50 protein-coding genes and 2 tRNA genes (2 of these 52 running past the window's edge) are annotated in these 57,671 nt (G+C 46.8%); 32 read left to right on the top strand and 20 right to left on the bottom strand.

Annotated features, from left to right (window positions below; all coding sequences use genetic code 11):
- From tatC to AC6H3C_RS21160, 8 genes are all read left to right on the top strand, one after another.
- Positions 1–744: the 3' portion of a twin-arginine translocase subunit TatC gene (tatC, locus tag AC6H3C_RS21125; protein ID WP_497517534.1), read on the top strand. It extends 99 nt beyond the left edge of the window; only the last 744 of its 843 coding nucleotides appear in the window; the start codon falls outside the window, past its left edge; it ends in the stop codon at positions 742–744.
- Positions 745–762: 18 nt separating this feature from the next.
- Positions 763–1,485, top strand: a complete 723-nt coding sequence (lptB, locus tag AC6H3C_RS21130) for an LPS export ABC transporter ATP-binding protein (protein ID WP_497517535.1) — start codon at positions 763–765, stop codon at positions 1,483–1,485.
- An 86-nt stretch (positions 1,486–1,571) separates the two neighbouring features.
- Positions 1,572–1,653: transfer RNA gene (locus AC6H3C_RS21135), tRNA-Leu, on the top strand.
- Positions 1,654–1,800: 147 nt separating this feature from the next.
- Positions 1,801–3,156 (top strand): trigger factor, encoded by a 1,356-nt coding sequence (gene tig, locus AC6H3C_RS21140; RefSeq protein WP_497517536.1) that lies wholly within the window; start codon positions 1,801–1,803, stop codon positions 3,154–3,156.
- A 130-nt stretch (positions 3,157–3,286) separates the two neighbouring features.
- Complete coding sequence (gene clpP / locus AC6H3C_RS21145; protein WP_497517537.1) at positions 3,287–3,958, top strand: ATP-dependent Clp endopeptidase proteolytic subunit ClpP; 672 nt, start codon at positions 3,287–3,289, stop codon at positions 3,956–3,958.
- A 25-nt stretch (positions 3,959–3,983) separates the two neighbouring features.
- On the top strand, positions 3,984–5,198 hold the full coding sequence (gene clpX / locus AC6H3C_RS21150; protein ID WP_497517538.1) for an ATP-dependent Clp protease ATP-binding subunit ClpX: 1,215 nt from the start codon (positions 3,984–3,986) through the stop codon (positions 5,196–5,198).
- A 58-nt stretch (positions 5,199–5,256) separates the two neighbouring features.
- Positions 5,257–5,877, top strand: a complete 621-nt coding sequence (locus AC6H3C_RS21155) for an ABC transporter ATP-binding protein (protein WP_497517539.1) — start codon at positions 5,257–5,259, stop codon at positions 5,875–5,877.
- Positions 5,874–6,665, top strand: coding sequence for an ABC transporter permease (locus AC6H3C_RS21160; RefSeq protein ID WP_497517540.1), 792 nt, complete (start codon positions 5,874–5,876; stop codon positions 6,663–6,665). Before AC6H3C_RS21155 ends, AC6H3C_RS21160 begins: the two co-directional genes overlap by 4 nt.
- Before the next feature lie 2 nt (positions 6,666–6,667).
- Here the strand turns inward: AC6H3C_RS21160 and AC6H3C_RS21165 are convergent, their stop codons facing one another.
- Entirely contained in the window at positions 6,668–7,921 is a 1,254-nt protein-coding gene (locus AC6H3C_RS21165; protein WP_497517541.1) for an ABC transporter permease, read from the bottom strand.
- 219 nt (positions 7,922–8,140) lie between these two features.
- Between AC6H3C_RS21165 and purH the strand changes: the two genes are divergently transcribed.
- The 6 genes from purH to rodA are packed head-to-tail and all read left to right on the top strand — an operon-like array spanning position 8,141 to position 15,427.
- On the top strand, positions 8,141–9,730 hold the full coding sequence (gene purH / locus AC6H3C_RS21170) for a bifunctional phosphoribosylaminoimidazolecarboxamide formyltransferase/IMP cyclohydrolase (RefSeq protein WP_497517542.1): 1,590 nt from the start codon (positions 8,141–8,143) through the stop codon (positions 9,728–9,730).
- Positions 9,731–9,786: 56 nt separating this feature from the next.
- Entirely contained in the window at positions 9,787–10,809 is a 1,023-nt protein-coding gene (locus AC6H3C_RS21175) for a rod shape-determining protein (protein WP_423130546.1), read from the top strand.
- A 32-nt stretch (positions 10,810–10,841) separates the two neighbouring features.
- Positions 10,842–11,669, top strand: coding sequence for a rod shape-determining protein MreC (gene mreC / locus AC6H3C_RS21180; protein WP_497517543.1), 828 nt, complete (start codon positions 10,842–10,844; stop codon positions 11,667–11,669).
- Positions 11,662–12,168, top strand: coding sequence for a rod shape-determining protein MreD (locus AC6H3C_RS21185; RefSeq protein WP_497517544.1), 507 nt, complete (start codon positions 11,662–11,664; stop codon positions 12,166–12,168). The genes mreC and AC6H3C_RS21185 overlap by 8 nt, the downstream gene beginning before the upstream one ends.
- A gap of 5 nt (positions 12,169–12,173) precedes the next feature.
- A complete protein-coding gene (gene mrdA, locus AC6H3C_RS21190) occupies positions 12,174–14,000 on the top strand; it encodes a penicillin-binding protein 2 (protein WP_497517545.1) in 1,827 nt (608 codons plus the stop codon).
- Entirely contained in the window at positions 14,000–15,427 is a 1,428-nt protein-coding gene (gene rodA / locus AC6H3C_RS21195) for a rod shape-determining protein RodA (RefSeq protein ID WP_497517546.1), read from the top strand. Before mrdA ends, rodA begins: the two co-directional genes overlap by 1 nt.
- A gap of 193 nt (positions 15,428–15,620) precedes the next feature.
- On the opposite strand, the gene AC6H3C_RS21200 is transcribed toward rodA, so the two are convergent.
- The 6 genes from AC6H3C_RS21200 to priA form a co-directional block, all read right to left on the bottom strand.
- Positions 15,621–16,280, bottom strand: coding sequence for an O-methyltransferase (locus tag AC6H3C_RS21200; RefSeq protein WP_497517547.1), 660 nt, complete (start codon positions 16,278–16,280; stop codon positions 15,621–15,623).
- A gap of 5 nt (positions 16,281–16,285) precedes the next feature.
- Positions 16,286–17,905 carry a lytic transglycosylase domain-containing protein gene (locus tag AC6H3C_RS21205; protein WP_497517548.1) on the bottom strand — a complete coding sequence of 540 codons (1,620 nt, stop codon included), beginning with the start codon at positions 17,903–17,905 and terminating at the stop codon, positions 16,286–16,288.
- Between the two features lie 11 nt (positions 17,906–17,916).
- Entirely contained in the window at positions 17,917–18,519 is a 603-nt protein-coding gene (locus AC6H3C_RS21210) for a DUF5683 domain-containing protein (RefSeq protein WP_497517549.1), read from the bottom strand.
- A gap of 22 nt (positions 18,520–18,541) precedes the next feature.
- The gene (locus tag AC6H3C_RS21215) at positions 18,542–19,423 is read right to left on the bottom strand and encodes a ParB/RepB/Spo0J family partition protein (protein ID WP_497517550.1); all 882 of its coding nucleotides are present in this window, start codon (positions 19,421–19,423) and stop codon (positions 18,542–18,544) included.
- 15 nt (positions 19,424–19,438) lie between these two features.
- Entirely contained in the window at positions 19,439–20,239 is an 801-nt protein-coding gene (locus AC6H3C_RS21220) for a ParA family protein (protein WP_423130537.1), read from the bottom strand.
- Positions 20,240–20,487: 248 nt separating this feature from the next.
- Positions 20,488–22,959, bottom strand: coding sequence for a replication restart helicase PriA (gene priA / locus AC6H3C_RS21225; protein ID WP_497517551.1), 2,472 nt, complete (start codon positions 22,957–22,959; stop codon positions 20,488–20,490).
- 125 nt (positions 22,960–23,084) lie between these two features.
- Here priA and AC6H3C_RS21230 point away from each other — a divergent pair, with 125 nt between their 5' ends.
- From AC6H3C_RS21230 to AC6H3C_RS21285, 12 genes are all read left to right on the top strand, one after another.
- Entirely contained in the window at positions 23,085–23,213 is a 129-nt protein-coding gene (locus AC6H3C_RS21230) for a hypothetical protein (protein WP_497517552.1), read from the top strand.
- The gene (locus tag AC6H3C_RS21235; RefSeq protein WP_497517553.1) at positions 23,210–23,677 is read left to right on the top strand and encodes an RNA polymerase sigma factor; all 468 of its coding nucleotides are present in this window, start codon (positions 23,210–23,212) and stop codon (positions 23,675–23,677) included. Before AC6H3C_RS21230 ends, AC6H3C_RS21235 begins: the two co-directional genes overlap by 4 nt.
- A gap of 143 nt (positions 23,678–23,820) precedes the next feature.
- The gene (locus tag AC6H3C_RS21240; protein ID WP_497517554.1) at positions 23,821–24,870 is read left to right on the top strand and encodes a FecR family protein; all 1,050 of its coding nucleotides are present in this window, start codon (positions 23,821–23,823) and stop codon (positions 24,868–24,870) included.
- A gap of 87 nt (positions 24,871–24,957) precedes the next feature.
- Positions 24,958–28,290 carry a TonB-dependent receptor gene (locus AC6H3C_RS21245; protein ID WP_497517555.1) on the top strand — a complete coding sequence of 1,111 codons (3,333 nt, stop codon included), beginning with the start codon at positions 24,958–24,960 and terminating at the stop codon, positions 28,288–28,290.
- Positions 28,291–28,302: 12 nt separating this feature from the next.
- A complete protein-coding gene (locus AC6H3C_RS21250) occupies positions 28,303–29,829 on the top strand; it encodes a RagB/SusD family nutrient uptake outer membrane protein (RefSeq protein WP_497517556.1) in 1,527 nt (508 codons plus the stop codon).
- A gap of 108 nt (positions 29,830–29,937) precedes the next feature.
- Entirely contained in the window at positions 29,938–31,596 is a 1,659-nt protein-coding gene (locus tag AC6H3C_RS21255) for an FAD-dependent oxidoreductase (protein ID WP_497517557.1), read from the top strand.
- A gap of 98 nt (positions 31,597–31,694) precedes the next feature.
- On the top strand, positions 31,695–33,158 hold the full coding sequence (locus tag AC6H3C_RS21260) for a sulfatase family protein (protein ID WP_497517558.1): 1,464 nt from the start codon (positions 31,695–31,697) through the stop codon (positions 33,156–33,158).
- Positions 33,159–33,213: 55 nt separating this feature from the next.
- The gene (locus tag AC6H3C_RS21265; RefSeq protein ID WP_497517559.1) at positions 33,214–34,896 is read left to right on the top strand and encodes an FAD-dependent oxidoreductase; all 1,683 of its coding nucleotides are present in this window, start codon (positions 33,214–33,216) and stop codon (positions 34,894–34,896) included.
- 41 nt (positions 34,897–34,937) lie between these two features.
- Entirely contained in the window at positions 34,938–36,425 is a 1,488-nt protein-coding gene (locus AC6H3C_RS21270; protein WP_497517560.1) for a carbon starvation CstA family protein, read from the top strand.
- 25 nt (positions 36,426–36,450) lie between these two features.
- Complete coding sequence (locus tag AC6H3C_RS21275; RefSeq protein ID WP_497517561.1) at positions 36,451–38,124, top strand: FAD-dependent oxidoreductase; 1,674 nt, start codon at positions 36,451–36,453, stop codon at positions 38,122–38,124.
- Positions 38,125–38,432: 308 nt separating this feature from the next.
- Entirely contained in the window at positions 38,433–38,648 is a 216-nt protein-coding gene (locus tag AC6H3C_RS21280) for a hypothetical protein (protein ID WP_497517562.1), read from the top strand.
- A gap of 43 nt (positions 38,649–38,691) precedes the next feature.
- The gene (locus AC6H3C_RS21285; RefSeq protein ID WP_497517563.1) at positions 38,692–39,291 is read left to right on the top strand and encodes a hypothetical protein; all 600 of its coding nucleotides are present in this window, start codon (positions 38,692–38,694) and stop codon (positions 39,289–39,291) included.
- A gap of 119 nt (positions 39,292–39,410) precedes the next feature.
- On the opposite strand, the gene AC6H3C_RS21290 is transcribed toward AC6H3C_RS21285, so the two are convergent.
- From AC6H3C_RS21290 to AC6H3C_RS21300, 3 genes are all read right to left on the bottom strand, one after another.
- Positions 39,411–39,486, bottom strand: a tRNA-His gene (locus tag AC6H3C_RS21290).
- 85 nt (positions 39,487–39,571) lie between these two features.
- The gene (locus tag AC6H3C_RS21295) at positions 39,572–39,979 is read right to left on the bottom strand and encodes a hypothetical protein (protein ID WP_497517564.1); all 408 of its coding nucleotides are present in this window, start codon (positions 39,977–39,979) and stop codon (positions 39,572–39,574) included.
- Positions 39,980–40,050: 71 nt separating this feature from the next.
- Positions 40,051–40,623, bottom strand: coding sequence for an RNA polymerase sigma factor (locus tag AC6H3C_RS21300; RefSeq protein ID WP_497517565.1), 573 nt, complete (start codon positions 40,621–40,623; stop codon positions 40,051–40,053).
- Positions 40,624–40,802: 179 nt separating this feature from the next.
- On the opposite strand from AC6H3C_RS21300, the gene AC6H3C_RS21305 reads away from it, so the two are divergent.
- The 4 genes from AC6H3C_RS21305 (at position 40,803) to AC6H3C_RS21320 (ending at position 44,125) form a co-directional block, all read left to right on the top strand.
- A complete protein-coding gene (locus AC6H3C_RS21305; protein ID WP_497517566.1) occupies positions 40,803–41,402 on the top strand; it encodes a hypothetical protein in 600 nt (199 codons plus the stop codon).
- Positions 41,403–41,480: 78 nt separating this feature from the next.
- A complete protein-coding gene (locus AC6H3C_RS21310) occupies positions 41,481–42,596 on the top strand; it encodes a L,D-transpeptidase family protein (protein ID WP_497517567.1) in 1,116 nt (371 codons plus the stop codon).
- Positions 42,597–42,609: 13 nt separating this feature from the next.
- Positions 42,610–43,326 carry a L,D-transpeptidase gene (locus tag AC6H3C_RS21315; RefSeq protein WP_497517568.1) on the top strand — a complete coding sequence of 239 codons (717 nt, stop codon included), beginning with the start codon at positions 42,610–42,612 and terminating at the stop codon, positions 43,324–43,326.
- A 1-nt stretch (position 43,327) separates the two neighbouring features.
- Positions 43,328–44,125 carry a hypothetical protein gene (locus AC6H3C_RS21320; RefSeq protein ID WP_497517569.1) on the top strand — a complete coding sequence of 266 codons (798 nt, stop codon included), beginning with the start codon at positions 43,328–43,330 and terminating at the stop codon, positions 44,123–44,125.
- Positions 44,126–44,496: 371 nt separating this feature from the next.
- On the opposite strand, the gene argB is transcribed toward AC6H3C_RS21320, so the two are convergent.
- The 10 genes from argB to AC6H3C_RS21370 form a co-directional block, all read right to left on the bottom strand.
- Positions 44,497–45,273 (bottom strand): acetylglutamate kinase, encoded by a 777-nt coding sequence (gene argB / locus AC6H3C_RS21325; RefSeq protein WP_497517570.1) that lies wholly within the window; start codon positions 45,271–45,273, stop codon positions 44,497–44,499.
- Between the two features lie 38 nt (positions 45,274–45,311).
- Entirely contained in the window at positions 45,312–46,262 is a 951-nt protein-coding gene (locus AC6H3C_RS21330) for an N-acetylornithine carbamoyltransferase (RefSeq protein WP_497517571.1), read from the bottom strand.
- A gap of 252 nt (positions 46,263–46,514) precedes the next feature.
- Positions 46,515–47,762, bottom strand: coding sequence for a glutamate-5-semialdehyde dehydrogenase (locus AC6H3C_RS21335; protein WP_497517572.1), 1,248 nt, complete (start codon positions 47,760–47,762; stop codon positions 46,515–46,517).
- A gap of 142 nt (positions 47,763–47,904) precedes the next feature.
- Positions 47,905–48,996, bottom strand: coding sequence for a glutamate 5-kinase (gene proB, locus AC6H3C_RS21340; RefSeq protein WP_497517573.1), 1,092 nt, complete (start codon positions 48,994–48,996; stop codon positions 47,905–47,907).
- Positions 48,997–49,005: 9 nt separating this feature from the next.
- Entirely contained in the window at positions 49,006–49,803 is a 798-nt protein-coding gene (proC, locus tag AC6H3C_RS21345) for a pyrroline-5-carboxylate reductase (protein ID WP_497517574.1), read from the bottom strand.
- Positions 49,804–49,815: 12 nt separating this feature from the next.
- Positions 49,816–50,961: an aspartate aminotransferase family protein gene (locus tag AC6H3C_RS21350; protein ID WP_497517575.1), complete on the bottom strand. Its 1,146-nt coding sequence runs from the start codon at positions 50,959–50,961 to the stop codon at positions 49,816–49,818.
- Between the two features lies 1 nt (position 50,962).
- Positions 50,963–51,937: an N-acetyl-gamma-glutamyl-phosphate reductase gene (gene argC / locus AC6H3C_RS21355; protein WP_497517576.1), complete on the bottom strand. Its 975-nt coding sequence runs from the start codon at positions 51,935–51,937 to the stop codon at positions 50,963–50,965.
- 9 nt (positions 51,938–51,946) lie between these two features.
- Positions 51,947–53,140 (bottom strand): argininosuccinate synthase, encoded by a 1,194-nt coding sequence (locus AC6H3C_RS21360; protein WP_497517577.1) that lies wholly within the window; start codon positions 53,138–53,140, stop codon positions 51,947–51,949.
- Between the two features lie 143 nt (positions 53,141–53,283).
- Positions 53,284–54,003 (bottom strand): GNAT family N-acetyltransferase, encoded by a 720-nt coding sequence (locus AC6H3C_RS21365; protein WP_497517578.1) that lies wholly within the window; start codon positions 54,001–54,003, stop codon positions 53,284–53,286.
- An 8-nt stretch (positions 54,004–54,011) separates the two neighbouring features.
- A complete protein-coding gene (locus tag AC6H3C_RS21370) occupies positions 54,012–54,494 on the bottom strand; it encodes an arginine repressor (protein ID WP_497517579.1) in 483 nt (160 codons plus the stop codon).
- A gap of 250 nt (positions 54,495–54,744) precedes the next feature.
- Between AC6H3C_RS21370 and carA the strand changes: the two genes are divergently transcribed.
- Together carA and carB are read left to right on the top strand one after the other, a co-directional pair.
- The gene (gene carA / locus AC6H3C_RS21375; RefSeq protein ID WP_497517580.1) at positions 54,745–55,827 is read left to right on the top strand and encodes a glutamine-hydrolyzing carbamoyl-phosphate synthase small subunit; all 1,083 of its coding nucleotides are present in this window, start codon (positions 54,745–54,747) and stop codon (positions 55,825–55,827) included.
- A gap of 9 nt (positions 55,828–55,836) precedes the next feature.
- Positions 55,837–57,671, top strand: partial view of a carbamoyl-phosphate synthase (glutamine-hydrolyzing) large subunit gene (gene carB / locus AC6H3C_RS21380; RefSeq protein WP_497517581.1) — the 5' portion only. The gene runs 1,405 nt beyond the window's last position; the window shows 1,835 of its 3,240 coding nt (coding positions 1–1,835); its start codon is at positions 55,837–55,839; its stop codon lies beyond the right edge, outside the window.

A 57,671-nucleotide genomic window follows, 5' to 3' on the forward strand; every position in this document is an offset into this window, starting at 1 on the left:
TTTCTTGCTATTGTATTATTTTCAATCGTTGCCTTTATCAAAAAAGATTTCATTTTTGATACCCTTATTCTGAATCCAAAGATGCCTGATTTCTGGACTAACCGGATGTTTGCCCAGTTGGCCGACTTCACCGGAATGGAGGCGTTGCGGATTAACAACACCGAATTGAAACTGATCAGCATCAAAATGTCGGGACAGTTTATGACTCACATCTGGACCTCGTTAATTGCCGGCTTGATTATTTCATCGCCCTATGTCATTTTCGAGTTCTGGCGTTTTATTAAACCCGCCCTGTACGAAAAAGAACGCAAACACTCAGTCGGCGCTGTTTTTTACATTTCCTTCCTGTTTCTGATCGGGATTCTTTTTGGATACTATTTAATTGTGCCTCTGTCCGTCCATTTTTTAGGCTCCTACTCCATCAGTAGCGAAATTGCCAACCAAATCAATGTTTTATCCTATATTAGCACGGTTACATCGATCACCCTGGCAAGCGGCGTAGTTTTTGAGTTGCCCATTCTGGTTTACTTTTTAAGCAAGATAGGCTTACTGGGCCCGGAGTTGATGAAAAAGTACCGACGCCATGCTTACGTGGCCTTGTTGCTGCTCTCTGCCATTATCACGCCGCCCGACGTATTTAGTCAGATTATGGTCTGTTTCCCGCTTGTTATCCTGTATGAGGTGGGTATTGTTATTTCGCGGAAGGTTAAAAAGAAAGCTGATGCAGAATTAGATGCATTATAAACCGGCATTTATTAGATTATGAAGTTACGAGCTGAGAATATTGTCAAAAAATACCGCAAACGAACGGTTGTAAAAGGGGTTTCATTCGAAGTAAACCAAGGTGAGATTGTGGGACTGCTCGGGCCAAACGGAGCCGGAAAAACAACTTCATTTTATATGATTGTTGGTCTGATTCAGCCGCTTTCGGGGAAGATTTTTATCGCTGACGAAGAAATCACCAAACTCCCGGTTTACAAACGCGCCCAGCGCGGCATTGGTTACCTGGCCCAGGAAGCTTCGGTATTCCGGAAACTCAGTATTGAAGACAACTTAAGGGCGATACTGGAAATGACCAACTACACAAAGGCCTACCAAAAGGAAAAAATGGAATCGCTTTTGGAAGAATTTCACCTGACACATATCCGAAAAAGTAAAGGTTACCAGCTTTCGGGAGGAGAACGACGCCGCACCGAGATTGCCCGGGCGTTGGCCATCGACCCCAAGTTTATCTTACTCGACGAGCCGTTTGCCGGGGTTGATCCTATTGCTGTTGAAGATATCCAGGAGATTGTACGCAAGCTGATTGAAAAAAACATCGGTGTGCTGATTACCGACCACAACGTACACGAAACCCTCTCGATCACCGATCGTTCGTACCTGCTTTTCGAAGGATCGATCCTGAAAGCCGGGACAGCCGAGGACCTGGCCAACGATGAAGATGTACGCCGGGTTTACCTGGGACAAAACTTCACACTACGCTAGGAATAACCGCCTGAGAAATATTATTTTCAACTTTCTCCCTCTTGTTTGCAGAAATAAAAATTTGCCTTATATTTGCGCCTCGATTAGCGGACGTGGCGGAATTGGTAGACGCGCTAGACTTAGGATCTAGTGCCACACGGCGTGGGGGTTCGAGTCCCTTCGTCCGCACTGAAAAAAGCTCAACCGCTGTGCTTGAAACCCGTTTTCAGGCAAGCGGTTTTTATTGGTTTATAAGGCCGGAGTTCGATCCGGAATAACACGATAACATATTGGTTATCCGATCATTTTCCAAAAAATATTAAGTGGGATTTTTTTATGAACATTACAAAAGAGAACATCAACGAGCTAAACGCAACCATTACCGTAAAAATTGAAAAAAACGACTACGAAGCTACGGTAAACGAGGCTTTAAAAGACTATCGTAAAAAAGCGAATATGCCAGGCTTCCGTCCTGGTAAAGTTCCTGCAGGATTGGTGAAAAAAATGTACGGAAAAGCCATTCTGGCAGACGAGGTAAACAAGATGTTATCTAACAACCTGTCGAAATACATTGTTGACGAGAAACTTAACCTGCTGGGCGAACCGCTTCCCAACGAAGAAAAACAGCCCAAAATAGACTGGGAAACAACCGAAGACTTCGAATTTGTATTCGACATTGCTCTTGCTCCCGAAATTGAGGTAAAGCTCGACAAACGCAAAAAATTCACTTATTACAACATCCTTGTCGACGACGACATGGTGAATAAACAAGTTGAAACCTACACCGGACGTTTTGGCAACCATAAAAATGCGGATGAGGTTGGTGAAAAAGATTCTGTTCGCGGTGATTTCGTCCAACTCGACGCCGACGGCAATGAACTGGCCGACGGTATTGTCGCCGAACAAGTGATCATTGCCGTTGACCTGATGAAAGATGAAACCGTAAAAAACGAAATCATCGGGAAAAAAGCCGGCGACAGCGTTGTATTCGACCCGGTAAAAGTATATGAAGACAAACACGAGGTTGGCCATATGCTGAACCTGTCGCACGAAGAAGCAGAAAAAATTGAAGGCAACTTCAAATTCACTATTGCCGAAATTCAGCGTTTCGAACAGGCCGAAATCAACGAAGATTTATTCAAAAAAGTTTTCGGCGATGAAACTGAAATCAAAAGCGAAGAAGAATTCCGCAACAAACTGAAAGCCGACCTTTCTGAAAACTTTACTTATTCGAGCGATTACAAATTTGCGATCGACAGCCGTGATACCCTGGTTGAAAAAGTGGAGATGCAATTGCCGGAAGAATTCCTGAAACGTTGGCTGAAAGCAACCAATAATGAATTGACTGACGAACAAATTGAAGCTGATTTTGACAACTTCATGAAAGACCTTCGCTGGCAGTTGATCAAAGACCGCTTGATTAAAGACAACGAAATCCGGATCAACGAAGAAGATGTGAAAGAATTGGCCAAAAAAGTGGCAGCTATGCAATTCAGCCAATACGGCATGTTCAACGTAGCCGATGAACACCTGGAAAACTACGCAGGCCACATTCTTCAGAACGAAGATGAAAGAAGACGGCTGGTAAACAGGGCACAGGAAGACAAAATTATAGAACTGATTAAATCGAAGGTTGCTATCGACGAGAAAGCAATCAGCCACGAAGAGTTTAACAAATTGCTTGAAAATTAATTTTCAGGCATTTGTAAACCCATATTTTTATAACTTTGTAAAAACCGGCCGCCCCGTTTATTGTTTTATCATCGATCGGGATGATGCACCGGATTTTACAAAGTTTCTTTTTAAACCAGAGGACAACAGAATGAGTGATTACAAAGAATTTCACAAATATGCCACCCGGCATATCGGAATCAGCAGTTTAAATATGCACCGCTTCGATTCCCTGTTTACAAACAGCCTGACACCCTATATTATAGAAGAACGGCAGTTAAACGTAGCTTCCATGGACGTGTTTTCGCGTTTAATGATGGATCGTATCATTTTTCTGGGAACGCCCATTGACGACTACATTGCCAACATCATTCAGGCCCAGTTGTTATTCCTGGAATCAACTGACCCAAGCAAGGATATCCAGATTTATTTCAACACCCCGGGAGGATCTGTTCACGCAGGCTTGGGCATTTACGATACCATGCAGTATATTTCGCCCGATATTGCCACCATCTGCACCGGTATGGCCGCTTCGATGGGAGCCGTTTTGCTGACTGCCGGAGCCAAAGGAAAACGCTCGGCCCTGAAACATTCGCGGATCATGATTCACCAGCCAATGGGAGGCGCCCAGGGGCAAGCATCCGACATCGAAATTACGGCCCGTGAAATCATGAAACTGAAAAAAGAACTTTACGATATTATCGCGAAACACGCTGAAAAACCTTATGCTCAAGTAGAAAAGGACGCCGACCGCGACTATTGGATGACCTCGGAAGAAGCCCGGGATTACGGAATGATTGATGAAATTTTAGTAAGAAACTAAGGCATTGACAAAAAAAAGCTACATCATGGATAAATGTTCTTTCTGCGGACGGGAAAAGAAAGATGTCAACCTGCTGATTGCAGGGATGGAAGGCCATATTTGCGACCGTTGCATAGAGCAGGCATATGCCATCGTTGAAGAAGAATTTAAAAAAGATTCGGAGTTTGACCTAAGCGGGATCAAACTGATGAAACCCAAAGAAATTAAAGAATTTTTGAGCCAATACGTGATCGGACAGGAGCAGGCCAAAAAGATTTTGTCGGTAGCGGTTTATAATCACTACAAACGGCTGAACCAAAAGGTACAGACCGACGAAACAGAAATTGAAAAGTCCAACATCATTTTAGTAGGACAAACCGGAACAGGTAAAACCCTGCTGGCGCGCACCATTGCGAAAATGCTGCACGTCCCCTTTACCATTGTTGATGCCACCGTACTGACCGAAGCCGGTTACGTAGGCGAAGATGTGGAAAGTTTACTGACGCGACTGCTTCAGGCCGCTGATTATAACGTGGAAGCAGCTGAACGGGGCATCGTATTTATCGACGAGATTGACAAAATCGCCCGGAAAGGCGACAACCCGTCGATCACCCGCGATGTGTCGGGCGAAGGAGTTCAGCAAGGCTTGTTAAAACTGCTGGAAGGTTCGATTGTGAACGTTCCGCCGCAGGGAGGCCGGAAACATCCCGAACAAAAAATGATCCCCGTCAATACCAAAAACATCCTGTTTATCTGCGGAGGTGCCTTTGACGGCATTGAAAAGAAAATTGCCAACCGGCTGAACACCAAAGTCGTGGGCTACGGGGCACAGAAAAACATCGACAACCTGGATCGCGAGAACCTGTTACAGTACATCTCCCCTCAGGATCTGAAAAGTTTCGGGCTTATCCCCGAAATTATCGGTCGGTTACCAGTACTTACCTACCTGCAGCCACTCGACAGAGAGACACTAAGGAACATCCTGACGGAACCGAAAAACTCGTTAATTAAGCAATACATCAAACTGTTTGAACTGGATGACATTGAGCTTAGTTTTGAAGAAGATGCCCTTGAATTTATTGTCGATAAGGCCATCGAATTTAAACTGGGCGCACGCGGGCTACGGTCAATCTGCGAAAACATCATGATTGATGCCATGTTTGAAAGTCCGACAGAGGGGGTTAAAAACCTGAAGATTTCGAAAGAATATGCCGCTTCAAAGATCGACCCTCATGATGCACAACGATTAAAAGCCAGTTAAGCTAAATAGGCCGGAATAAACTCCGGCTTTTTTGTCGTTATGTCTTTACTTATTCTTCATGATCCGATTTAAAAACGTGTCCCTGAAATTGGGGAATAAGCAACTGTTTGAACACTTCAACCTGACTGTAGCCAAGGGCGATAAGGTTGTATTCTCTGCTCCTTCCGGAAGCGGAAAAACCAGTTTATTACGACTTGTTTTAGGATTTATTGATCCGGACGAAGGGAAAATTATCTTCAACAAAAAAGAAGTCAAACCGGAGAACCTGCGGCTTATCCGTAGTCAGGCCGCCTATTTAAGCCAGGACATCGATTTTCCGAACGGACGGGTGAATGAGGTTTTCGGTGAAATTTTCAACTACGCTGCCAATAAAAACTGCAACTATTCCGAATCCGGATTGCTTAAAACATTAGCCGAGGTCGGTCTGCCGGACGAAATCCTCCATAAAAATACCAGCGACATCTCAGGAGGTGAACGGCAACGCCTGGGCTGGGCGCTGATCATGTTACTGGACCGGCCTGTTTTGTTGCTCGACGAACCGACCTCGGCCCTGGACGACCGGATGAAACATTTTTTTATTGAACAGATAAAAAAAACCGGAAAAACAGTGATCTGTGTAAGCCACGATGCTGAATGGCAAATACCGGAAATGAGAGTTATTTCAAGTTTTTATTCATGAATGCAGCAGATATTTCCATCAGCGGACTTGTTTTCGGGCTATTATTAGTTGTCCCAACCATGTTGCTGATTTGGCGTCTCCGGCTGGATTTCAATAAAAGTCTGGTTATTTCGGTAGCCCGCATGCTCATTCAATTAGGGTTTGTAGCTGTTTACCTGAAGTATATCTTCCTGCTCGACCATGTACTTATCAACTTTGCCTATGTGCTGGTTATGATTTTGGTTGCAGCATTCTCGGGCATCCGGAACTCATCGCTTCGTTTAAAAAAACTCCTGGTTCCCACCTTTGTGTCCATGTTGCTTCCGACGCTTTTCACGCTGCTCTATTTTAATGCGTTTATCGTTCAGCTTCCGAATGTTTTTCAGGCAGATGTGATGATTCCCATCGCCGGCTTGATGCTGGGAAATGTTCTGAAAACAAACATCGTGGCTTTAAAAAGTTTCTTCAATATGGCCCGAAAAGAAGAAAAGATTTATCTCTTTTTGCTGGCAGCCGGTGCAAGCAGGCAGGAAGCCGCCCGTCCGTTCATGAAAGAAGCCATCCGCACCGCCATGGCTCCCAACCTGGCCACCATGGCTACCGTCGGCTTGGTGTCGTTACCCGGCGTTATGACGGGTCAGATCCTTGGTGGTTCCGATCCGGTACTGGCCGTAAAGTACCAGATTATGGTCATGATTATCATTTTCTTCACCAGTATCTTAAGCAATGTTCTCCAGTTATTTTTCGCGGTCAGACAGGGATTTGACAGGTATGACAAACTGGATAGAAGCCTCTTTTCAAAAAAATAGCCTCACACGGTATTCATGGCAGCAACCGGATCTAAGCGGGCCGCAGTCAGAGCCGGCATAAAGCCCGAGATCACACCAATACTCCCGGAAACGATGATGCCGATTGCCATGTTTTTCAAACTAAGAGAAAGAGACATGTCGCTGGCGGCGCTGACTACTTCGGTCCCGGCATATACCAGCAACAAACCAACACAGCCCCCGATGAGACAAAGGATAACCGACTCGAATATGAATTCGAACAAAATAAAATAACGTTTAGCGCCCAGCGATTTCTGGATGCCGATGATGTTCGTGCGTTCCTTTACCGAAACGAACATGATATTGGCAATACCGAAGCCGCCCACCAGAATACTAAAACCGCCGATAACCCCGCCGGCCAGGTTAAATACTTTAAAAAAGGCATCGAAACCGCCCGAAATAGCGCTGACTTCATTGATCGCAAAATTGTTTTCCTCCATAGGTTTCAGCCGCCGGAGAGTCCTCATGATCCCTTCCAACTCGGCGATAAACTGGTCTTTGTCTGCCTGCTCTTTTGCTTTGATGTTGATGGTTTGTCCCCGGTCGCGGTTTCTGAAATCAACCATGTTGGCCGCATACGAAACGGGGATATGCAAACGCTTGTCCATGCTGGTTCCAAACATATCGGATCCCTGGCGCTTGTAGGTTCCAATCACAAGAAACCGGTGACCATTCACTTTCATTACGTTTCCCGTCGGATCGCGCCCTTCAAACAAGCGGTCGACCAGCTCGCTGCCAATGATTACCAGGGCAGCCCCGCTACGGCTTTCCGATTCGGTGAAGTACCTCCCCCGGTCTATTTCAAGGCTCCAGGTATCGATCAGCTCGTGCGTAGTTGCAAGCACCTCGGTATTTTCAGCAACCGAGTTTTCAAATTGAACGGTACCGTTAAACCCGAACAGAAAAACAACGTGATCGGTCAAAGCAGAACGCTTTTTAATTTCAAACGCCTCACTTTCTTCGGGAACCGGCCGGTTCAGGTATTTCCACCAGGGATATTCCGTTTCACCCTCAGGTGGAGTCCAGGGCCACTTTTGGATATAAACCATGTTATTGCCCAGCGAATTCAGGTTTTTCCTGATATACTTTTCGAGTGAATCGATCACCGAAAATACCGAGATAATGGCAAAAATACCGATCGTGATTCCCAAAAGCGACAGGACTGTCCTCAACCTATTTGCACGCAGTGAGTTCCCGGCAAAGGCAAAACTTTCGAGAATTAACCGGATGAATAACATATTCGGAAATTTTGCATTAAAGTTAATAGAATCCAAAAGTGAAATAACAGGAAACGTTCTTTAAATTTTCGCCAATTTTCAAAAAATGATTATAACCCGCTTCTCAGGCATAAAAATTCTTTCTAATTTTCCCGAAGAAAATAAGTAAATGACGATTAGGAAACAAAAAAAAATCAGTCGTTTTTACTATCTTTGTGCATCAATCTTAAAGAACTATAAATGAGTGACTTAAAAAAGATCAAATCGGCATTGATCTCTGTTTATCATAAAGACAAGCTTGACGTTATTGTAAAGAAACTGGACGAACTGGGTGTTCATATTTACTCGACAGGCGGAACACAATCTTTTATTGAAAATCTTGGCGTAAACGTAACCGCGGTGGAGAATCTGACCGGATACCCCTCCATCCTTGGCGGACGGGTCAAAACGCTGCACCCGAAAGTATTTGGAGGAATTCTGAACCGGCGCGGCAACCCGGGCGACCAGCAGCAAATTATGCAGTATGAAATCCCGGAAATTGATTTGGTGATTGTTGACCTGTATCCCTTCGAAGAAACCGTATCATCCGGCGCTGCCGAAGAAGACATTATTGAAAAAATTGATATCGGCGGAATTTCGTTGATCCGCGGAGCAGCCAAAAATTTCAACGACGTAATTATCCTATCTTCACGCGATCAGTACGATAAGTTTATCGACCTGCTGAACGAGAAAAACGGGGCCAGTTCGTTGAACGACCGGAAAGCCTTTGCCCGCGAGGCATTTGCAACCTCTTCCCATTATGATTCGGCGATTTTCAATTACTTTAACGGCGGTATCACCGATAAGAACCGAATCAGCCTGAACGACGGGCAGGTATTGCGTTACGGCGAAAACCCACACCAGTCGGCAACCTTTTATAAATTTGCCAATGCCGGTTCAACCGACACACTGGCCAATGCACAGGTATTGCAAGGCAAAGAACTTTCGTACAACAACCTGCTTGATGCCGATGCTGCCTGGAAATCGGCAAGCGACGCTTACCATGCCGTAACTCATATCGAAAACAAGGTGGCTGTTTCAGTGATTAAACACCTCAACCCCTGTGGCCTGGCCGTTACCGGTAATATTTTGAAATCACTGGAACTCGCCTGGGAAGGAGACCCGGTCAGTGCCTACGGCAGTATCATCTGTTTTACCGATCCGGTTACCAAAGAAGTAGCGGACTGGTTTGGCAAAAAGTTCGTCGAAATTATTATTGCCCCCGATTTTACTGCCGAAGCGCTTGAGGTATTCGGAAAAAAGAAAAACCTTCGCTTGCTGGTAACGCCGCCAAAAGCCGAAACAACAGGAGAAAAACTTTACCGTTCCATTAGTGGAGGCATGTTAGTGCAGGACGAAGACGAAGGTATGGATGCTGAATTTAAAAATGTCACCAAAATTCAATTCGACCACCATAAACTAAATCTTGCCCGGTTTGGCATTACTGCTTGCAAACACCTGAAAAGTAACGCTATCGCGCTGGTAACCGAAAACAACGACGGTTCTTTCTGGCTGACGGGCGCCGGAATGGGACAGCCCAACAGGCTCGACAGCCTCCGGCAACTGACCATCCCGCGTTTTAACCTGAAGGAAGGAATCAGGATTGAAGAAGCGGTGCTGATCTCTGATGCATTTTTCCCGTTTCGCGACAGCATTGAAGCGGCCAACGAATTTGGCGTAAAATACATTGTTGAGCCGGGCGGAAGTATCCGTGATGAAGAAGTGATAGAGGCATGCGACGAATTCGGGATTGCTATGCTCTTCACGGGACGTCGTCATTTTAAACATTAATTTAACGAAGAATAGTCTGTAAATAATACCTTTGAAATTTAAGGAGAATATAACCCATGGGATTGTTTTCATTTTTAACTCAGGAGATTGCGATTGACTTGGGTACGGCCAACACGATCATCATCCAGAATGATAAAATAGTTTTGGATGAGCCTTCAGTGGTGACCGTCGACCTGAAGACGGATAAATTGGTAGCGATAGGAGAAAAAGCGCGTCAGATGCAGGGAAAAACGCATGCAAACCTGAAGACCATCAGGCCCTTGCGTGATGGTGTGATTGCAGACTTCAACGCAGCTGAACAAATGATCAGAGGAATGATCAAAATGATCAATCCCAAGTCCCGGTTGTTCTCCCCTGCCCTCAAAATTGTCATCTGTATTCCTTCCGGATCAACGGAAGTGGAGCTGCGCGCCGTACGCGACTCGTCGGAGCATGCCGGCGGACGCGAAGTGTACATGATTTACGAACCCATGGCGGCAGCAATCGGCATCGGTCTCGATGTGGAAGCCCCCGAAGGCCACATGGTAGTTGATATTGGCGGCGGAACTACCGAGATTGCCGTCATTTCGCTGGGAGGTATTGTCACCAATAAATCCATTCGTATTGCGGGCGACGACCTGACAGCCGACATCATGGAATACATGCGGCACCAGCACAACATCAAAATCGGCGAACGCACGGCCGAAGATATTAAAATCAATGTAGGCTCGGCCCTCTCGCAACTGGAGAACCCGCCAAACGATTATATTGTGCAGGGACCGAACCAAATGACGGCGCTGCCGATTGAGGTGCCTGTGTCGTACCAGGAAATTTCACACTGCCTCGAAAAGTCCATCTCTAAAATTGAGACGGCTATCCTTAGCGCGCTCGAGCAAACCCCGCCTGAACTCTATTCCGACATTGTGACCAAAGGCATTTACCTGGCCGGCGGCGGAGCATTGTTGCGCGGGTTGGACAAACGTTTAACAGAAAAAATCAACATCCCCTTCCACGTCGCCGAAGATCCATTGCGGGCAGTGGCGCGAGGCACAGGGATTGCGCTAAAAAATATTGATAAATTCTCCTTCCTGATCAGGTAATCCTGGCCGGAAGGGGACAAACTTTCCTGTAAATGAGAAGTTTGTTTCGCTTTCTTGCACGAAACTATTTTTTCCTGCTTTTTCTGGCCTTGGAATCAGTCTGCCTGGTTCTGATCGTCAATTACAATAATTATCAGAAGGTACAATTTTTAAATTCGAGCAATCACCTGACAGCCGGTATTTACGAAAGTTATCATGCCGTTTTCAATTTCTTTAAACTGCAAAAAATAAACGCCGAACTGGCCGATGAAAATGCCCGGCTAAAAAGCCAATTACAGGCCTACCTGATTGCTGATACGGCACGGGTAAGGGATTACATGACAACCGACAGCATCCGATACCAATTTATCCCGGCTAAAGTTGTCAACAACTCCGTGAATAAACAATACAATTACATCACCCTGAACAAAGGCCGGAAGCACGGCATTGAACCGGAAATGGGGATTATCGGGCCTGAAGGGATCGTCGGAATCATTACCTATGTATCCGACAACTATTCTACCGGGCCAACGCTTCTGAATAAACGCTGGCGGGTGTCTGCAAAAATTAAAGCAAACAATAACTTCGGGTCGTTAGCCTGGGATGGGATTGACCACCACCATGCGTCGCTGAATGAAATCCCCTTTCATGTTGAAATGGTTGTTGGCGACACCATCGTCACCAGCGGGTTTTCATCTGTTTTTCCCGAAGGAATGCTGATTGGATACATCGACTATTTCACCCACGAAAGCGGGGCTAACTTTTATGACATTGATGTCAGGTTGTCAACTAATTTTATGACCCTGACCCATGTACAGGTGGTGAAAAACAAACACCTGGACGAAATCATCAATTTACAGGAAAACAACCAGGATGAGTAGCAGATTTGTACAATATGTTTTTATGTGGGCCGTACTGATCCTTTTACAGGTATTGCTGCTCAATCACATCCAAATAAGCGGGTACATCAACCCGTTTTTGTATATCATGTTTATCCTGCTGCTCCCCTTTGATACCCCCAAATACCTGCTGCTGTTTTTAGGTTTCCTTACGGGACTCACCATCGATATTTTCAGCAATACCCTGGGAATACATGCTTCGGCAACTACTTTTTTAGCATTCCTGCGCCCGCTGGTCATCAACCTGATATCGCCGCGCGATGTACTCGAGATAAACGCTTCGCCCCGGATATCGCACCTCGGACTCCGATGGTTTTTCCGCTATACGCTGGTTCTGGTGCTGGCTCACCATTTCTTCCTCTTCTACATCGAGGTTTTTACCCTGAAAGGATTTATCTTTACCTTTTTCCGAAGCAGCCTAAGCTCGGCTTTTTCAATCGTGTTAATCATTCTCAGTCAGTTTCTGATTTATAAGGAGTAAGTGAAGTGGACAAGTTTGCCAAGCGAAAATACATCTTAGGAGCCATCTTTTTAGTCGTCGCGATTGTCTTTATCACGAAACTTTTTTCTCTTCAGGTTTTAGAAAGTTCGTACAAGCAATATGCCACCCGAAATGTGCTGCGGCGGGTGATCAACTACCCCGCCCGTGGATTGATTTATGACCGGAACGGAAAGTTGTTGGTTTACAATAAGGCGGCTTACGACTTGTTGGTCACGCCGCGCGAACTGACGGCTTTTGACACCACCGGGCTTTGCAAAATACTGAAAGTCGATCAATCGGAACTGATTGACGGGATTAAAAAGGCAAAAAAATACTCGCGGTACAAACCGTCGGTGGTGATAAAACAGATTTCACCCGAAGTTTATGCCGTTTTACAGGAAAAACTGTTCAAATTTCCCGGCTTTTTTGCACAAAGCCGCACGCTTAGAGAATACCCTCAGAAAATTGCAGCCCACATGCTTGGTTATGTTGGCGAAGTTGATAAGGCCGCGATCGAAAAAGACCCATATTATGCACAGGGCGATTACATCGGGATCACCGGGATCGAACGTACTTACGAGAAGGAATTACGCGGCACCAAAGGCGTTAACTTTTTCCTGGTCGATGTACATAACCGGATTAAAGGCGCATACCGCGAAGGTAAAAGCGATACGATTTCGGTATTGGGGAAAAATCTCATTTCGACCATCGACAGCGACTTGCAGCGTTATGCCGAGCAACTGATGCAGAACAAACGCGGGGCCGTGGTTGCCATTGAACCAAAAACGGGTGAAATTCTGTGTTACTACAGTGGCCCGGCCTACGACCCCAACCTGCTGGTTGGCCGCGAACGCTCCGGCAACTACCAGATCCTGCTGGGAGACAGCCTGAAACCACTGACCAACCGGGCTATCTCCGCCGCCTATTCGCCGGGCTCTACTTTTAAAACGCTGAATGCCTTAATCGCCCTTGAAGAAGGGGCGATCACGGAACAAACCAGCGTCAGTTGTCATGGCACGGCTTCGAGCCCGATACGCTGTACCCACAACCACGAAAGCCCGATCAGCCTAAAAAGCGCGATCCGCGAATCGTGTAATCCCTATTTCTGGAATACCTTCCGGTCAATCATCGCGAAATACCCGACAGCTGAGCAAGGATACAATAAATGGCAGTCGCATATCAAAAGTTTTGGACTGGGCGAAACCCTGGGAACCGAATTTTACGGACAATCCACCGGCAACATTCCCAACTCGTCCTATTACGACCGCTATTTCGGCCAAAAAAGGTGGAATGCCTTAACCATCCGTTCATTATCAATCGGGCAGGGAGAAATCATTATTACCCCCCTGCAAATGGCCAACATGGTTACCGTCATTGCCAACCGGGGATATTATATTGAGCCGCACCTGATCCGATCGGTAGCCGATAAAGACGGGACAGTCAATCAACTGCCGTTCGAACGAAAAAACAGCACAGTCAGCGCCGATCATTTCGAAACGGTCATCGAAGGCATGCAACAGGTGGTTGACTTTACCAACACCCGTTACACCGCCCACGTTGAAGGCATCAGCATTTGCGGGAAAACAGGAACGATCCAAAACCCACATGGTTCAGACCATTCAGCCTTCATCGCTTTCGCGCCAAAAGACGACCCCCAAATTGCGATTGCCGTTTTTATCGAGTTTGGCGTATGGGGAGCCCGGCATGCTGCCCCGGTTGCCAGCCTGATTATTGAGAAATACCTGAACGGAACCGTTACAGCCAATAACCGGAAATTAATTGAACAACGCATGTTTGATGCGAATTTATTAAATCCAATTCAACCCAAATAGTGGCAAGCAGAAATAACATATGGCTTAATCTCGACTGGTTGACGATCGGTCTTTACTTCATCCTGGTGATCCTGGGCTGGCTGAATATTTATGCAGCTGTTTACAACGAAGATCACAGTAGCATGGCCGATATGAGCCAACGGTACGGGAAACAGTTAATCTGGATTATTACAGCTTTTTTACTGGCCGCTACTCTGGTTATTTTCGACAGTAAATTCTATGTTTCTTTTGCATACCTTTTTTATGCCTTATCCATCTTGATCCTGATCGGGGTTTTGTTTTTGGGAACCGAAGTGAAAGGCTCGCGTTCATGGTTCCAACTTGGCGGATTCGCGATTCAACCGGCCGAATTTGTCAAGGTGACAACAGCGCTTGCCCTGGCCAAATTTTGCAGTTCTTATCATTTCAGAATGACTGATGTCAAGTCGATGGTGGCCATTGCCGGAATCCTGTTCATACCGGTCGCTCTCATTCTGCTTCAAAACGATACCGGTTCGGCCCTGGTGTTTGCCGTATTTATCCTGGTCTTATACCGTGAAGGTCTGTCCGGGATCATCCTGTTTTCAGGATTTCTGGTGGCCGGGGTCTTTGTTCTAACCCTTGTATTTAGTCCGTTTCACACCGTTATTATCCTGACATTGGGAGCACTGCTGTCTTATTATTTCACCCGCTACCCCTTCTGGAACGGTGTGAAGGCTTTAGCCATTTCCTCGACTGCCTTTGCATTGCTATGGCTGGGTAATTACCTGGCAAAGACTACCTTTTCCACCACAAAACTACTGATTCTGTCTTGTGTGGTTTCCACGTTTATCTTCGCGGTTTATGCCTTAAAGAACCGGATGAGGCAAGTGTTGATCATTCTTGGAGTTTACCTGATGCTCATCGGGATAACCTTCTCAGTAGATTACGTTTTTAACAACGTACTGGGTCAACATCACCAAGACCGGATCAATGAATTGCTTGGCATCCATTCCGATCCCCTGGGTGTTGGGTACAATGTCAATCAATCGAAGATTGCTATCGGGTCCGGCGGCTTCATGGGGAAAGGATTCCTAAACGGAACCCAAACCAAATTCGATTTTGTACCCGAACAAAGTACCGACTTTATCTTTTGTACTGTCGGCGAAGAGTGGGGTTTTGCCGGGACAACGGTCGTTATCCTGTTATTTATGGCCCTGCTGATCCGGCTTATTTTCATGGCAGAGCGCCAGCGGTCAGTCTTTAGCCGGGTTTACGGGTATAGTGTGGCCTGCATCCTGTTTTTCCACATTTCCGTTAATATCGGGATGACCATAGGTTTGGCTCCCGTTATCGGCATTCCGCTCCCCTTTTTCAGTTACGGCGGTTCATCGCTCTGGTCATTCACCATTTTGTTGTTTATTTTTTTACGTCTGGATGCCAGCCGGATGGAGAAACTCAGCTACTAAAATCCCGGCTTATCCCATCTTGGGGTTTCCGCTTTCGACCGGAAAGTCCGTTCCGGTAAGGTATCTACACCTGACGGATCTGAAACAGTCGCAGTCGCATTTGTATAAATGGAGGTGAAGTGCTGACAGGTAGTTCACAACCCATCCCGTATTCGTACAGACAGTTAACAGACTCTATCTCCGTTGTTTCAGGCTACTTCGCTTTTTTGTAGCTGATGGCCACGCCGGCCCCCCGGTCGTCGAGGGTGGTCTCGTAATTTGGAAGTTTGCTGACGTACTCGTAAAAATGAAAGTTGTTGTGGCGGTTGACATTGTGGGTCACAAAACATGCTCCAACCGAAAGTTTTGGATCCAGATCCTTAAAATAATTGATATACCAGCTTTTATCCGCATCGCTGAAAACAAAATCAAACGGGCCTTCCAATGCCGGCACCAGTTCATGAGCATCGGCAAGCCGCGCATCAATGTAATTTAACAGACCGGCTTTTTTAAAATTTGCCAATGCTTCCACGTATCTTCTTTTATCGATCTCAACAGTAATCAGTTTACCGCCTGTTTTACTCAGCGCCCAGGCAATCCATATACCCGAATGCCCCGTGGACGTTCCGATCTCAACGGCATTTTTGTAATTATTTTTTACGATAATATCGTACAAAAGCTGACCGTCCGATTCCGGCACATTCATGTCGCGCCATGTATTTTTGCTGTCTTCCAGAAAATCCCTCACCTGTTTATCCAGACCGGGATTGTTGCCGTTTTTCTGAACCTGAGAACAGGCCGGAATATTTCCGCACACGATCACTAATAAAATGCTAACGGAAAATACCTGTAACGTATGCCTGAAATTATTCATCGTGGTTAACTTTTAGGTTGGATCTTTAATTTTTGCCCGACCTTCAGCACATTGGCATTTTGCATGTTGTTCAGTCTCATGATTTCCTGGTTCGAAACACCGGGAAACTGCCGGGCAATCGACCATAAGGTATCGCCCTTGCGGACCGTGTAATAAACAATGCCCGACGGGTCGTAAGTCACATTCGCGCTGGCCGTGGTAGCTTTTGTTACCGGGGCTTTTTTGGCAAAATCCTGTTTCTGGCTAAGCGACATGCTGTTTAAACTGGCATAATGCTCGCCTTGTCCCTGTGGCACGTAAATAGCCAGTTTTTGTCCGACACGGATCATGTTGTTGTTAATGTTGTTCCAGTAGCGCAGGTTACTGACGCTTACCCGAAACCATTGCGAAATATACCCCAGGTTATCACCCGACTTAACCGTGTATAACACCTTATCTTTTCCCTGTATGTCGGAAGCCACGTAGTGTTGGTGTTCTTTGGGAACCAGAATTTCATTGTTCGGGAAATATTCGTGGCGCTTATAGGCAAATATTTCTTCTTCTTTATCGACGTAGGTGGATACCTTCTCAATCGGGATCCGGAGCACGTAAGGCTTAGCGGCCCGGGCAGGGATAATGTTCATCCGGTACTGGGGGTTCAGGGCCTGCAAAGCTTCAACCGGCACATCCAAAACCGAGGCCACCTGATTAAAGTGCAAATAATCGAATACATGAAGGGTATCGGTAGCAATCGGAAAATCAGGATAACGCGGCTGCAAGCCATGTTGCTGGTAGTGGTTCATCACGTAAGCTGCCGCAATAAAAGCCGGAACATAACCCCTTGTTTCGCGCGGGAGGTTATAATAAATGGTCCAGTAATCGCGCGCGCCGCCTGAACGCCGGATGGCCTTATTCACATTTCCGGGGCCGCAATTGTAGGCGGCAATCACCAGGTGCCAGTTATTGTAAATTTTGTATAGGTCTTTGAGGTATTTCACCGCGGCCTCAGACGATTTTTCGGGGTCGCGGCGCTCGTCGATGAAGGTGCCGATTTCGAGTTTATACATCCGCCCGGTTCCGTACATAAACTGCCATAAACCCACGGCATTGGCCCGCGAGCGGGCAACCGGGTTCAGGGCCGATTCGATGATCGGCAGGTATTTCAGTTCCATCGGCATTTCGTGCTTGTCCAGTAATTCCTCAAACATCGGAAAATAATAAGCCGACAGGCCAAGCATCACTTCGGTCAGTTCCCGTTTTCGGTGGGTGTATAATTCAATGAAGTTTTTTACGGTCTTGTTGAACGATAAATCGATGAATGAATCGATCGACTGTAAGCGCTGGATGTACACCGAATCCGGCAGGGATACGATCGATGATGCTCCTTCAATCGCTTCACTGCTAATGTCGATGGCAAAGGTATTCTGGATATACCACGAATTGAGTAAACTGTCGATTTGTTCTCCAAACAGGTCGTTCAGGTTTTCGTCGGGATTGACAAAAACAGACTGATAACCCAGGGTATCCAATTCAACTACTTCAATGCGTCTCACCTGTTTAATGGGGTCCTTATCTTCATTTTCACTGAATACATATCCTGCATTCAAACTTAAGATCATCAACAATATCAGGGTTTTTCTCATCATCTCCATTTTTCTTAAAATCTAAAACTTACATGAATCCCGGCCAGTGGTTGATTTCCGCAGAATACCGGACCCGGAGTCCAGTTAAACGTCAGATCATCACTGATATCAAAATTAAAAAAATGTGCATCAACGGAAGCATCAATGATATTAATGGCATAAAATGCTGCCGTTGAAATAATTAAGAGGTCCCGGTTTCTGCGGGTAGCCTCTTTGGCGTTTTTTAGCCTGGTCGTGAACTGCTGAACATGGCTGGCGTTGGTAAAGTCCCAATGCCCTTCAATATTCAAATCCATAAACGAATTGGTGTTGGGATCCTGGTCAACAATATCGGCATAAGCCTGCTTGTACAGCACATAATAATCGTTGTTCCAGTCAATCCAATAGCCAAAAGCGGCAAAGCCTCCGTATACTAACGGAACTTTCCAGTATTTCTTGTTGTAAATTTGACCCAGACCTGGCAAAACAGCCGAATAAATGGTTGCTTTCCGCGCCGAATGTTGCGGTTTTACGAATGAAGCCACCAGGCTGTCTGCAGCTGATTGTTCCTGGGCAGAAGCACAAAATCCTGCTGAAAGAAACAGGATTAATAGGATGGCTTTTATAAAATGCGTCAATTCTGTTTCTTTTTATTGTCGTTTAGCCATTCAGTTTGTCCAGGATACCCATAATCCGTTCCAGGTCTTTGGTCGACCCAAACGGAATCACAATCTTACCTTTTCCCTTGTTATTCAGCGAAAAATCGACTTTCGTGCGGAAGAAATTGCTCAGGTGTTCCTTCAGCTCTCCGTATTCGGCGGGGTATTTTTCCTTTACTTCCGGTTCCGGTTTTTCCTCCTGCTTTTCTGATCCGTTTTCGAGGTTGCGGACCAGATCTTCCACCTTTCTGACTGAAAGGTCCTCGGTCAGAACCAGTTCGTAGATCGACAGCTGATCTTCAGGATTGGGGATGTTGACCAAGGCCCGGGCATGGCCCATGGAAATGGTTTTATCGATAATGCCTTTCTGAATTAAGGTCGGCAATTTCAGTAAACGCAGGTAATTGGATATGGTTGAACGCTTTTTACCGACACGTTCGCTCAATGTTTCCTGTGTCAGTTTGCATTCTTCAATCAGGCGTTGGTACGAAAGGGCGATTTCAATCGCATCCAAATCTTCCCGCTGAATGTTTTCAACCAGGGCCATCTCAAGCATACCCTCGTCTTCGGCAACACGGATATAAGCGGGCACGGTTTTCAGCCCGGCAATTTTTGATGCTCTAAAACGGCGTTCCCCGGCAATGATCTGGTATTTGTCGCCATCGGTTTTCCGCAGGGTAATGGGCTGGATAATGCCAATTTTACGGATCGATTCGGCTAACTCATTCAGTGCGGTTTCGTCGAATTTTGTTCGTGGTTGAAAGGGATTGGCTTCAATATTTTCAACAGGGATTTCATTGATTGACGGGCCATGTTCTTTTTGGTTATCTGCATCGTCAATTAATGCTCCTAAACCTCTGCCCAATGCATTCCTTTTAGCCATAATATCTTCGAATCTTTATTCAATTATTTTTTCTGAATTCTTAATCTTAGTCAAATCGTTTTTCTGTAAGATTTCGCGGGCCAGGTCCATGTAGCTTGTTGCTCCTCTTGAACTGGCATCGTACAGCACGGCGGGCATCCCGTAACTTGGCGCCTCGCTCAATTTGATGTTCCTGGTGATCAGGGTTTCAAAAACCATATCGCCAAAGTGGGTACGGACTTCTTCTAAAACCTGGTTCGACAGGTTGAGCCGGGAGTCGTACATGGTCAGTAAAAATCCTTCAATTTCAAGCTCCGGGTTTAACCGGGTTTGAATGATTTTAATCGTGTTTAAGAGTTTTCCCAATCCTTCGAGCGCGAAATATTCACACTGAACCGGGATAATGATCGAATCAGCAGCAGTCAACGCATTCACCGTGATCAGGCCCAGCGACGGCGAGCAATCGATCAGAATAAAATCGTATTCATCGCGGATCTTTTCGATGACGGTTGACAACACTTTTTCACGATTGGGCAAATTAAGCATTTCAATTTCGGCCCCAACCAAATCAATATGCGAAGGGATCAGATCCATCCCGTTGATTTCTGAATTGAGGATGATTTTCCGGGGATCCAGATCGTCAACAATACATTCGTAAATGCTTGTTTTTACATTTTTCACGTCAAACCCGATCCCGGAGGTAGCATTGGCTTGCGGATCAGCATCGATTATCAGCACCTTTTTTTCCAAAACAGCCAGACTGGCGGCCAGGTTGATGGCTGTTGTTGTCTTTCCGACTCCTCCTTTTTGATTAGCGAGTGCAATAACTTTTCCCATGTGATTATTCCTGATTTTTGCTGAGTTCCAAAGTTAATATTTTAATGTAGAAAATGACGGAAATTTCATTCCACTTATTTTCCGATGTTCAAATTTTATCGTGCGGTACAAAAGTATAAAATTTGAGATTCTAAAATACAGTCGTTTGTTAAATTATGTTACAAAGACATAAAGCCATGCCGCTTCTTCTCTGTTATGCTGTTTTCTTTTGAGGATGAACCCCTTCTCCCCGAACCGGATAAGCAAGCTTACATCGGATCAACATCGGCATAAACAACCAGGTTGGCGTGATTAGGCAAAGATTTCAACTGTTTGATCTCATCCATGATCCGTTTTTTTGACTGGGCCAGTTTATGGTCACGGTCCAGTTTGATCCAGATTTCCTTTTGATACCAGTTTTGGATGCGGCTGATAACCGGATACTCGGGTCCCAGCATATTCAATCCAAAAAGTTTACGGAGCCGGGTTCCCAGATGACTGGCAGCCAGGTTTAGCCGTTCCTGGTTTTTGTGTTTGATAACAATCTTCACCAGACGGTAGTATGGCGGGTATTTAAACAGCTTTCGTTCGGCCATCTGGACGTTGAACAATTGCTGAAAATTGTTGGCAACCACGTCGTGGAGTACCTGGTGTTTGGGTTGACTGGTTTGAATAATCACCTTCCCCTGCTTGTTTTTCCTCCCGGCACGTCCGCTCACTTGTGTCATGAGCTGGTAAGAACGCTCGAAGGAACGAAAGTCGGGATAATTCAGCAACTGATCGGCATCGAGAATGCCTACCACGCTCACATGTTCAAAATCGAGTCCCTTGGTGACCATTTGCGTACCGGCAAGAATATCAATCTGCTTATTTTCAAACTGGTAAATCAGTCGTTCATAGGCTCTCTTGGCACGCGTTGTATCCATATCCATCCGGGCAATCCGGGCATCGGGGAAAATCAGGGCCAACTCTTCTTCAATTTTTTCGGTGCCAAAACCACGGGTGCGAACATCTTCGGAATGACATTCGCCGCAGGTAGCAGGCAGCGGTTCTGTATGGCCGCAATAATGACAAATCAGTGCCGAACGCTGTTTATGGTAGGTCAGGCTGACATCGCAATGGCGGCACTTGGGAATCCAGCCGCAGGCAGTGCATTGCAGGTACGGGGCAAACCCGCGGCGGTTCTGGAACACGATTACCTGTTCGCCGTTTGTCAGGGCATTATTGATTTCGTCGTACAATTGCGGACTCAGCAACGATTTCATTTGTTTCCGGCGGGTAGCCTGGCGGACGTCAGCGATTACGATTTCCGGGAGGCTGATATTCAAAAAACGCTCCGTTAATTCAACCAGCTCGTATTTGCCGGTTTTCGCGTTAAAATAACTTTCGAACGAGGGCGTGGCAGTACCCATAATCACCTGGGCCTGGTGAATTTGCCCCAGCACCACGGCTACATCGCGGGCATTGTAGCGGGGAGCGGGGTCAAACTGTTTATAACTGTTTTCGTGCTCTTCGTCCACGATGATCAGCCCAAGTTTGCGGAACGGCAGGAAAACTGCGGAACGGGCGCCCAATACAATTTGAAAGGAATGCTTTTTTTCGTGAAGGGTATTGAACCAGATTTCAACCCGCTCGGCATCGTTAAAACGCGAGTGATAAATTCCGGCTTTGTCGCCGAAAGCCCGCTTCATACGGCTGATGAGTTGGGTAGTTAACCCAATTTCGGGTACGAGGTAAAGCACCTGGTTTCCTTTTTCCAGTTGTTCTTCAATCAGCTTGATGTAGATTTCGGTTTTGCCGCTCGATGTGATTCCATACAGCAAGACCGGCTTTTTGCCTGACCGCTGCTCCATGATTTGATCCAGCGTTGTTTGTTGCGCTTCGTTTAAATCAAAAATCACCTGTTCCTGATCATACGAAAAATCCAACCGCCCAATTTCAATTTCTTCCGAACGCAGGATATTCTTTTCAATCAGCATACGCAGCACCCCTTCGTTCGATCCGCTTCGTTCCAGCAGGTCTTTCCGGGCAATCGTTGTTTTGGGCTGGTCGTTATAAATTGTTTCTGCCAGAAAAAAATTGAACAAGGCCAACTGTTTCTTTGCTTTTTTCAGGTTTTCGAGCGCTTCTCCAATAGCCGGTTCGGTGAGCGTATGAGCGTGAAGATAGATAAAAGAGGCCGTTTTGGGCCGGTAGCTTTCTTCCAGCTTTTCTTCAACCACGATGGTGTTCTTTTCGAGCAAAATCTTCAGGCTTGCCAAAGCCGACCGTTTCCCCAAAAAACGGTTAATATCCTGGATGCTCGATTGCCCCCGGTCCTGCAACATCTGCAGCAGGGCTTCTTCTTCGCCCGACAAATCAACCGGCAGCTTGCTATTCGGGTTAAAACTGATCCGGGTCTGGCTTTCCAGTTTTAAAGCCGACGGCAGGGCGGCCTTGTACACTTCGCCCAGGGTGCAGCAATAGTAGCTGACCATCCATTCCCATAAAATCAATTGGGCCGGCGTAACAATGGGTTCTTCATCCAAAATGGCATCAATATCCTTCATATCGAACGAGCCGGCAGGTATTTCGGCATGAAGACGGTAAACCAGGGCCGAAAAAAACTTGCGGGCGCCAAATTGAACAATCACCCGAACGCCAACTTTAATTTTAGATTGAAAGGCGGGCGGCACCCGGTAGGTGAACTGATCACCAAGGGGCAGGGGCAGTATTACATCGGCAAATAAGTCTCCGGACATTGTGTTGCAAACTTCGCAAAATTTATTCAGTTTAACCCAAACAGGCAAATACTGTTGATAACTTATTACCGGCATAATCCGTCTTAACGTTAATTCTGTTATATTCGCTGCCATAACCTGAAACCTTGACCGGATCAAAAGAAAATACAGAGAGTAGCCGGGTGCTTGCCATGAAGAAAGGAGACGCGCAGGCATTTGACGCCATTTTCAGGATGTATGGCAAACGCTTGTATATTTTGCACTGGGTTATTTGAAATCGAAACCTGAAGCCGAGGAAGTGGTACAGGAGGTCTTTCTTAAAATCTGGAAAAACCGGGAAGGGTTAAACCCGGAATTATCGTTTAAAGCTTACCTGTTTAAAATTGCTTTCAATCACATCCAGGAGTTATTTTTAAAACTGGCCAACGAGCGAAAATACCTCAACCAACTGGTCGAATCGTCGGTTTCATTCACCAACGAGATGGATGAACGCATCAACTACCAATCGTTGCTCGAATTGGTTGACGGGCTGATCCATCAGTTACCGGCCCGGCAACGCCAGGTTTTTATTCTTCGTAAAAAGGAGGGTAAATCCCTGAATGAAATTGCAGAAGAGCTGAATATCTCTCCAAAAACGGTGGAAAACCACATCACCGAAGCCATGAAAAAAATAAAAGAAGGATTATCTGAAGAACACATTGCCGGTCTCTTATTCTTTTTCCTGTTTGTAAAAAAATAAGCAGGCAACCCATTCCGGGTCTTCAAAAAAAAATTTCAGGCAGACTATGGGAAAATAATTTCTCTGCCCTATTACTTATCAGTAGCGGAAGTGTCATCTTCCTGTTTTGGAATCATCACTTGTTTCAACGCTGCACTTAGGGGATGAAAATTTCAAAGGACATCTTACAACGTTTCTTCACCGGTAACTGTTCGAGGAACGATTACCAAGAGGTTCACCGGCAATTTTCGGCAAAAGAAGACCGGGAAGAATTAAAAAAAATGCTGGAGGAACACTGGATGGAATTTGATCCGGCGGATGATCGTCAGGATGAACCCTTTGACAACATGCTGCACCGGATTCACCACCAGTTGCATCTCGAGGAGAATAAAAAAGCAATCCGTTTATCGCGGTTTCAATGGATACAGCGCGTCGCTGCCATTATATTTATCCCTTTGTTGTTGTCGTTTCTGGCCTATTGGTATGCCGACCGGTTGGAAAACGAAACCGACGCTTACGCCGAAATCAGGAGCCCGCTTAGCGGGAAAACCCACTTCGTGTTACCCGATGGCACCTCCGGCTTCTTGAATAACGGATCGGTGTTAAAATACCCTCTTGCGTTTAAACAAAACCGTCAGATCAATCTGGTCGGCGAGGCCTGTTTTGATGTGGCACATAACGGGAAACCATTTCATGTTTTAACAAAAACGCTGGATATTAAGGTAATGGGGACCACTTTTAACGTCATTGCCTACGACGACGACCCAAACGAAGAAGTTGTTTTACAATCGGGAAAGGTGCAGGTTTCGTCCAAATCGGGAAATAAGCTGGCAGTACTCGAACCTGACCAACAACTAACCATCAGTCTGGCCTCCGGCAAGGTAATTCTGAAACAAGTAGACGCCTCCCAATATACGGCATGGACAAAAGGCAAGCTCGTGTTCCGGAATGAAAGCCTCGATGTGGTTGTGAAACGGCTAAGCCGGTGGTACAATGTTGATTTTGACGTAGCTGACCCCGAACTGCTGGAATATACATTTCACGCCACCTTTATGGACGAGCGGCTGGATGAAGTTTTAAAACTGTTATCCTTAACAACGCCGATCTCTTACGAAACGGAAAAACGAAGACCCGCGGCTGAGGACGAAGTTGCTGAACGGCAACTAATTAAACTAAAACATAACAAAGAAACGAAAAACCGGATACCACAATAAAAAACAGGAAAGTGCTGGCACACCTTCCTGTTGACAATCAAGCAGTTTACGCAACACAAATGTTTAACCACTTAATGAATCAAAAGTATGAAAAAAAAACGAATCTGGGTGTCAGAGGTCCTCTGCACACTGATTAAAATCTGGAAGATTATGCGTTTAGGATTATTCTTTCTGTTTTTATTTATTGCTCAGACCTGGGCTGTTGAGTCGTATTCACAGCAGACCCGTCTGACCATGAACATGAAAAATGTGAAGGTGATTGATGTGCTGAACCATATTGAGAATCAAACCGACTTCTTTTTTCTGTTTAACCAGAAGCTGGTCGATGTTGACCGGAGGGTGGATATTGATGTCAACCAGGTAAAGGTTGAAACCATCCTTTCACAGTTGTTTGGCCAAACGAATGTGAGCTATTTAATAAAAGACCGTCAAATTGTGCTCACCACCAGTCATACAGATTTCAACCGTTTTCAGCAGCAAAAAGAGGTTTCGGGAACGGTAACCAACGAACAGGGCGAACCGCTGCCTGGCGTTACGGTCGTTGTAAAAGGCACCTCCGCGGGAACCATCACCGACATCAACGGAAATTTTACGCTGAAAGATACCGGATCCGGGAATACCTTGGTGTTTTCGTTTGTCGGAATGGAGAATAAGGAGATCCTGATTGGCTCTCAATCGGTGATCAATGTAGCCTTGAAAGAAAGTACCATCGGGCTCGAAGAAGTGGTGGCGATTGGTTACGGTACCATGAAAAAAAGCGACCTGACCGGTTCGGTTTCATCGGTAAAAACCGAAACCCTGGAATCGGTTCCGGTTTACAACATGGAGCAGGCGCTGAAAGTTGGAGCTGCCGGAGTTCAGGTCACCCAAAACTCGGGAAATCCCGGCGGGCGCATCGAAGTGCGGATTCGCGGCGGAAACTCCATGATTGGCGATAACCAGCCCCTATATGTCGTTGACGGTTTCCCGATGGTCGGGGGAATCAATTTTTTAAATCCTTCGGATATCGAATCGGTGGATATCCTGAAAGATGCGTCGGCAACAGCGATCTATGGCGCACGCGGTGCAAACGGGGTCGTCATTATTACCTCTAAAAGAGGAAAAGCCGGGCAAAAAAGCCGGATTGAAGTAAACAGCTTTTTCGGTGTACAACAAGAAACAAAAAAATACGATTTGCTGGATGCAAAAGAATATGCCATCATCGCCAACGAATGGCTAAAAAACGCGGGGCTGCAGCCTTATTTTAATGTCGATCAGGTACAAAACCCGGGAACCGACTGGCAGGATGCCGTGTTGCGCGCAGCGCCGCTGCACAACCATACGATCACTCTTTCGGGTAGTTCCGATAAAACACGCTATTCGCTGTCGGGCAACTACTACGACCAGGATGGCATCCTGATTAACTCAGGTGTAAAAAGAGGATCCGTGAGGTTAAACCTCGATCATGAAATGAACAGCTGGCTAAAGATGGCGGTCAATATGAATTTATCCAGAAGAGAACGCCTGTCGGTTCCGGTTGACAATGGTTACCGGGGCACCTCGGTTTTATCAGCTGCTGCTTCGGCTCCTCCTACACTTCCGGTTTATGATGAGAACGGGATACCTACCCAAATCGAAAAAGCTTACAGCTTCGGTTCGGCCGACATGCGCAACCCGATGATTTTTGCCGGAATGCAAACCCGTGCGCTCGCAAACAATGTAGTGGGCAACGGCACTTTCGAAGTCAAGTTAACGAAAGATCTTTCGTTTAAAACATTGCTTGGTATCGAGTATGCCTATTCGATCAATGATTATTTCGAGCCGCTTATTTTTGAGAATGACCGGGGAAGCGGTTCGCAATCGACCTATTACCGCAATTCGTTTTTGAACGAGAATGTGTTAACCTATATCAAAAACTTTGGCGAAAAACACAGTTTGACCGCTGTTGGCGGTTATACATACCAAACCAGTTTGGAACGGAATTTCGGAGTCAGCATCAGCGGATTCTCAAACAATACCACCGAAAACTACAACCTGGGCGCCGCCGAAACGGTGAACACGCCATCGTCGGGTTATTCGGAATGGGTTTTGGCTTCATGGCTGGGCCGGGTAAATTATTCATTCAACAACAAGTATATGCTTACGGTGAGTGTCCGCGCCGACGGTTCGTCCAGGTTCGGGGCCAATAACAAGTGGGCGACCTTCCCTTCGGCTGCCTTTGCCTGGCGTATTTCCGAGGAATCGTTTATGATGGATGCCGGCTTGATCAGCGACCTGAAATTCCGGGCCAGTTACGGGGTTACCGGCAACACCGCTTTAAATCCCTACCAGTCGCTCGACCGCATGGGTTCTGTCAAGGTGATTTTTGCCAACCAGCAGGATGAAATCGGGTTTAGCCCGTCGGGCATATCAAACAGCGACCTGAAATGGGAGTCGACAGCCCAGATCGACCTGGGTTTTGACTTGGCGATTCTGAATAACCGGTTCCGTCTGACGGCCGATTATTACAAGAAAAATACAACCGACCTGTTAGCTTCTGTTCCCCTACCCCCATCTGTAGGTTTCGGATCCATCCTCCAAAATATTGGCGAAATTGAAAACCAAGGGTTTGAATTCGCGCTGAATGCCGATATTTTGAGAAGTGAAGTGAAATGGGATGTATCGCTTAACTTTTCAACCAACAAAAACAAGGTGATCGAAATAGCCGGAGGCAGCGATATCCTGAGCTCGGGGCAAACAGCGGTATGGTCAAGTTCAAACATTGCCCGTGTAGGCAAGCCTTTGGGCAGTTTTTACGGGTTCATGGAAGACGGTTTGACCGAAAACGGGTCCATCAAATATAAAGACATCAACGGGCCGGACGGAGTGCCCGACGGGGTGGTAAACTCACTGGACCGCGTAATTCTTGGCAACCCGAGTCCCGATTTCTTTTATGGTCTCAACTCAAACCTTTCGTATAAAAATTTCGAACTTAACGTGATCCTGGATGGGGTTTACGGCAACGAAATTTTCAACGCTACCAACGGTACCCATCTAAACTCGTTTCAACGCGGAAGCAACCAGTTTAAAGATATCATGGGAAATTATTGGACGGCTGAAAATCCCAACACAAGCGCCAAGTACCCAAAGATCAGTTCTTTATCAGGGTTTGACGTATCAGATCGTTTTATCGAAGATGGCAGTTACCTGAGGGTACGGTCGATTCGGCTTGCATACAACCTCCCGCTGCAAAAAATGGGCATGACGTTTTTCGATTTTGCCCAGATCTATATCTCCGGGACAAACCTGTTTACATTTACCAAATACACCGGGCTTGATCCGGAGGTAAATACAAAAGGAGTGGACGACCAAAACATTGGGAACCGCTTGAACATGGGGCACGACCAAAGTGGTTATCCCAACGCCAAAACGTATGCAATTGGGTTCAAACTTAACTTCTAAAACCAGATCAAGATGAAAAATACAATGAAGCGAGAGCAAAAACATGCTTGTTTGACTTTGCCGGGCGCAAGTATTTTGCGCGAAGCGAAAAAAATAGTATTCTATTTTATATTGGCAACCACTTTAATGTCATGTGAAAATATGCTGGATGAAGTTCCAAAAAACTTCGTGTCGAGAGCCAATTATTATCAAAATGAAGCCGATGCCCAGGGAGCATTGAATGGAGCCTATCAACCTGTCGGGCCTGATTTTTATGATATTCAACATTATTTGATGGTTGAATTGCATGGCGACTTCTTGAATGGCCGTGGTTCGCAGGCGCCCATCTCCTTTATGAACCAGGTACTGGACCAGCAAAATGTCGGAAGAACTTCGGGCAGTTGGCTGAGGTTGTACAGCGCCATTAACCGCGCCAATGCCGTGCTGGACAATGTGCCAAACATTCAAAATATAACCGAGGACGCACGTACCCGGATTCTGGCGGAGGCTCATTTTCTGCGTGCCCTGGCTTATTTTGAGCTGGTTAGGGGGTGGGGACCGGTTCCGCTTAAAACCAAAGAAAGTATCGATTTATCAGATCTCGAATCGCCGAGAGTACCTGAAAGCCAGGTTTATGAACTAATTTTTTCCGACTTGCAAACTGCTGAAACTGATTTGCCGGAAACGGTTGGCGCCGAAACCGGGAAAGCGTCAAAATGGGCAGCCAAAATGTTATTGTCGCATGTTCATCTTACACTTGGGAACTGGACACAGGCAGCCGAAAAAGCCAACGACGTGATATCCAGCGGTAAATATTCGCTGGTTACGGTTCAGCAACCCAACGATTTTTACAAAATTTTTGCTGTTGAAACCAGTTCCGAAGATATCATGTCGGTTCATCATTCTGAAACCAGCCAATCCACCATTCCGCAATACTTGCACATGGGTAATAACTATCCATACAATTATAACAGCTCCGGTTTTTTTGCCTGGCTACCGGATATGAATTCTTTCATCGGCAGCAGTTGGGATGAAAACGACCTCCGGAAATCATTCAACCTGTACACCCATATCCAAAACTCGTCCGGCAATTGGGTTCCGCTTCCGTCAACCACACCGGTGCTGTTCAAAAAGTTCATCACCAACAACGACGGACTCCGGATTTATACCGTCCCCATTTACCGGTACACCGAAGCGTTCCTTTTTTATGCCGAAGCTGCCTGCCAGGCCGAAAACGGCCCCTCAGCCCTGGCATTGGAAAGACTGAATATGGTGAAAAGAAGGGCGTACGGTTATAACCCGAATGCCGCTTCGCCGGTTGATTACCCTTCAGGAATGAGCAAGGAAGAATTTGTTGACACGGTTTTAAAGGAAAGGGCCTACGAGTTTATGCTCGAAAGACGGCGTTGGTTCGACCTGAAACGAACCGGAAAAGCCAAGGCCGCTTTTGCCGCCGTTGGCAAAAACCTGATCGACCAGCGTTTGCTTTGGCCAATCCCGGAAAATGAAATCAACAACAACCCGGCGATCAACCAGGCCGATCAGAACCCGGGATATTAATCGGTTAGATGATAGATATTAGACGCCGGATGATGGACTGAACCAAGAACCCATCATCCGGTATCTTTCAATTCTATGATTTCTGGAACAATCGACAAACCTAAATCGATGAAACACATCCACCTTTTCACATTAATTATTTTCACTGTTCTGTGTTCCTGCCAAAATTCTGATGAAAACTACGATGCAGACATCCTGATCTACGGAGGCACACCCGCCGGGATTATAGCGGCGATCCAGGCTTCAAACATGGGCAAAAAGGCGGTGATAGTGGAGCCCGGAAACTGTTTGGGCGGCGCCATAAGCGGGGGGCTGGGCTGGTCGGATATTGGCCATGCGGAGACCATCGGCGGCCTGTCGCTAACATTCTTTCAAAACGTTTATCAACATTACCTGAACGACAGTGTATGGAAAGCGCAATCCCGCTCATCTTATCAGTTACCGGGCGATTATACCATCCAGGAAGGCGGTCCCATGTGGACCTTCGAGCCGGGCGTAGCTCAAATGATCTTTCAGCAAATGATTGCTTCGGCACCAATAAAAATTGACGTCATTTATAATGAACGGCTCGACCGGGACAAAGAGGTGAAAAAAAGAGACGGAAAGATTACAGCAGTACAAATGGAGTCCGGTAAAACTTTCGGGGCCTGTTTTTTCATCGATGCTTCGTACGAGGGAGATCTGATGGCGCTGGCGGGCGTAAGCTATCATGTGGGCCGCGAAAGCCGCGATACCTACAATGAATCGCTGGCGGGCGTACTTGGACCAACCATTCAGGTAAGGCAACCCAAACAGTTTTTTGGCCCCGGTGTGTCGCCTTACGACGAAAACGGGAAGTTACTTCCCATCATCCAGAATATCCCGATGGGGGAACCGGGGCAGGGAGACCATAAAATACAGGCTTACAATTTCAGGACCTGCCTGACGACTGATGAAACAAATAAACTTCCGATTGAACGGCCGGCCGGCTACGATTCGCTTCAGTATGAACTGTTGTACCGCTACATCCGGGCAAAAGGATTGCAATCCATCAGGCAGGTGCTAACCATCAGCCCGATGCCCAACCTGAAAACCGATATCAACGACGGCGGGCATGGCTGCGCTTTTTCGACGGATTATAACGGCATGAACTGGGATTTTCCCGAAGGCGATTACGAAACCCGCCAGCGTATCTGGGACGAACATTACGATTTTACCGCCGGCTTGTTTTATTTTCTGGGAAATGACTCCCGCCTGCCCGAATCCATGCGCAACGAAATGTTGCAATACGGCCTTCCAAAAGATGAATACACCGAAACCAGCCATTGGACTCCGCAAATGTATATCCGCGAAACGCGCCGGATGATTGGTGAATATGTGTTGACCCAACAGGACTGTCAGGAACATGTATCAAAAGAAAATTCCATTGGAATGGCTTCGTACGGACCCGACTCGCATCATGTTCAACGGATTGTTTACAACGGTGAAGTGGTGAATGAAGGCAATTTCCTGGAACCTCACAAATCGTACGAAATCCCTTTGGGAGTCATCCTCCCAAAAAAAGAAGAATGTACCAACCTGCTGGTTCCGGTGTGTGTGTCCGCTTCGCACATTGCTTTCGGCTCCATCCGGATGGAGCCCGTGTTTATGATCATGGGGCAGTCGGCCGCAACAATTGCCGGTCTGTCGTTAGACCGCAAAACCATTCCGCAGGAATTGGACTATGAATTGATAAGAAAACGGTTAACCGACGATCATCAGCTTCTGAAATTGGTTGATGCAGAATGAAGGAAAGAAAGGGATACGACATGTCGCGTCTGCACCTGTCCTTCATGGTCATTGTCCATTGATATTTTATCTTTGAAAGAAATGAAACTGAGATGAGTATGAAAGAAAAGATCTTCTCCGGCCTTTGCGGAATAGTTGCAATAAGCTCCATATCAAACACCGGTATGGCACAGGAGCCCCAGCCCAAACCGAATGTGGTTTTGATTTTTGTAGATGACATGGGTTACGGCGATTTAAGCTCTTATGGCACCCTTCAGTATAAAACGCCCAATCTCGACCGGATGGCGGCCAATGGGGTTCGTTTTACCAACTTTTACGCGGCACAGGCCGTTTGTACAGCGTCGCGTGCGGCAATTTTAACCGGCTGTTATCCAAACCGGCTGGGTATTTCAGGGGCTTTTTTCCCAAATTCACCGGTTGGCCTGAACCCCAACGAAGAAACCATTCCTGAAATACTCAAAGAGAAGGGCTACAAATCGGCTGTTTTCGGGAAATGGCACCTGGGTGATGCCGCCGAATTTTTGCCTTTACAGCATGGTTTTGACGAGTACCTTGGCTTACCCTATTCGAATGATATGTGGCCGGTGAATTACGACGGAACGCCGGTCACGGAAGAAAAAAAAGAACGTCCGTTCAATTTCCCTCCTTTGCCCCTGATTCGCGGAAATAAACCTGTCCGGGAAATACATACTCTGCAGGACCAGGCGGAACTGACTACGATTTACACCGAAGAAGCGGTTCGTTTCATTCAGGAAAACAGGAGAAACCCGTTTTTCCTGTACCTGGCACATTCCATGCCACACGTTCCGTTGGCCGTGTCGGATAAATTCAAAGGGAAAAGCACACAGGGTCTGTATGGCGATGTGATCATGGAAATTGACTGGTCGGTTGGGCAAATCGTGAAGGCGTTGGACGAGTCGGGACTTAGCAAAAACACACTGGTGATTTTTACTTCAGACAACGGTCCCTGGCTTAATTTCGGCAATCATGCCGGATCGGCCGGAGGCCTGCGCGAAGGCAAAGGAACCAGCTTCGAAGGCGGGCAACGGGTGCCCTGCCTCATGACGTGGCCGGGGGTGATCGGGCCGGGAACCATCTGTAATCAATTATCCTCTACCCTTGATATTCTCCCTACCCTGGCTGAAATTACCGGGGCAAACAGACCGGTGAAAAAGATTGATGGCGTCAGCATCTTATCGCTGATGAAAGGGGATGAAAACGCCAATCCAAGGGAACACTTTTATTACTACTATCAAAAAAACAGCCTCGAAGCGGTTCGGAAAGGCGATTGGAAACTGGTATTTCCGCATACGCACCGCACGTACGAAGGACTGGCTCCCGGCCATGATGGTTATCCCGGCGAAACGGTTCAGCGGGATACCGGTTTGGCTTTGTTCGACCTGCGCCGCGATCCGGGAGAACGCTATGACGTGAAAAAACTTTATCCCGAAGTGGTTGAGGAACTGTCGAAACTGGCAGAGCAAGCCCGGGAAGATTTGGGCGACGACCTGTCCGGGCTGGAAGGAAAAAACAGGCGACAGCCCGGAAAGATTGAGAAGTGACAGTCTCAATCGTAGTAATCGGTATTCAGTGATCCAGTACAATAAATGACAACCAATGAATAATTATCCAATGACTAAAATGCTAAAACCATTCAAACTACTCCTTTTATCAACTTTACTTTTGCTTAGCGCGATTTCGTGCCACAACAAAAAAGACGTGGCACAACAAGCCGACGTGATTATTTACGGCGGAACTTCGGCGGCTGTTACTGCGGCGGTTGAAGTCGTCCAATCCGGGAAAACCGTGATTGTGGTTTCGCCCGAAACACACCTGGGCGGCCTTTCATCCGGCGGCTTGGGTTTTACCGATACCGGCAACAAGGCGGCTATTGGCGGCCTCTCGCGTGAGTTTTATCACCGGGTTTGGCTGCATTATAACGATTCGGCATCGTGGAAATGGCAAAAACATTCCGAATACGGAAATAAAGGCCAGGGTACCGTTGCGATGGACGGTGAAAACCGCACCATGTGGATTTTTGAACCGCATGTGGCCGAACAGGTTTTCGAAGATTTTGTGAAAGAAAACGGGATTCCTGTTTTCCGCGACGAATGGCTTGACCGTGAAAATGGCGTGGCCGTTGAAAATGGAAAAATAATCTCTATCAAAACCCTTTCAGGAAAAACATTTTCGGGAAAGATGTTTGTCGACGCCACCTATGAAGGCGACCTGATGGCTGCTGCCGGCGTCAGCTATCATGTTGGCCGTGAAGCCTGTTCGGAATACGGCGAAACATGGAATGGTGTGCAGGTTGGCGTTTTTCATCACGGTCACTATTTCAGGGAGAACATCGATCCTTATGTCATTCCGGGCGATCAGTCCAGTGGTTTACTTCCGGGCATTTCGGTAGAAAAACCCGGCGAAAACTGTACCGGCGACCGAAAAATCCAGGCTTACTGCTTCCGTTTGTGCATGAGTAATCATCCCGAAAACAGAACGCCTTTCCCAAAACCCGACCATTATGATCCGAAGCAATACGAGTTGCTTGCACGCGTGTTCGACACGGGCTGGAATGAATGGTTCAATAAATTCGACCTGATTCCCAACCGGAAAACCGACACCAACAACCACGGACCTTTTAGCAGCGACTACATCGGGATGAACTACGACTATCCGGAAGCTTCGTACGAACGCCGGAAAGAGATCATCAAAGAACATGAAAATTACCAAAAAGGGCTGTTGTATTTTGTGGCGAACGATGAACGCGTACCTGAAGAGATCCGCAGCAAAATGCAGGAGTGGGGACTGGCAAAAGACGAATTCACCGACAACGGCAACTGGCCGCACCAGATTTATGTCCGCGAGGCACGCCGCATGATCGGCGAATATGTGACCACCGAAAACGATGTACTGGCCAAAAGCGAAGTTCCCGGACCGGTGGGAATGGGCTCGTATGCGATGGATTCGCACAATGTACAGCGTTTTGTAACCGATGAGGGTTTTGTTCAGAATGAAGGCGATATCGGTGTACATCCGCACAAGCCTTACCAGATTGCCTATGGTTCGATTGTCCCAAAAGCGGAAGAATGCGTCAATTTATTGGTGCCGGTGGCGGTATCGTCCAGTCATATCGCTTACGGGTCGATCCGGATGGAGCCGGTGTTCATGATTCTCGGGCAGTCGGCCGCAGCAGCGGCAATCCTGGCGATCGACCGGCAATGTCCAGTCCAGGAAGTGCCTTATCCTGATTTAAAAAAGGTGTTGGAGATGAGGAAACAAGTGTTAAGTTTAAATGAATGATTTTTAACTTTGGCTGCTAAATGTAATTAAACCTAATCCGGATGATCACCTTAATCGTTAGTTTGTCGGCCTTATTACTGGGCTACCTGTTTTACTCGAAGTTTGTGGAACGTTTTGCCGATGTGGATGCCACGAGAATTACGCCGGCTTTTTCAATGAAAGACGGGGTCGACTACCTGCCCTTGCCCTGGTGGCGTATCTTTCTGATTCAGTTTTTGAACATTGCCGGGCTGGGGCCAATCTTCGGCGCTGTGGCCGGGGCCATGTGGGGGCCGGTGGCTTATTTGTGGATTGTTTTGGGGGCCATTTTTGCAGGAGCGACACACGATTATTTTTCCGGAATTCTGTCAATTAACCACAAAGGACTGAGCATTACCGAGATTGTAGGCATCTACCTGGGAAACTTTGCCAAACAGTTTATGCGCGGGTTTACCGTGGTGCTGATGATTATTGTGGGGGCCGTTTTCATTATGGGCCCGGCCGGAATTCTGAGCGATATGACCGGCGGTTTTGGCGGGTCGGCGTTTTGGGTTTGGGTGGTCTTTATTTACTACCTGCTGGCCACCATGTTGCCGATCGACAAGATTATTGGCAAAATTTACCCGGTTTTTGGTTTTTCACTCTTGTTTATGGCCATTGGACTGATCACCGCCTTGCTTCTGGGAGGCTATCACATTCCGGAACTAACCTTCTCATCCATCCATAACTTTCATCACCGGGCGGCCGAATTTCCGATTTTCCCCATGCTGTTTATCACCATTGCCTGCGGGGCTATTTCGGGTTTTCATGCTACTCAGTCGCCTCTGATGGCCCGCTGCCTGACCAACGAAAAATACGGACGCCGGGTATTCTACGGAGCCATGATTACCGAAGCCGTTGTGGCCATTATTTGGGCGTCAATCAGCATGAGCGTATTTGGCGGAGTTCGCGAACTGAACGAAACCATGCAGCAAAACCAGGGAAACGCGGCCGTGATCGTGAATACCATTTCCAACTCTTTGTTAGGCAAGTTCGGCGGATTTCTGGCCTTGCTCGGCGTAGTGGCCGCCCCAATCACTTCGGGCGATACCGCCTTTCGCAGCGCCAGGCTGATTGTAGCCGATTTTCTGAATTACAAACAAGGCCCCATCAAAAACCGCTTGTTCATCAGTATTCCCTTGTTCCTGATCGGCTACTTGCTGACTCAGATTAATTTCAGCGTGATCTGGCGCTATTTTGCCTGGTCGAACCAAACACTGGCCACCGTCGTGTTATGGACCATCACCGTTTATCTGGCAAAAAAACAAAAGCCGGTTTGGATCACGTTGGTTCCCGCCGTGTTTATGACAGCCGTGATCTCGACTTACATTCTTCTTGCACCCGAAGGGTTTGCCTTAGGCAAAGAAGCGGCTTATGCGATTGGATCGGCGATCACTGTATTGGTGACGCTTTGGTTCTTTTGGTACAAAATAAAACTAAACAGGCCGAAACTTGTTCCGGCAGCTCAAACCATCCGTGCAGAGGATGGTCCTCCCGGTGCAAAAGGCTGAATAATCATGATTAAAAAGTACAGACATGAAAAACATAATTATCTATGCAGGATTCCTGCTGTCTCTTATCTCAATTTGTTACGCCGCCCCAAAGCAAGACTTTGATCTGGTCGTTTACGGGGGAACCTCTTCCGGAGTGGCAGCAGCGATCCAGGCCAGCCGGATGGGAAAGTCGGTTGTTTTAATTGAACAAAGCAATCGCATTGGCGGATTGACAACCGGCGGATTGGGCCAGACCGACATCGGTAAAAAGGAAGCTGTTGGAGGAATTGCCCGCGAGTTTTATCAAAATATCAGGCAGTATTATAACGATCCGGCCAACTGGAAGTGGCAGACGCCCGAAGATTACAAAGACAGCGGGCAAACCCGGACCGAGGCAACTGAAACGGCCATGTGGACTTTTGAGCCGTCGGCCGCCCTGAACGTATTGCACGAAATGCTGAAAAAAGAAAAGATCACCCTGGTTTATCACCAGCGGCTAAATCGCGAAACCGGTGTGACAAAAAAAGGAGCCCGGATTGTTTCTATTACGATGGAAAGCGGCGAAACCTATTCGGGCCGGATGTTTATCGATGCCACTTACGAAGGCGATCTGATGGCAGCGGCGAATGTATCGTATACCTTCGGAAGGGAAAGTAACAGCGAGTTTGGCGAAAACCTGAATGGCATTCAATGGACCAATGAAGCCGAAACCCTAACGGGCGGTTATTCCCGGAACTCGGCAAATCACAATTTTGTGGATGGCGTTGATCCCTATGTAGTGAAAGGCGACCCCACCAGCGGACTGTTACCCTTTATTTCGTCCATTGCCCCGGGTGAGCAAGGGACAGGAGACAAAGGCATTCAGGCTTATTGTTTCCGCATGTGTCTGACCGATCACCCCGACAACAGGATTCCCTTTACCAGGCCCGACGGTTATCAGGAATTAGAGTATGAATTGCTACTGCGTAATTACGAAGCCGGTGAAAAAGCCGTTCCGTGGATCAATTCGTCGATGCCCAACCGGAAAACCGATACGAATAACCGGCTTGGCTTCTCAACCGATTATATCGGGCAAAACTACGATTATCCCGAAGCGTCGTATCAGGAAAGGGAAAAGATCGTTGAAGCTCACAGGAGATACCAGCAGGGCCTGATGTGGACTTTGGCTTACCATCCCCGGATGCCCGAATCAGTCATGGTCGAGGTTTCCCGGTGGGGAACCTGCAAAGACGAGTTTGAACGGGAAGACGGCTGGCAGCAGCAACTGTACGTTCGTGAAGCCCGGCGGATGATCAGTAGTTACGTGATGACCCAGAAGAATTGCGAACGGATTGAAAACGCGTCTGATCCTGTTGGAATGGCAGCCTACGGAATGGACTCGCACCACGTGAAGCGCTATGTAACACCCGAAGGATACGTGAAGAATGAAGGAAATGTGGAGGCTCATGTGAAATATCCTTTCCCGATCAGTTACCGGTCAATCATCCCGAAAAAAACCGAATGTTCCAATTTGTTGGTTCCGGTTTGTTTAAGCTCAACACATATTGCTTTTGGGTCTATCCGCATGGAGCCGGTGTTCATGGTGCTGGGACAATCGGCCGCCACCGCTGCCTGTCTGGCAATCGACCAGAAAAAAGTCATCCAGGAAATCAACTACGATAAACTAAAAGAAAAACTGCTGACCGACAGGCAAGTGCTTGAAGTACCGGTACAATAAGACGAACTGTAAATAACATCAGGCTGAATTTTTATACAGCCTGATGTTATTTTTTTGCGCCTGCATATAATTTTCCTCCGGTTTTGCAGTTATGAATAATGACTGGCCAAAATTCGAGGCCAGGAGGGAGATAAGGGTATTTATGTCGTTTCGTTGAAATCAGATGACCAGTAATTGTTCTATGGTTCATTTACCTGCAAGCATTGTAAACACGAATCGGTTAAAAAAAAACAATTTTGCTTGGCTAACTTTCCGGGGTATTGGAAAAATAGATTTATAGTTTAATTGTCAATTTAAAATTAAGGTTTATGAAAAAGAGAATTTATTTCCTTGTTGTTTTTGCTGCCGTACTGATCAGTTGCGGTGGCAATAAATCAAAATCGCCGGATGAAAATCAAAACAGCGTGGTAACGCTGGAAGAAGAAAAATCGGTGTTAGACTCGATGAATGCCGTGATTGAAACGGCCAAACAGGATATTGAACAGACTGTTAGTGAATTGGATAATCTACTGGAAGGTTTGTAGAAAAAGAGTAATCAATTTAATTCGTTCATTTAAAAATTTAGCTATGAGACATATATTACGCATTTCATTTTTACTTCTTGCCGTACTTGGAACCTCGGTGGTTTTTGCACAAAGCAAACAAACAGGCAAGAAAGAAGAAAAAGTTGTTGAAGCAAAAGAAAAACAACAGGCAGCCAAAGAGAAGAAACTGAATGAAGCCGAAGTCGCCCTTGATGAAGCGGCAGAACAGACCGAAGAACAAAAAGAAAAAGCTAAAAAGAAAGGCGACGAGATGAAATCTGAAGCCGAAGATTTGCAAAAAGAGGCCGAAGATAAATCAGGGAAATCCCATGCTTACGGGAAAGAAAAAGGCGATCTGCACGGAAAAGATTTTGGAAAACTCCGGTCGGAAGAAGCGAAAAAACAATACGGAGAAAAGAAGATCGAGTTGGATGAATCGGTAACCTCGGGAGAAGAAAAAGTAAAAGCCGCAAAAGAAAAAATTGAATCAGCCGAAAAAGAATTGGAAAAAGCAAAAAAAGAGAAGACCATTTCGGAAGAGATGCAGAAAGAAAAGGCTGAAAAAATAGCAAAGGCAAAAGAGAAAGTAAAGGAGTTGGAAGAACAATTGGAGGAAACCAAACAATTGCCTGAATTGGAATAGAACTTTTCTTGTTTAATTTTAAGCAAATACCGTGGGGCCCGGGTCATTTTTGATCCGGGCTCCTTTTTTTGGGTTTGTAAACAAAAAAAGGATGCCGTTTCTGACATCCTTTTTTCCGCGGGTGGAAGACCGGGCTCGAACCGGCGACCTTCGGAACCACAATCCGACGCTCTAACCTACTGAGCTACATCCACCATGTTGCAATTGCGGTGCAAATATAGTATTTTATTTGAAATCGCTGCAAGCATTTTTTGAAGTTCAGCTGCGATTTTTTCAATTTTTACAGCCTGGCTTTATCCAAAACTTCTCCGGTTGAATTGACCAGCAAAAAATAGCGGATCATCTGATCATCGCGTACAATTAATTCGTACTGTTCATTCCCCTGATTTTGAATGTGAATGCCGTTCATCAGTTCGCCGTGCTGAAGGGCTGCCTGACGGATCTTATCGGGAATCAGCTCGAGCGGCAGGTTGATTTTCAGGCTGACCCGCTCTCCATTACTTTTGTACCGGGCGATGTGTTCCAGTTCATCGTTGTAAAAAACAACTTCGTATTGTTCTTTTATTTTGGTCCATTCCGCGTTTCGCGGGTTCGCAAATTGTTGCCCGAAAGCGGTTTTGACAGGTTCCGGCAAATGGGGTTCTTTGTGCCCGCTGAGTATTTTCTGAAAAAAGTTCATCAAATCCATTGTTTTTTTGTTTTTGCTTTCTGTTTAACGGGGTTCTATATTGACGCTGTTTTCTGTAAAAGTAACTGGCTTTACAAATCTTTTTGAAACCGGGTTTTATACAAATACACCACCCGGGTTCGGGCGCGTTTTAACCGCATCTTCACGGCATCTTCGCTAATGCGCAGGGTTTGGGCAATCTGCTTGCCCGGAAGGTTATCCTGGTATTTCATCAGCAATAACGCCTTTTCTTCAGGATGAATCATTTCCAGTATCTTGATCAGGTTGTTGTAACTCAGCTCCTGAAGGTCGGCTTCCGATTCATCAATGATGTCGGGAATTTCGTTTTGGCTGTTCCAGTTCGGGTAGTGCAGTTTCTTCTTCAGCCTTAAATAGTCGATTGAATAATTATAGGTGATGGCATAAAGCCACGACGAGAACGACGAGTTTCCTTTAAAGCCCGGCAACTTTTCGTAGGCTTTTGCCAGAATGTCGTTGGCAAAATCTTCGGCTTGCCGGCGGTCCTTGATAAAACTGTAACATTTATCCACGACTTTCTGAAAATAACGTTTGTAAAGGATCTCAAAAAGAACAGACTGGTCTTCATGGATCATCAGCCGGATGAGTTCCTCGTCGCTCGTGTTTTTGTAATTTTCAACCTGCATACCTGTTTCTTAACTGCTTTTTCGCCGGAGAATGAATTTTGTAACTTTTTTTTTAGTTTCTGCGTTACTTAATCCTGATCCCTCGTCTAAATGGAGATTTAAACAAGGATTACATTCCTGAAACGAATTTAATCATTGAAAATAGATTTGGATTAAAAAAACAAAATTACTGATTGACGATGAAAAAAAAGTTAATGCTTGTTGTAACAGCTTTGAGTTTAGCTGTTGTTTTAAGTAGCTGCGGAAAAGCTCCGCAAGCTGAAATTGATGCAGCAAATGCTGCTATTGAAGCCGCAAAAGCGATTGGCGCTGACGTTTATGTTGCTGAAGATTTTGCCGCTCTTCAGGATTCGATGAAAGCCGTGAATGAAGAAGTGGAAGCACAAAATGCCAAACTCTTCAAAAATTTCAACAAGGTGAAGGAACAATTGGTTGTTGTCACTCAATTGGCCGACGAAACCAAAGCGAAAGCTGAAACACGCAAAGCTGAAGTAAAAGCAGAAGTTGAAGCCCTTCAGGTTGAAGTGGCCGACCTGTTGGCACAAAACAATGAGTTGATTGCCAAGGCTCCGAAAGGAAAAGAAGGCGCTGCTGCCCTGGAAGCCATTAAAAGCGACAATGAACTGATTGCAGCTTCGCTGACTGAAGTAGCCGGTTTGGTTGAAGCAGACAACCTGATGGCCGCGCTGGACAAAGTGAAAGCTTCGAAAGAAAAAGCATCGGCAATTAATGCTGAATTGTCTGAAGTAATTGCCAAATATTCAAAAAGCAGACGCTAATATTTTTGTATCAGCATAGCTATTAATGATTTCCCCGGAGTTCTGTACTTCGGGGATTTTTTGTCAAGCGCGTGATTTATGGGTAAGAAAAGATGGAAGAAGGTTGGATGGGGAATTACGGTTTTGATAATTCTGTTTTTGGGCGGGTGGCTGGTGATTTCACGGGCGCCACAACCACCCAGAGAGGAACTGAAACTTGCCCGTGAATCGTTAAATGCGGCCCAAAAAGCCGGCGCTGCTGTAAATGCTGCCGCTATTTATAAAGAAGCGCAGCAATTGTACGACTCGGCGATGGTTTGCTGGGCCCTGCAAAACAAGCGGTTTTTCCTGGTACGCGATTTCAGCGCGGTATCCGATCTCTGCGGCCAGGTTGTTTCCAGGGCCCGCGATGCCGGCGAAAAATCGGTTAAACACACCCAAAGCACAAACAAGCTGCTAAAAAACGGACTGGCCGGGCTGGATCAGCAGGTTTCCCGTTTTGACCGGTTCTATAAAAAGTTGCCATTGCCCGAGCCTGTTGTTGACGCGTACAATAGCGGGAAAATGAAGTTGTCGGAGGCAAAAATTGCTTTCGGGAGTAACCGGAACAACGAGGCCCAACAACACTGGAAAGAGGCTGAAAAACGAATTGGAGAGGCAAACCGGAAAGCCGAAGGTTTATTGGCCGATTGGTTTATACATTATCCGCAGTGGAAAAAGAACGGGGCTGAAGCGATCCGGCTTTCAAAAGGCGGACAACGGGTTATTTTGGTTGATAAACTGGCCCATAGCTGCATGATTTATCAAAACGGAAAGATCATCAAACAGTTTGAGGTGGAACTGGGGAAAAACTGGATGGGAGATAAACAAAAAAAAGGCGACAAAGCAACCCCTGAAGGACTGTACCGAATTACCAGGAAAAAAGATCGTTTTCATACCAAATTTCACCGGGCGCTGTTGTTGAATTACCCGAATGACGAAGATAAAAAGCGCTTTGATGAAGAAAAGAAAAAGGGCAACATCCCGGCTATCTCAGATATCGGAGGTTTAATTGAAATACACGGACACGGCGGTAAAGGCGTTGACTGGACCGACGGCTGTGTCGCTTTAACCAACGACGACATGGATACCTTGTTCAGGCTGGTTGCTGCCGGAACCCCGGTTGTTATCGTCGGCTCCCTGAAATCGTTACAGGAAATTTACGGAAGAAACTAAAGGTGAAAAATGAATGATAGGCGAAGAAACGAAGATTGAAACGGGTGAAAACGGGTTGGCGAAAAAAATGAAATGGCGCGGCCGGTTGCTCATTGGCTCCGTCGTATCGGGAACCGTGCTCGGGTTCTGTGTGTTTATATTCTACATTGTCCCGCTGATTAAGAACAGCCCGCTCATTTTTACAAAAAAGCCGGCTGCCGGTCAGTCGGTTGAAATGGAAATGCCCGATGAGAAAACTTTAAAAACAGACATTCTGCGTCTGCAGAACAAGCTTGAGCGCTTAACGCCCGGAGGTGTTTACCTGGTGGTAAATACCTCGGATAATACCTTCTTTTTATATAAAAACAGGACGTTGATCCGGGAAGGTTTATGTTCTACCGGAAGTTATATTAAGCTTGAACTTGACGACATAAAGAGCTGGGTGTTTCAAACACCCAAGGGAGTTTTCACCATCAAAGGGAAAATTACATCGCCTGTTTGGCGTAAACCCGACTGGGCTTTTGTGGAGGAAGGGCTACCCGTTCCTTCGGCAAACGATCCCTCGCGCTTCGAATATGGCGTGCTGGGCGATTACGCGCTGAGCCTTGGCGACGGGTATTTAATTCACGGTACCTTGTATCAGCGATTCCTCGGACAGCCGGTTACCCACGGCTGCATCCGGATGAATGATGAAGATTTGGAGACTGTTTATCAAACCTTGCCAATAGGGGCAAAAGTGTTTATCTACTAACATGGACATGCAGAAGTATCACCGGAAACCGGCTAAGCCCGTCCTGAATTTTTTTAAGACTGCCATTCCCCTTGTACTGGTTTTCATTGCGTTACAATACACCGTTTTATCGGTAATGGCGGTTCGGGAAAAGATGGCCGCCATCAACCGGCAGGTCGATGTTCAGTTGTCGGCCATGAACAAGGATAGCGTTAACTCGTCCTTATTTGAATGGTACAGGGAAAAAAACTGGCTGGAAACCCGTTTCCAGATTGCCCGAACCGATTCGATCAGTTTATCGGTAAACCTGAAAGACAGTGTTGTGCAACTTGAGCTGAAAGGCGTGGTCCTGAAAACTTCCAAAATCATCGATTTTAAGGCTGATCAGTTCTTTTATCAGCTAAATCCCGGGGCCTACCATCACTTGTTCGGGGTACAGGCGCAAGCAACCGGCAGCCTGTCAACCATCGCTAAAGAACCGCTGACTGTAAAAAAAGCGCCCAAAGACACCACCGAAGTTGAAACCGCACCGGCAGAAACAGCCGGGGTAAAAGCGGAAGCGGTACATTGGCTGATGAGCCTGGATAAAGACATTATCCTTAAAATTGAAGGAACAAACCAGGAAGATCAGGTTAAATGGAACGGACAGAAGTTCTGGTTCAGCCAAACACTTACTGAGATCAGGCGGGATATGTATCAAACAATTCAGTTTAAAAAGCCGGTTTATCAACCGGAGATCCGCCTGGTCATTCCCGAAGCTGATGCAAAGGCGATTTACCGGGCATTACCGGTTCACCCGCTTGTCTGCATCCGGTTTTAAACAGAAGAAACCGGATAGATCCGGGTGGACCTATCCGGTTTTTGCTGTCATGTTGTTTTTCAACAGTCTGATAATAAACCCTTTTCTTCTTCTTTTGATACGCTGATTAGGAAAGATAAATCAGTATAAGAACCAATATCAGGAACAGACCGATGGCAAAAGCCACCAGGTTCCCTTGTTTTTGCGATTTTTCGATGCGTGCCATAGGTTGTTTGTTTTACAGATTTTTTTCAGATGAGGTATTTTACGTGATTCAAGCAATTTTGATCTGTTTTTTTTAATTTTTTTTTTCAAACTCATTGCACCCCCTGAAAATAAAAAACCGATCCTTTTGCAAGACCGGTTTTTTGTTCGTTCCGTATGTGGCTGATTTATTCAGACAATAAAACCGTTCCTCCCTCCTCCAATCCGGGAATATTGGTGATCCGAACTTTCGTTACCCCACGGCTGATGGCGCTGAAACTGTTATCCAGTTTAGGGATCATCCCGGTATGAATCGCTCCGTATGCCTGCAAGTCTTTAAACTCGCTGTGGCTTAATGAGGCGATTACGGAGCTGTCGTCATCCGGATGTTCGAGCACGCCGGGCTTCTCGAAACAATAGACCAATTCCACCTCGTAATATTTACTGAAAGCGATGGCCGCTTCAGCAGCAATGGTATCCGCGTTAACGTTCAGCATTTGTCCTTGTTTGTCGTGCGAAAGCGGCGCCAGCACGGGTACCACGTTCTTTTCAATCAGCAGTTTCAGCTCGTCGACATTCACGGCCACGATGTCGCCCACGTAGCCGTAGTCGATGTCTTTTACAGGTCGTTTTACTGCCTGCATGTAGTTCAGGTCGGCGCCGGTCAGGCCAATGGCATTGAGCCCCAGCGCCTGCAGATTGGCCACGATGCTTTTGTTGACCAGTCCGCCGTACACCATACTCACCACTTCGAGCATGGCCTGATCGGTAATGCGACGGCCTTCCACCATTTGGGTGGCAATGCCCAGACGCTCGGCTATTGCCGTAGCTAAGCGCCCCCCTCCGTGGACCAGCGCTTTGAGGCCTTCGAGTTTTGAAAAACGTGCCAGCAGGTCCTGCAGCGACTCTTTTTCTTCAACCACCTTGCCGCCAACTTTTACCAGGGTCAGTTTTTGTTTTCTCATAGAATATCGAATAATCAATTGGGTACTATCTTTTTCACCTACTTTATCTGATCCAACAACATTTTTAATACAGCCTGGGCCGAGAACAGGCGGTTTTCGGCCTCGGGCACCACGATTGAATCCGGGCCGTCGATCACCGAATCGCTCACAATCATGTTGCGGCGTACGGGCAGGCAGTGCATAAATTTGGCCCGATTGGTTACGGCCATTTGGCGATCGCTCACCGTCCAGTCCATATCCTTCGACAAAATTTTTCCGTAGTGGTTGTATGCCGCCCAGTTTTTGGCATAGATGAAATCGGCGCCTTCAAAGGCTTTCATCTGATCGTATTCCGGTTTCAGATCGCCCATAAATTCCGGGGCCAGTTCGTATCCTTCGGGATGAGTCACCACTAATTCGTAATCGGTCCGGCGCATCCACTCCACGAAGGAGTTGGGCACCGCCTGCGGCAATGCACGGGGATGCGGCACCCAGGTCAATACCACTTTGGGGCGTTCTTTGGTCTTAAATTCTTCAATCGTCAGGTGATCGGCAAACGACTGCAGCGGATGGCGCGTAGCTGCTTCCATACTGACAACCGGCACACCGGCATAATCGACAAATTGCTGAAGGATTTTTTCCTGGTAATCGTCTTCTTTGTTTTCGTATTTTGCAAACGAACGCACGCCGATGATATCGCAATATTTGCCGATTACGGGAACGGCTTCGCGGATGTGCTCCGGCTTATCGCCGTCCATAATCACGCCCAGCTCGGTTTCCAGTTTCCAGCCGCCTTCGTTGATGTCGAAGACGATGACGTTCATTCCGAGGTTCAACCCTGCTTTTTGGGTGCTTAGGCGGGTACGCAGGCTCGAATTGAAAAAGACCAGCAACAAGGTCTTGTTTTTTCCGAGCGACTGATATTTGTAAGGGTCCTTTTTTAGCTCGAAAGCCAGTTTCAAAGCTTCATCCAGACTGTCCAGATCGTGTACTGATGTGAAATGTTTCATAATTTTGAGTTGAAGCCTCTCCTCCCGCCCTCTCCAAAGGAGGAGCCTCCCCGGTTCCCCTCCGAAAGAGGAGGGACAAGAGAATTCCTTCAAATTAACGGGTTGAGATCGTGTTTAAATGTGTTGTTCTTTTGTTGATTTTGTTTTTTCGTTATCTTATTTTTTTCTATTCATTTTAATGTCTTCCCGGCCATGTCCACCCCCACTCAATAATCATTTCTTGCTCTCCCGCTGGGCGAATTGGGAGGAGCTTTAGGGTCTCACTTGTCCTTCTCCGTCAATCAGCCATTTGTAGCTGGTTAGTTCCTCCAGCGCCATGGGTCCGCGGGCGTGCAGCTTCTGGGTGGAAATGCCGATCTCTGCCCCCAACCCAAATTGAGCGCCATCGGTAAATGCCGTTGAAACGTTGCAGTAAACCGATGAGGCGTCTACCAGTTTACGGAATAAATCCAGCCGTTGTTCGTTTTCAGAGATAATGGCCTCGCTGTGTTTCGAACTGTAACGGGCGATGTGGTCGAGCGCTTCGTCGAACGATGACACCGTTTTCACCGCCATTTTATAATCCAGAAATTCCGTGCCGAATGATTCTTCGGTAGCCTTCTCCAATAAGTCGCCCGGGTATTTGCCGTTTAATACCGGGTAGGCCTTTTCGTCGGCATAAACCACCACCTTGCTGTCGGGAAGTTCGGCGCAAAGCAACGGCAGATCAGCCAACCGGCTTTCGTGGATCAGCAGGCAATCGAGCGCGTTGCAAACACTGGGGCGGCGGGTTTTGGCATTTTCAATAATCGCCTCTCCCTTTTTTGCATCGCCAAATTCGTCGAAGTAGGTATGGCAAATGCCCGCACCGGTTTCAATCACCGGGATGGTCGCATTTTTACGCACAAATTCAATCAATCCCTGTGATCCGCGCGGAATGATCAGATCGACATATCCGTGGGCATTCAGGATTTCGGAGGTTGCTTCGCGGCTGGCAGGCAGTAAGGCCAGAATATTTTTATCGACGCCATGTTTTTCAAGCACCTGGTGGATTATCTTCGTGATCGCGGTGTTGGAATCAATGGCATCGCTGCCCCCTTTCAGTACGCAGGCATTGCCCGATTTGAGGCAAAGCGAAAAGACATCGAAGGTTACATTTGGACGGGCTTCGTAAATAATGCCGATTACCCCGAATGCCACCGACACTTTCCGAATCCTCAATCCGTTTGGACGAAGGGTTTCGCTCAGCACGCGTCCCAGCGGAGAAGGCAGGGAGGCCACATTCCGGATATCGTCGGCTATAGCGGCAATCCGTTCAGCCGTCAACTTCAGTCGGTCGTATTTTGGATCTGTCGGGTCCATCCGATCCAGATCTTTTTTGTTTTCAAGCAGTACCTCTTCGGTGTGTGCAACTGCTGCATCGGCCACATCGCTCAAAATCAGGTTGATCTGATCAACGCTCAATAAATTGAGGCTTCGGCTGGCCTTCAATGTTAATTCCAATTGTTTTTTGACCTCCATGGTTTCTCCTGTTTTAATTAAAAGTCCCCTTCCCTGGGGGAGGAAGGGGACAACTCAGAATATCTTGATTTTGTTGAAGTCAACAAAAAGGGGGTTAAAAGAAAAGGGTATAAACAGAATTCTGAGTTAAGTTCGTTATCATTTAATCTTCAATTAAGTATAAATAGTCGTAATGAACGATTGGTTTCTGGTTTTTACTTCCCAGTCCCTGCCCTGCTTTATCGGAACTGAACTGAGACTTTCCCCAGCCAACCAATTTTCCCTGCTCATCGATAATTTTCACAATGTCGCCGCTCTGGAAAAATCCCTTCACCTCTGTCACCCCAATCAACAGTAAACTGGTGGCCTTGGTTGAAAAAAGAGCCTCTTTTGCCCCCTGATTAATTACCAGTTCGCCTTTTGCAAAGCTGTCGGAATAGGCAATCCATTTTTTCACGTTGGATGACTTGTGTTTTTCTGCTTTAAACAGGGTGTGTTTTACCTGACCGTCTTTCCGCAGAATATCAATCAACACGTTATCGCGCAGTCCGCTGGCAATATGCACCGCGATGCCCTCTTTGGCTACTTTGCGTGCAATGGTACTTTTGGTAAGCATGCCTCCGCGTCCGAACCCCGACTTTTGTGTTGACACATTTTTCATCCACTCTTTTTCTTTGGTCCCGATTTCTTCGATGATTGTTGACTCGGGCAAAGAAGGATCACCGTCGTAAATGCCTTCGATGTTGCTGAGAATGATTAATGCTTCGGAGTTTTGCATGGAAGCGATCAGCCCCGAAAGTTCGTCGTTATCAGTAAACATCAGCTCTGTAACAGAGATGGTGTCATTTTCGTTCACAATTGGCACCACTTTATTTTCAAGTAAGGTGGTAAAACAATTTTTCATGTTCAGGTAATGATCGCGATCGGCAAAATTGTCCTTCGTTGTCAGTACCTGGGCGCAAACGATCCCGTGCTCCCTGAAAAAGTCGGCGTAGCGGTTAATCAGTTTTACCTGACCAACTGCCGACCACAACTGCCGCGATGAAACGGTATCCAGTTTTTTCTGAATTTTCAATTCGCTTCGTCCTGCAGCTACAGCCCCCGATGACACCAGGATGACTTCTACACCTTTCTTGTGCAGATAGGCAATCTGGTCGACCAAATGGGCAATACGGGCGACATGAAGTGTCCCATCAGACTTAGTTAGAACGTTACTACCTACTTTAACGGTAATTTTCTTATAGTTGAAATTCATTGTTTTCGCCTATGCTTGCTCAATTTTATTGAATGAGGCAATCAGCCCCTGAATGACAGCCGAGCTAAACCCCTGGTGTTCCATCTCATTAATCCCGGTAATGGTGATCCCGCGCGGCGTTGTCACCTTATCAATTTCCCTTTCGGGATGATGCCCGGTATTCATGATCAGCTGAACAGCGCCTTTTACCGTTTGAGCGGTGATAAACTGGGCCATTTCGGCGCCAAAGCCCATTTCAATGCCGCCTTGCATGGCCGCGCGAACGTACCGCAGGGCAAAGGCCGTTCCGCACGATGCCAGCACGGTGGCGGCAGCCATCAGTTCTTCGGTAATAACAACCGTTTGTCCAAGCTGATCGAACAATTCTTTCACCGTGTCGAGGCTTTGCTCCGTGTTTCCGTTGCCGGCGATACAGGTCATCGATTCCTGGATCGAAATGGCTGTGTTTGGCATTACCCGGAAAATTTGCATGTCGTTTCCAGCCATTCCGGCCAATTGGTTCAGGTTAACACCGGCAACAATCGAAACCAATATTTTATCGGAGTTTAAGGCCGGTCTTACTTCGTTGATCACCGACTCAATATGATAGGGTTTTACCGCGAAAATGACCAGATCAGCCTGCTCAACCGCCTCAATATTTTTATGAAAGGCAGTAATCCCCTGTGCACTCATTTCCTCCAGCAATGATTTCTTTGGATCGGCCATGCAAATCGAAGAGGCCTCCATGTAACCTGATTTGACAATCCCCCTGGCAATGGCCCCGCCCATATTGCCGGCTCCAATGATCGCTATCTTTTTAATTTCCATTATTCTCAGGTATTATTCTGCTTTTACATACAGTTCGTTTAACACTTTCTCAAAACAGGCCACAAATTCGGTTGCCTGCTGTAAACTTAAGGTCAGCGGCGGAAGCAAACGAATAATATGGGTTCCCGATACCCCGGTGAAAATTTTCTCTTCTTCCAGCAACTTTTGCCGTATCGGTTTAATCGGTTCTTCAAACTCCAGACCGATCATCAAGCCTTTTCCCCGCACCTCTTTTATCTGTTTGAAAGAAGCCAGTTTTTCCATCAGGTAGTTGCCGACTTCGGCGGCGTTTTCTACCAGTTTCTCATTCTCCATGATGTCGAGCACAGCAATTGCCGCAGCACAGGCCAGGTAATTTCCTCCGAAAGTGGTTCCCAACATGCCATGCCAGGGCTTCAGCTCCGGCTGAATGAGCAGTCCTCCAACAGGAAAACCGTTACCCATCCCTTTGGCCATGGTAATCAGATCGGGCCTGATTTTGGTATACTGAAAAGCAAAGAACTTCCCGCTGCGCCCGTAACCCGATTGAATTTCGTCGAGAACCAACAGGGTTCCGTGTAATTTGCATAAACCTTCCAGCTCTTCCAGAAATTCGGGCGAAGGGACATGAATTCCGCCGATACCCTGGATGCCTTCGACAATAACCGCTGCAATTTCCCTTGTTCTCAGTTGTTCTTCAACCAAACCAATGTCGTTCAACGGCAGGATTACCGCGTTGGGCGTTTCATTCACCGGGGCCACAATTTTTGGATTGTCGGTTACGGCCACAGCTGCCGAGGTGCGTCCGTGGAAGCCTTTTTTGAAGCTGATCACTTTTTTTCGTCCTGTAATGAACGAAGCCAGTTTTAACGCGTTTTCGTTGGCTTCGGCCCCCGAGTTACACAAGAACAGCTGGTAGTCGTCAAAACCCGACAGTTTTCCCAGTTTATCTGCCAGTTCCTGTTGTTGCGGAATTTTTACCGAATTGCTGTAAAAGCCAATCTGATTCAGCTGTTTACTGATTGTTTCCACATAACGCGGATGACTGTGTCCAACAGAGATCACAGCATGACCACCGTACAGATCGAGGTAACGGTTGCCCTGATTGTCCCACATGTAGCAGCCTTCGGCTTTTACCGGAACAATATCGAATAGCGGATATACGTCAAATAGTTTCATCTTAAAAAGAAACCGGTTTTAGGTTTAGCCCGGCTTTTTCGTCGAGGCCAAACATTAAATTCATATTTTGCACTGCCTGTCCCGATGCGCCTTTCAGCAGGTTATCGGTTACGCTTAAAATCATCAGTTTGCTGCCATGTTTTTCCAGGTACACAATGGCTTTATTGGTATTGACTACCTGTTTCAGATCCGGATTCTCGCTGCTCACGAAAACAAAGGGGTGCCCTTCATAAAATTCTTCATACAATTTCACAGCCTCTTCAATGGTCCCGGCATACTCGGTGTAGCTCGAAACAAAGATGCCGCGCGTATGATTTCCGCGAACAGGGATAAAGTTAATTGCCTGGTCAAAGCTTGGTTGCAGCTGCTTTACGCTCTGGGTGATTTCGCCCAGGTGCTGGTGCTGAAAGGCCTTGTAAACCGATACATTGCTGTCGCGCCAGCTGAAATGCGAGGTTTTTGAAGGCGCCTGGCCGGCGCCAGTCGAACCGGTAATGGCATGTACGTGAAGCTCACCGGTGAGCAAGCCGGCCGCTGCCAAAGGCAATATGGTAAGCTGAATGCCCGTGGCAAAACAACCCGGATTGGCGATTTGCGCGGCATTCCGTATTTTTTCGCGGTTCAGTTCGGGCAAGCCGTAAACGAAATGGTTCCCTTCGGCTTTTAAACGGTAGTCGTGGCTCAGGTCGATGATCTTTACCCCCGCCGGAATGTTGTTCGTCTCAACAAATTCTTTTGACTTACCATGCCCCATGCAGAGAAAAATCACATCGCAACTGGTATAATCGGGCTTAGCAACAAATACCAGACCGGTGTCTCCAAGCAAATCGCGATGTACCTCAAAAACCGGGTTTCCGGCATTGCTACTGCTTTGTATAAAACTCAGTTCAGCATTCGGGTGCCACATCAATATGCGGATCAGCTCGCCGGCCGTATAACCTGCTCCTCCAATTATTCCTGCTCTTACTTTGGTCATTGTTCCGGCTTAATATTTCTTATGAATTGAATTGTAAATTTTCAGCGATGTACTCAAAATCGTTGTAAACCCCTTCACATCGTCGCTGGTCCAGGCCTTGTTCATTTCGCCGTACTCGCCAAAGTCCGATTTCATCAGGTCGTACGGAGAATCGATGCCAACCAGGGTATATTGATAGGGCCTCAATTTAACGATGACCTTGCCCGACACGGATTCCTGCGTATTTTCGAGAAATTTCTCGATATCGCGCATCACTGGATCAAGATAAAGGGCTTCGTGCAGGAACATGCCGTACCAGTTGGCTAACTGCTCTTTCCAATACATTTGCCATTTGGTGAGCGTATGTTTTTCGAGCATCTGGTGCGCTTTGATAATGATCATGGGAGCAGCTGCTTCAAAACCTACACGGCCTTTGATGCCGATAATGGTATCGCCAATGTGCATATCGCGTCCAACGGCATATTTGGAAGCAATGGCTTCCAGATCGCGAATTGCTTCAACCGAGTTAAAATACCGTTTGCCATCAACGCCTTTAAGTTCTCCCTCAACAAATTCGAGCACCACATCACGTTCCTTTTCTTCTCTCAACTGAGACGGATAGGCCGTTTCGGGCAAGGTTTTTCCTGAAGTGAGCGTTTCCTGACCTCCAATACTGGTTCCCCACAATCCCTTATTAATGGAATAGGCCATTTTTGTCCAGTCAGCCTCGACGCCGTGTTTTTTCAGGTATTCAATTTCCTCGTTCCGGCTAAGCTGCAGGTCGCGTGTGGGCGTTAAGATTTGAATATCAGGAGCCAGCACCTGGAAGGTCAGATCAAAACGGACCTGGTCGTTTCCGGCACCGGTACTTCCGTGGGCAACATATTTGGCGCCGATCTTTTTGGCATATTCGATAATGGCGATGGCCTGAAAAACACGCTCTGAGCTGACCGAAATGGGATAAGTGTTATTCCGTAAAATATTGCCATACACCATGTAACGAATACATTTTTCGTAGTAGGTGTCGGTGACGTCGATGGCCACATGCTTGGCAGAGCCAAGTTCATACGCCCTCTTTTCGATCGCGTTTAATTCTTCCTTACTAAACCCCCCGGTATTGGCAATGGCCGTATAAACTTCCAATCCTTTCTCCTCCGACAGGTACTTGGCACAGAATGAAGTGTCTAACCCGCCACTGTAAGCTAATACTACCTTTTCTTTCATTTTATTTTCTTTTAAAAAAGTGACAACACTGAAACAGCGATTCTACTGAAAACTTACAACTTTACTAACCTTACTTATCCTGAATTTAAAACTCATAATTTGCAATGATCAAATCACGAAAATCCGGATTTTATCGAAGAAAATTAATCCTGAAATGTTCGCTGAACAGTGTCATCACTTATATTTTCTTTTATCTTTTTAAACATTTTTATACCCGAATCTTTTCCGTTTGAATGATTCTTCGGCTTTAGTTTTCCAATCATCTCCAGCAAGGAAATTTTTTTAGGCCGGGCTTCGGCAGCCACGGTAACTTTTTGTTTTTCCCAGGCCGGGTCGAACAACATACCGGTACACAGGCATTTTGAACGGTTTGTCCGTTGCAGGATGTCATAGTTCACACAGCTCTGACAGCCTTTCCAGAAATCCTGATCATCAGTTAATTCTGAAAAGGTAACAGGGCGATATCCCAACTCGTGGTTAATTTTCATGACGGCCAAACCGGTTGTCAAACCAAATATTTTAGCTTCGGGATAACGCGTACGCGATAGTTCGAAGGCCTTCTTTTTAATCTCGCGGGCAAGTCCCACGCCCCGATAATCTTTTACAACGATCAACCCCGAGTTGGCTACGAAACGGTTGTGTCCCCAGGACTCGATGTAGCAAAAACCGGCAAACAGTTCTCCTTCAAGGGCGATAATGGCTTTGCCCTCCAGTATCTTTTTCGAGATATACTCGTCTGAACGCCGGGCGATCCCGGTTCCGCGTTCTTTCGATGCCGCATCAATCGTATCGTTTATGATTGTGGTGTAAGGCAGGTGGGAAACGTTTGCCACCATAACTTTAATGTCTTCTATTTTCTTCATGTTTTCCATTAGCCAATTCTTTCCTGTAATTTTGGCATGATTAATACCAAACTGTTTTTTAAATCACTTGGCGTAACCCCTTCCCGCATCACCAATAAAATGGTGTCATCTCCGGCAATACTACCAAGTATCTCATAAGGATCTGCATTGTCGAGCACCGCGGCAATGCTGCTGGCATAGCCGGGCCGGGTCCGCATCACAGCCAGGTTGCCCGAGAAACTCAGGTACCTGAACCCATCAGCAAGAAAGTTAACGCCTGAATCGGCTGCCGGAACTTCCGGCTGGATGCCTTCAGGTATAACATATACGTAACCTTCCCCTGCTTTGGGTACTTTTGCCACCTTCAAAATTTTTAAATCGCGCGACAAGGTGGCCTGAGTCAGGTCAAAACCTTTCTCGTGCAGCCGGGCCAGCAACTCCTCCTGGCTGTGGATGCCCTGAGCGGTTATAATTTGTTTGATGGCCAACTGTCGTTTCGTGCGATTCTTCATTATTTTTGAATATATATGCAAATCTTTTGCAAATTTATTCATTTTTCACAGAAAACAAATTTCAATTCGGAATATTTTATATTTTTGTTGCGGAATCAATCAGGCAGGTTACAGAACGAAAAAAGAAATGAGACGATTAATTCGGGAAAAAGTGAAAATAAAATTTCATATTACGGAAAATAAGCACAATGCGTTTGCCCTACAGCAGTAGCCAGACGCATTTTTTTTAACATATAAGCGATCAATAAAAATGACAGAGGCAAAAAAAGTCAGTTTAATTTTAGAAGATGGGACCCGCTTTGAGGGAAAATCTTTCGGGTATGATAAATCCATTGCCGGTGAGATAGTTTTTTACACAGCTATGACCGGTTATCCCGAAAGTTTAACAGATCCTTCATATACGGGGCAGATCCTGGTTTCAACCTACCCCTTAATCGGCAACTACGGGGTGCCGGGCGATCTGAAGAAGAACAACATCCACGCGTATTACGAATCACACAAAGTGCACATCAGCGGTTTGATTATTTCAGATTATTCATCGGAATACAGCCACTGGAATGCTGTAAAAAGTTTGGGCGATTGGCTGAAAGAATCCAAGGTTCCCGGATTGTATGGCATCGACACCCGTGCGCTGACAAAGATTTTACGAATGAAAGGTTCGATGCTGGGCAAGATTGAATTCGAAGAGAACCCCATCGACTTTTACGATCCGAATAAAGAGAATCTGGTGGCCGTGGCCAGTACCAAAAGCCGGGAAGTATACGGAACCGGCGAACACAAAGTGGTGTTGGTCGATTGCGGCGTGAAAAACAACATCATCCGCTGCCTGCTCGAACGGAATACAACCGTCATCCGGGTTCCGTGGGATTATGATTTTACCGGAGAAGAATTCGACGGCGTATTTTTGTCGAACGGTCCCGGCGACCCGGCCATGTGCCAGCAAACCATCGACAACATCTCGAAAGCCCTGACCATTGGAAAACCCGTCATGGGAATTTGCCTGGGCAACCAGTTACTTGCCCGCGCTGCCGGCGCCGATACCTATAAACTGAAATTCGGCCACCGCAGTCATAACCAACCGGTATTGCTTGCCGGAACAGATCGCTGCTTTATTACCTCTCAAAACCACGGATATGCCGTTGCCCCCGAATCGCTCCCCGATGATTGGGAAGCCATGTTTATTAATGTGAATGACAATACCAACGAAGGGATCAGGCACAAAACCAAACCTTTTTTCTCTACCCAATTCCACCCTGAAGCCTCCAGCGGACCGGTTGACACGGAATACTTGTTCGACGAGTTTATCGAAAACATTGTGAAATACAAAAAATAGCCCCATAGCATGGCAAGACTACACACACACATAAAAAAAGCAATCGTTCTGGGTTCGGGAGCCTTAAAAATCGGTGAGGCCGGCGAGTTTGACTATTCCGGATCGCAGGCGCTGAAAGCCTTGAAAGAAGAAGGCGTTGAAACCATCCTGATCAACCCGAATATTGCAACCATCCAGACATCGGAAGAAATTGCCGACAAAATTTATTTTTTGCCGGTAACTGCCTACTTTGTCGAACAGGTCATTAAAAAGGAAAAACCGGACGGGATCCTGCTTGCATTTGGCGGACAAACCGCGCTCAACTGCGGGGTCGATTTATTTCGTCAGGGCATTTTCGAAAAATACAACATCCAGGTGGTCGGTACGCCGGTTCAATCGATTATTAACACCGAAGACCGGGATATTTTCGCCGGCAAACTGGGCGAAATTGATGTAAAAACTCCGCGCAGCGTGGCTTGTGTCAACATGGAAGAAGCCAGGGCCGCGGCCCAAAAACTGGGTTTCCCGATCATTGTCCGTGCAGCCTATACCCTTGGCGGCTTGGGCAGCGGCTTCTGCTCAAACGAAAAAGAACTCGACAAACTGGTTTCGAGTGCATTTACCTATTCGCCGCAGGTTTTGGTCGAAGAATCGCTGAAAGGCTGGAAAGAAGTGGAATACGAAGTGGTCCGCGATCAGTACGACAACTGCATCACGGTGTGTAACATGGAAAACTTCGACCCGCTTGGAATTCATACCGGCGAAAGTATCGTGGTGGCGCCCTCGCAAACCCTTTCGAATGGCGAGTACCATAAATTGCGGGCTATTTCCATCAGGATCATCCGTCATATCGGCATCATCGGCGAGTGTAATGTGCAGTTTGCACTTGACCCGCACTCCGAAGACTACCGCGTCATCGAAGTGAATGCCCGCTTGTCGCGCTCATCGGCGCTGGCCTCCAAAGCAACCGGTTATCCGCTGGCTTTTGTGGCTGCCAAATTAGGGTTAGGCTACGGTTTGCACGAACTGCACAACTCGGTCACCAAAGTGACAACAGCCTGCTTTGAACCCGCCCTTGATTACGTGGTTTGTAAAATCCCGCGCTGGGACCTGAATAAGTTCAGCGGCGTTTCCAAAAACCTGGGAAGTTCGATGAAATCGGTTGGCGAAATCATGTCGATCGGTCGGAGTTTCGAAGAAGCCATGCAAAAAGGAATCCGCATGGTTGGCCTGGGCATGCACGGCTTCGTCGGCAACAAACAGGAAATCACCATCGACCAGATTGACGAGGAATTGCTGAACCCAACCGACCGGCGTATTTTTGCCATTGCCGCGGCTTTCGATAAAGGTTACAGCATCGACGAAATTCACGATAAAACGAAAATTGACCGTTGGTTCCTGCAGAAACTGCACAAAATCCACCTGTTAAAAGAAGAGCTGTTGAAGGTAAACTCGCTCAGGGAAATGAGCGATGAGTTATTGCTTGAAGCCAAAAAAGCCGGATTCTCCGACTTCCAGATTGCACGCCTGTCGCTGAATGCCCAGGGAATGGAAATCAACGGAAAGCTGCTGGAAGTCCGCGCTCACCGAAAAGCCCGGAATATGACTCCCTTTGTCAAACAGATCGATACACTGGCCGGTGAATACCCTGCCCAGACCAACTACCTGTACCTTACCTACAACGGTACCGAACACGACGTTGAATTTTTGAATGACAACAAGTCTGTTATTGTACTCGGATCGGGAGCATACCGGATCGGGAGTTCGGTGGAGTTTGACTGGTGTTCGGTAAACGCCATCAACACGGTCCGCAAAGACGGCTACCGCGCCGTCATGATTAATTACAATCCCGAAACGGTAAGTAC

It is taken from the genome of Gaoshiqia sp. US2, from assembly GCF_059705485.1.

Excerpts from the sequence above, each read along its gene's own strand:
- mreC (WP_497517543.1), top strand. The coding sequence starts at position 10,842 with ATGAGAAGTTTGTTTCGCTTTCTTGCACGAAACTATTTTTTCCTGCTT.
- priA (WP_497517551.1), bottom strand. The coding sequence starts at position 22,959 with ATGTCCGGAGACTTATTTGCCGATGTAATACTGCCCCTGCCCCTTGGT.
- argB (WP_497517570.1), bottom strand. The coding sequence starts at position 45,273 with ATGAGAAAACAAAAACTGACCCTGGTAAAAGTTGGCGGCAAGGTGGTT.
- AC6H3C_RS21335 (WP_497517572.1), bottom strand. The coding sequence starts at position 47,762 with ATGGAGGTCAAAAAACAATTGGAATTAACATTGAAGGCCAGCCGAAGC.
- AC6H3C_RS21350 (WP_497517575.1), bottom strand. The coding sequence starts at position 50,961 with ATGAAACTATTTGACGTATATCCGCTATTCGATATTGTTCCGGTAAAA.
- clpX (WP_497517538.1), top strand. The coding sequence starts at position 3,984 with ATGGATAAATGTTCTTTCTGCGGACGGGAAAAGAAAGATGTCAACCTG.
- AC6H3C_RS21220 (WP_423130537.1), bottom strand. The coding sequence starts at position 20,239 with ATGGGAAAAGTTATTGCACTCGCTAATCAAAAAGGAGGAGTCGGAAAG.
- AC6H3C_RS21265 (WP_497517559.1), top strand. The coding sequence starts at position 33,214 with ATGAATAATTATCCAATGACTAAAATGCTAAAACCATTCAAACTACTC.
- AC6H3C_RS21155 (WP_497517539.1), top strand. The coding sequence starts at position 5,257 with ATGATCCGATTTAAAAACGTGTCCCTGAAATTGGGGAATAAGCAACTG.
- AC6H3C_RS21200 (WP_497517547.1), bottom strand. The coding sequence starts at position 16,280 with ATGAATAATTTCAGGCATACGTTACAGGTATTTTCCGTTAGCATTTTA.
- AC6H3C_RS21250 (WP_497517556.1), top strand. The coding sequence starts at position 28,303 with ATGAAAAATACAATGAAGCGAGAGCAAAAACATGCTTGTTTGACTTTG.
- AC6H3C_RS21260 (WP_497517558.1), top strand. The coding sequence starts at position 31,695 with ATGAAAGAAAAGATCTTCTCCGGCCTTTGCGGAATAGTTGCAATAAGC.
- AC6H3C_RS21275 (WP_497517561.1), top strand. The coding sequence starts at position 36,451 with ATGAAAAACATAATTATCTATGCAGGATTCCTGCTGTCTCTTATCTCA.
- AC6H3C_RS21270 (WP_497517560.1), top strand. The coding sequence starts at position 34,938 with ATGATCACCTTAATCGTTAGTTTGTCGGCCTTATTACTGGGCTACCTG.
- AC6H3C_RS21240 (WP_497517554.1), top strand. The coding sequence starts at position 23,821 with ATGAAAATTTCAAAGGACATCTTACAACGTTTCTTCACCGGTAACTGT.
- AC6H3C_RS21245 (WP_497517555.1), top strand. The coding sequence starts at position 24,958 with ATGAAAAAAAAACGAATCTGGGTGTCAGAGGTCCTCTGCACACTGATT.
- AC6H3C_RS21370 (WP_497517579.1), bottom strand. The coding sequence starts at position 54,494 with ATGAAGAATCGCACGAAACGACAGTTGGCCATCAAACAAATTATAACC.
- AC6H3C_RS21310 (WP_497517567.1), top strand. The coding sequence starts at position 41,481 with ATGGGTAAGAAAAGATGGAAGAAGGTTGGATGGGGAATTACGGTTTTG.
- AC6H3C_RS21365 (WP_497517578.1), bottom strand. The coding sequence starts at position 54,003 with ATGAAGAAAATAGAAGACATTAAAGTTATGGTGGCAAACGTTTCCCAC.
- AC6H3C_RS21175 (WP_423130546.1), top strand. The coding sequence starts at position 9,787 with ATGGGATTGTTTTCATTTTTAACTCAGGAGATTGCGATTGACTTGGGT.
- AC6H3C_RS21215 (WP_497517550.1), bottom strand. The coding sequence starts at position 19,423 with ATGGCTAAAAGGAATGCATTGGGCAGAGGTTTAGGAGCATTAATTGAC.
- proB (WP_497517573.1), bottom strand. The coding sequence starts at position 48,996 with ATGAATTTCAACTATAAGAAAATTACCGTTAAAGTAGGTAGTAACGTT.
- AC6H3C_RS21300 (WP_497517565.1), bottom strand. The coding sequence starts at position 40,623 with ATGCAGGTTGAAAATTACAAAAACACGAGCGACGAGGAACTCATCCGG.
- tig (WP_497517536.1), top strand. The coding sequence starts at position 1,801 with ATGAACATTACAAAAGAGAACATCAACGAGCTAAACGCAACCATTACC.
- AC6H3C_RS21280 (WP_497517562.1), top strand. The coding sequence starts at position 38,433 with ATGAAAAAGAGAATTTATTTCCTTGTTGTTTTTGCTGCCGTACTGATC.
- purH (WP_497517542.1), top strand. The coding sequence starts at position 8,141 with ATGAGTGACTTAAAAAAGATCAAATCGGCATTGATCTCTGTTTATCAT.
- AC6H3C_RS21285 (WP_497517563.1), top strand. The coding sequence starts at position 38,692 with ATGAGACATATATTACGCATTTCATTTTTACTTCTTGCCGTACTTGGA.
- AC6H3C_RS21185 (WP_497517544.1), top strand. The coding sequence starts at position 11,662 with ATGAGTAGCAGATTTGTACAATATGTTTTTATGTGGGCCGTACTGATC.
- AC6H3C_RS21165 (WP_497517541.1), bottom strand. The coding sequence starts at position 7,921 with ATGTTATTCATCCGGTTAATTCTCGAAAGTTTTGCCTTTGCCGGGAAC.
- clpP (WP_497517537.1), top strand. The coding sequence starts at position 3,287 with ATGAGTGATTACAAAGAATTTCACAAATATGCCACCCGGCATATCGGA.
- AC6H3C_RS21315 (WP_497517568.1), top strand. The coding sequence starts at position 42,610 with ATGATAGGCGAAGAAACGAAGATTGAAACGGGTGAAAACGGGTTGGCG.
- AC6H3C_RS21160 (WP_497517540.1), top strand. The coding sequence starts at position 5,874 with ATGAATGCAGCAGATATTTCCATCAGCGGACTTGTTTTCGGGCTATTA.
- AC6H3C_RS21205 (WP_497517548.1), bottom strand. The coding sequence starts at position 17,905 with ATGATGAGAAAAACCCTGATATTGTTGATGATCTTAAGTTTGAATGCA.
- lptB (WP_497517535.1), top strand. The coding sequence starts at position 763 with ATGAAGTTACGAGCTGAGAATATTGTCAAAAAATACCGCAAACGAACG.
- carA (WP_497517580.1), top strand. The coding sequence starts at position 54,745 with ATGACAGAGGCAAAAAAAGTCAGTTTAATTTTAGAAGATGGGACCCGC.
- AC6H3C_RS21320 (WP_497517569.1), top strand. The coding sequence starts at position 43,328 with ATGGACATGCAGAAGTATCACCGGAAACCGGCTAAGCCCGTCCTGAAT.
- AC6H3C_RS21360 (WP_497517577.1), bottom strand. The coding sequence starts at position 53,140 with ATGAAAGAAAAGGTAGTATTAGCTTACAGTGGCGGGTTAGACACTTCA.
- AC6H3C_RS21295 (WP_497517564.1), bottom strand. The coding sequence starts at position 39,979 with ATGGATTTGATGAACTTTTTTCAGAAAATACTCAGCGGGCACAAAGAA.
- AC6H3C_RS21305 (WP_497517566.1), top strand. The coding sequence starts at position 40,803 with ATGAAAAAAAAGTTAATGCTTGTTGTAACAGCTTTGAGTTTAGCTGTT.
- proC (WP_497517574.1), bottom strand. The coding sequence starts at position 49,803 with ATGGAAATTAAAAAGATAGCGATCATTGGAGCCGGCAATATGGGCGGG.
- AC6H3C_RS21255 (WP_497517557.1), top strand. The coding sequence starts at position 29,938 with ATGAAACACATCCACCTTTTCACATTAATTATTTTCACTGTTCTGTGT.
- argC (WP_497517576.1), bottom strand. The coding sequence starts at position 51,937 with ATGACCAAAGTAAGAGCAGGAATAATTGGAGGAGCAGGTTATACGGCC.
- AC6H3C_RS21330 (WP_497517571.1), bottom strand. The coding sequence starts at position 46,262 with ATGAAACATTTCACATCAGTACACGATCTGGACAGTCTGGATGAAGCT.